Genomic DNA, 56134 nt, shown 5'->3' on the forward strand with positions numbered 1-56134 from the left:
GAAGTGGCCGTGCGCGTCGGCCTCGGTCTGCAGCCGGGCCAGGAACTGGTGATGACCGCGTCGCTCGACGCCTTGCCGCTGGTGCGGCGGATCACCGAGCACGCCTACAAGGCCGGCGCCTCGCTGGTGACGACGCTGTTCTCGGACGAGGAGGCGACGCTGATGCGCTATCGCCACGCGCCGGACGGCAGTTTCGACGTCGCCTCGGGCTGGCTCTTCGACGGCATGGCGTCCGCCTTCCGCAACGGCGCGGCGCGGCTCGCCATCGCCGGCGAGAACCCGTCGCTGCTCGCCGGCCAGGATCCCGACAAGGTGTCGCGCGCCAACCGCGCCCGCTCCAAGGCCTACATGCCGGCGCTGGAACTGATCGCCGGCTTCGACATCAACTGGACGATTGCCTCCTTCGCGTCGCCTGCATGGGCACGCGCCGTCTTCCCGAACGAGACCGAAGAAGTCGCGGTGGCGAAACTCTGGGATGCGATCTTCGCCGCCTCGCGCGTCGACCTCGTCGATCCGATCGCCGCCTGGGGCGAGCACAACAAGGCGCTGCATGCCCGCACCAAGCTCCTGAACGATAAGCGCTATTCGGCGCTGCGCTTCGTCGGTCCTGGCACCGACCTGACCGTCGGCCTCGCCGACGACCATGAGTGGGAAGGCGGCGCCTCGACGGCCAAGAACGGCATCGTCTGCAATCCGAACATCCCGTCGGAAGAGGTGTTCACCACGCCGCACAAGAACCGCGTCTCCGGCCATGTCACCAGCACCAAGCCGCTCTCCTACCAGGGCACGCTGATCGAGGACATTTCGGTGCGTTTCGAGGAGGGCCGTATCGTCGACGCGACCGCCCGCAAGGGCAGCGACGTGCTGTCGAAGGTGCTGGACACGGACGAGGGCGCGCGCCGTCTCGGCGAGGTGGCGCTGGTGCCGGATTCCTCGCCGATCTCGGCCAGCGGGCTGCTGTTCTACAACACGCTGTTCGACGAGAACGCCGCCTGCCACATCGCGCTCGGCCAGGCCTATGCCAAGTGCATTCGCGGCGGCGACACGATGAGCCCGGAAGACCTGGCGGCGCGCGGCGCCAACAAGAGCCTGATCCATATCGACTGGATGATCGGCTCGCGCCACATCGACATCGACGGCATCGGCGCCAATGGCAGCGTCGAGCCGATCATGCGTCAGGGCGAGTGGGCCTGACGCCCGAGGTTCTGCGCGTTCCGATCGAGGAGCCGGGCGATGCGCATCGCCCGGCTCTTTTCTTGTCAGGCCGTGGCGGCGGCCAGTCTGCCCATGTGGCGAACGAGGTCGGTGGCGGGCCCCGCCGCATTGATCGTGTCGAAGTAAGCGTGCCAACCGGAAGCCGCGATGCCGTCGAGCAGCGCATCCAGCGCCGCTTCGTCTGCAAGGCGCCAGATGGCGAAGAACGACTGCGACGCCGGGCGGAGCTTGGTCGCGTCGGTTTCGCCAAAAGCGAGGGCCTCGATGCCCAATTCCGACAGGGCGGCCATGCCGGCGCCGATCGCCTCGAAGAACTGCTGCTTGTCCGCCGGATCGAGTGCGATCCAGGCTGGCTTGGGCGAATAGAGCTCGGCCAGATAATGCGTCATTTGTTGGTTCCTTGGGTAGGTCGTCTCATGGCCCCCGTCGTGACGAAAGGGGCCTGCTGCGATTGGGCGGGTCAGGCAGTGCGATCGCCGGATCCGCTATCCGTCGCCAGCCAGACGCGCCGCAGCAGACCGCTGAGGACGCGCTGTTCGTCGTCGCTGAGATCCGCCAGCAGCGTGTCGATCCAGCGGGTGTGCTCCTGAAACAGCGTCGCCGCCATTTCCTCTCCCTTGCCGGTCAGCCGAACAGCGACCCGCCGGCGGTCCTCGGCCATGGCGTGGCGGGCGAGGAAGCCATCGCGCTCGAGGCCATCCAGCAGCCCCGTGATGGTCGCCCGCGTCACGCCGGCGCGTTCCGCCAGTTCATGCGGCGACAATCCGTCCGGGCGATCCCGAAGCAGGAAGAGCAGCACGAACTTTCCCTCGGAAAGCTGATGCGGCGCCAGCCGCGCGGCGCAATCGCGATCGATTGCGGCCGCGAGGGTCAGCAATTCGAAGCACAGGCGCAGGTTGCCGATGTCGGTCTGGCCGCGCTGCCGGGCTTCATCGAGAAGTGCGAGGTGTTTCTGTTCGAGCGTAATCATATGGCGCCTTCTAATATGGCGCCTAATCACATGTCAATATTTTGTGCGGGTGGGCCGGAAGTCCGCATCGGCCTCAATGCAGCCAGAATTGAAGCTCTTCAAGCTTGCTGTAGGATGCAAGGAGAAGGCAGCGCTGCGGCGGTATGGACGTATGGGTCCGAACCCGGCCGGAGTTGCGAAGTCCACGATGACCCAAAGCGCCATGATGTCCGTTCCGAACGCCGAAAGCCCTCCGGAAGCGAAGAGCCGTCCGGCAAGCCGGAACTCTTCCGGGTCGAGGCGGGAAGCCATGCCCGACGATGTCGAGGCCTTCAACGTCCCGAATGAGGCGGACGAGGTCGAGCCTTCCCACTATGAGCGCTGGAAGGCCGTTCTGACGCCCTGGCGGCCGGCCATCACCGCGCTCGCCGGTATCGTCGTCGTCGTCCTCGTCTGGCTCGCCATCTCGAAGCTGATCGCCGAGGTCGACTACAATGACGTGCTCGACACGCTGCATGCGACGCCCGTCTGGGCGATCGCCGCCGCGCTCGGCTTCACGGCGCTGAGCTTCCTCGCGCTCAGCATCTACGACCTCTCGGCGCTCCGCTATCTCGGCCGCGCGATCCCGTATCCGATCGTCGCGCTGACGGCGTTCTGCGCCTATGCGGTGGGCAATACCGCCGGCTTCGGCCCGCTGACCGGCGGCGCCATCCGCTTCCGCTTCTACGCCCGGCTCGGCTTCGAGCCCGCCGACGTCGCCAAGGTGGTCGCCTATGTCACCGTCGCCTTCGGCATCGGCCTCGCGGGCGTCACCGGGCTCGGCCTCACCTTCGCCGCCCATGATCTCGCCGATCCGCTGTCGCTGCCGCCGACCCTGCTCAGGGTGTTGGGCGGGCTCATCCTGGTGCTGATGGCCGGCCTGTTCGCCTATTCCGCCTTCGGCAATGGCCGCATCGGCTGGCGCGGCCTGTCCGTGCCGCTGCCGCGCCCCGGCCTCATGCTGGCGCAGTTCGCCGCCACCCTCGTCGATGTCTCGGCCGCCGCCGCGGTGCTCTGGGTCCTGCTGCCGCAGACCGATGTCGGCCTGCCGGCCTTCGTCGCCGTCTATGCGGTAGCGATCGGCCTCGGCGTCGCCAGTCATGTGCCGGCCGGCCTCGGCGTGTTCGAGGCGGTGATCATCGCCGTCGTCGGCAGGACCGCCTCGGTCGATCAGGTGCTGTCGGCGCTGATCCTCTACCGCGTGATCTATTACGGCGTGCCGCTCCTCGTCTCCTCCGGCCTCGTCACCGGCATGGAGGTGCGCCGCGCCGCGTCCGGGGCGCAGGCCTCGCGCGTTCTTAGGGCCGGCGCGCAGCTTTCGCCGCGCGTGCTGGCGACGCTCACCTTCGCCCTCGGCGCCGTGCTCGTGCTTTCCGGCGTCACGCCTGCCGCCGACCAGCGGCTCGACCTGCTCTCCGACCTGCTGCCGCTGCCGATCCTCGAAGGCGCGCACTTCCTCGAAAGCGTGCTCGGCCTCGGCCTGATCGTGATCGCGCGCGGCCTGGCGCACCGGCTCGACGGCGCCTGGTGGGCCGCGGTGGTGGCCGTCGGTGCGGCGGTCATGCTGTCGCTCTTGAAGGCGCTCGCGATCAGCGAGTCGATCGCGCTGGCGCTGCTGTTCATCGCGCTGCTGGCGGCGCGGCGCGAGTTCAATCGGCCGGCCTCGCTGCTGCACCAGCGGCTGACGCCCGGCTGGCTGCTGGCGATCACCACCGTGATCGTGACGGCGGCGGCCGTGATGTTCTTCGTCTACAGCGACGTCGAATATTCGAACCAGCTCTGGTGGCAGTTCGAGTTCTCGGAAGAGGCGCCGCGCAGCCTGCGCGCGCTGCTCGGCGTCGTCATCGCCGCCGGCTCCTTCGCCGCGTGGTCGCTGCTGCGCGCCTCCAAGGGCAAGACCGGCCAGCCCGAGCCGGAAGAGATTGCCGAAGCCGTGCGGATCCTGGCGGCGCAGCCGCATCCCGACGCCAACCTCGTTCGCATGGGCGACAAGACGCTTCTGTTCTCGGATGATCGTCGCGCCTTCATCATGTTCGGCCGCCAGGCCCATTCCTGGGTGGCGCTGTTCGATCCGATCGGGCCGCGCTCGTCCTGGCCGGGCCTGATCTGGCAGTTCGTCGAGATGGCGAGGGCGGCCGGCGGGCGCGCCATGTTCTACCAGGTGATGCCGGAAAACCTCGCGCTCTATGCCGATGCCGGCATGCGCGCCTACAAGCTCGGCGAGGCGGCACAGGTCGATTTGCAGAACTTCGACCTGAAGGGCGCCAAGCGCGCCAGCCTGCGCCATGCCTTCAACCGCAGCCAGCGCGAGGGCCTGAGCTTCGAGCTGCTCGAGCCGGACCAGGTCGAGCAGTCGATCGACGACCTGCAGCGGATCTCCAATCTGTGGCTCGCCGAGCACCGCGCCCGCGAGAAGCGCTTCTCGCTCGGCGCCTTCGACCGCGCCTATGTGATGGCGCAGCCGGCCGCCATCGTGCGGCGCGACGGGCGCATCGTCGCCTTCGCCACCGTGATGATGACGGGGATGAAGCAGGAGGCGACCATCGACCTGATGCGGTTCGAGCCGGAGGTGCCTGCCGGCACGATGGAATTCCTGTTCATCAGCCTCATGCTGCATCTGAAGGAACAGGGCTATCACCGCTTCGATCTCGGCATGGCGCCGCTTTCCGGCCTTTCCGAGAGCCCTGCGGCGCCGTTCTGGCACCGGATGGGCCGGGCCGTGTTCGAGCATGGCGAACGCTTCTACAATTTTCATGGGCTGCGGGCCTTCAAGGCCAAGTTCCAGCCCCAATGGCAGCCCCGGTACATCGCCGTATCCGGGGGCATGTCGCCGGCGCTCGCGCTGGCCGACGTGACAGTGCTGATCAGTGGCGGGCTCAAGGGAGTGGTTGGTAAATGATCCGGAATTGGCTCTTCGCGACGGTGCTTGCCTGCGCTCCGCTGCCGGCGCTGGCGCAGGACGCGCCCGCCGCCGACGCGGCGCCGAAGGCGGACGGCTTCACGACCGGCCTGCTCGGCAAGCCGGAGATCCTGCTGCCGACCGAGACCGTCACCGGCGCCGTCTTCCTGTTCTCCGACAAGACGGGCTGGACGCCCGAGGACGAGACCACGGCCAAGAGCCTGCGGGATGCGGGCGCCATCGTCGTCGGCATCGACACGCCGAAGTTCCTGGCGGGTCTCGAGGCCGACAAGGGCGAGGACTGCGTCTACGTCGTCGGCGACATCGAGGATCTGAGCCATCAGATCCAGCGCCAGCTCGGCACCAACATCTATCATTCGCCCGTCATCGCCGGCATCGGCACCGCCGGCGCGCTGGCGCTCGACCTCGCGGCGCAGACGCCGGACGCCACCGTCGGCCGCACCGTCGCCGTCGATCCGGCGCTCGCGCTGCCGCTGGTCAAGGCGCTGTGCACCGACGCACCGCGCACCGAAGTCGCCGGCGGCGTCACCTATGGCCTGGAACAGGGCGATCCCGCCAATCCGGTCGACGTGATCTACACCGCCGCCGCACCCGCCGACGGCAAGGCGCATGTCGCCGATCTGCAGAAGCAGGGCTTCAAGCTCAAGGACAAGACGGTCCAGGGTGATGCGCGCGCCGCGCTGCTCGACCGCCTGCAGCACCTCCTGGTGCCGAAATCGACCGATTCCGACCCGCTCGCCGACCTGCAACTCATCGAGCTGCCGGCGACTGCGAAGCTCGACACGCTGGCGATCGTCTATTCGGGCGATGGCGGCTGGCGCGACATCGACAAGTCTGTCGCCGAGACGCTTCAGAAGGAAGGCGTCCCGACCGTCGGCGTCGACTCGCTGCGCTATTTCTGGTCGAAGAAGACCCCGGAGCAGACCTCGGCAGACCTCGCCCGCATCATCGAGGCCTATACCGAGCGGTGGGGCGTCGATCATGTCATCCTGATCGGCTATTCCTTCGGCGCCGACGTGCTGCCAGCCGCCTATAACCGCCTGCCGCCCGACGCCAAGGACATGGTCTCGCAGCTGTCGCTGCTCGGCCTGTCGGAGGCGGTCGACTACGAGGTTTCGGTCGGCGAGTTCCTCGGCACCAGTTCCAGCGAGGGCCAGACCCTGCCGGACCTGAAGCTGATCAAACCGGCGCTGGTGCAGTGCGTCTATGGCGAGGAAGAGGACGATTCCGCCTGTCCGAAGCTCGAAGGCAGCGGCGTCGAGTTGATCAAGACGACCGGCGGCCACCACTTCGACGGCGACTACGAGGCGCTGGCGGCCAAGATCCTCGACGGCTTCAAGCACCGCGTCGCCACCGGCAGCCATCCGCAGGCGAAGAAATAGGCTGCGGTGGAACGTCAGCTTCCCAAGCTGGCGTTCCAGCCCCCTCACCATCGACATGCTGAGGAGGCCCGAAGGGCCGCCTCGAAGCACTCGCTCAGGGAGAGGTGAGGGACGTTCTTGCCCTCCCGAGCGGGGACAGCCGCAGCGCCAGCTTTTCGCCGGGGCCGTGCACGGCGGCGAAGAGCAGGCCGGCGATGAAGGTGAAGTGGTCGACGAAGAAGCCGAAGTCGACCTGGTTGCCGCTCCAGTGCGACGGGCCATGAAAGGCGAGCGCCAGGAAGAGGATGTACGCCGCCGCCAGCAGGGCCGCCTCCGAGAAGAACGCCCCGGTCAGCAGGGCCAGGGCCAGCACCGTCTCGAAGATCGCGGCGACCCAGGCGAGGAACAGCGGGAACGGGAAGCCCGCCGAGGCGATGTAGCCGGCGGTCGCATTGATGTCGACGAACTTGAACGTGGCGGCCATCACGAAGACGCCGCCGAAGATCAGCCGGGCGATGAGGATGGCTGTGGTTCTGAGTGCCGGTGTGTCCATGGTTCGGTCCCTCCCGAAACGATGCGCTATGCAAGAGCGACGAACGGGCGATACCGCTTTCGACAGGGGGCGTCGATTTCTCTCCGAACCGGTTCCTTTACCAGCCGGAACCGCCGCCTCCGCCGCCGCCGCCGCCCGATGAACCGCCGCCACTGCTGCCGCTGAAGCCGCCGGAGCCCGAGCTTGAGCCCGGGGCGGTCGAGGCGGAGGCGACCGTCTGCGACAGGCCGGAGCCAAGGCGGTCGACAAGGTCGGTGGCGCTGCGGTTGTTGCTGGCGAGATACCAGCTTGAAACCGCGGCCGTGGCGCCGGCGGCCGCCAGCACGCCGGCGAATTTCTTCGCCCAGGCATTCTCGACGTCGAGCGCCACCGCATAGGGCAGATAGCGCTCGAACAGCTCCGGCGTCTTCTCCGGCGGATGCAGCATCTCCAGCCGATGTTCCTCGGCGATGCCGAGATACTGACGGAAGCCGGCGATGGCGTCTCGCAGCTTCTGGCCCTCCGGCGTCGGCGAACGCATCCACGAGAAGGCGGAGGCCAGCATCGGCAGCAGCGCGAAGGGCAGCACCAGCACGGCGAGGTCGAGCGGGCCGCGCACGGCGCTCAGGAAGACGCCGAGCCCGGCGCCGCCGAAGGCGAGCGCGAAGATGCCGGTGAAGAGCAGGGCGAAGATCCGCTTGTACCAGGGGCTGCCGCGCAGCGAGCGCAGCGTCAGGCCGACGACGATCGAGGGGACCGACAGGAACACCAGGCTAAAGGCGGCGACCATGCCGTTCTCGCCCATGGCGATGACCAGGCCGATCGCGGCCAGGACATAAGCGGCCAGCGCGATCAGCACGCCGCCCGTCAGCCAGCCGCTGTTCATGTTGAACACGGTGCCGGAATAGGCCTTGGCGAGGCCCTTCGCCAGCGTCGCCTTGGCGTTCGAAAGCGTCGCGTGGTTCGATTGCACCAGCGAGATCTCGCCGCGGCTGCGGAAGAGCGCCTGCGCCGCCGCCGTCTCCGGCGCCGCGATCGGCTTGCCGCCCGGCGTGCGGCTCACCACCAGGGTCTTGCCGCTGTCGGCGATCTTCAATTGGCCCTTGACGCCGAGATCGAGGATCGCCGCCGTGAAGGCGCGGTCGTCGAAGCCCATTTCGGAGACATAGCGCGTCGCGGCGGCCGAAAGGCCCTCCGGCGGCGTGAACAGCGGAATGACGGGGCCGGGCTTCGGGTCGCGGCCGGCCTTGCGCCAGGCCTGGAACAGATAGAGCAGCCCGCCGACGGCGCCGAGCAGGGCGAAGATGGCGCCGATATTGTCGTGAAGCCACCAGACCGTGCGCTGGCCCTGGCTCGGCGCGTCGACGACGCCCTTTTGCCAGGCGGCGGCGACGGTCAGGCCGTTGTGGGCGGGGAGAGGCGCGGTGGTGCGGAAGACGATCCGTCCCGGCTCCTTCGAGACGACCTCGGCGTCCTGGCCGCGCTCGCCCTGCTGGCCGGTATAGATCGCCGTGTTGCCGAAGGGGACCGCCTCCGGCAGCGTGATCCGCGCCTCGGCGACGTCGATCGGGAAGGTCCAGCCGGTGCCGGTGGCGTTCCAGTAGAGCTCGTCGAAACCGTCGAAGAAGCCGATCTGGCGCGTGGTGCGGTAGCGGATGACATAATCGTGCGGGCCGGGCGAAAGCAGCGTGTCGGCCGAGCCGATGCGGATGCGCTTGCCGTTCGAAAGCTGCTCGATCGCGAAAGGTTCGTTCCGGCCGTCGCGGGTGACGGATTCGACGTCGAAGCCGACGACGACCGAACCGCCCTTGTCGTCGCGGTAGGTGGTCGGGAAATCGCGCAGGATGCCGCGGCGGATCTCGTTGCCTTCCGCCTGCACGCGGATGGTCTCGGTCACGTCGAGATCGCCGTTCTTCTGCACGTTCACGTCGGAGACAAAGCGCAGGATGCGCTCCTCGGCGCCGGCCGAAGCCAGCGGCGAAAGCGCGAGCAGCAGACCGACGACGAGACCGGCTATGCGTCGCATGGCGCGCGCCTCAGAACGAGACCTTGGGCGGTATCTGCGCGGCGGCGCGGTCCTCGATTTCGTAGAACGCCTCGGGACCGAAGCCGAACATGTTGGCGACCAGCACGCTCGGGAAGGTCTGGATCGCGGTGTTCAGGTCGCGCACCGTGCCGTTGTAGTAGCGGCGCGCCATCTGCATCTCGTCCTCGATGTTGGCGAGTTGCGCCTGCAACTCGCGGAAATTGGCGTCGGCCTTCAGGTCCGGATAGGCCTCGGAAATGGCGATCAGCCGGCCGAGCGCGCCGGAAAGCGCCTGGTCGGCCGCCGCCTGGCTCTTGACGTCGCCGGCGTTCATGCTCGCGGCGCGCTTGGCGGCGACATCCTCGAAGATGCCCTTTTCGTGCGCGGCATAGCCCTTCACCGTCTCGACCAGGTTGGGGATCAGGTCGGCGCGGCGCTTCAGCTGCACGTCGATGCCGCTCCAGCCCTCATGGGCGAGGTTCCGCTTGGCGACGAGGTTGTTGTAGAGGCTGACGGCATAGAAGGCGGCCGCCACGATCACGGCCAGGACGATCCATGTGGTCAAGGTCTTCTCCCTCGGCTTGGCCGCGTGACCGCTCTGTGGCCGCGCTGCGATTTTCGAATCCCGCCCGCGTCAAACTGGCGTCGATCGTTGATAGCGCTTCAGGGTGGCGATTGCGAAGGGCCTGTCCGAGGCGCAGCTGCCCGCATTCCTATCGAGGGGAGACGACGTGGACTATGACGCCCCTCACAAGGTGGCCGCCGCCGCGGGCGTCAGTTCCGCGCCTGCGGGCCGATCGCGTCGAAGATCCGCGAGCGTTGGCGGGCCTCGCGCGCGACCTTCTGGATGTTGGGGTTGCGCTGCACGGCCTCGCGCCCGGCGGCGATCACGAGCTCCACCTGCGCCTTGTCGAGGCGCAGCCGGGTCGGAATGTCGTTCAGTCGCCGGTAGAGCGACGGGTCGGCGTCGCGGAAAGTCAGATGCTCGGTGGTGACGACGACATCGCGGCAGTTCCAGCCGACGAGCGTGCCTCGATAGCGCAGGACCTGTGCCGTGGAGAGGCCGCAGCGATAGCGGATCAACTGCTGTTGCCATTCGTTCAGCGTCAGGTCGACGGCATCGAAGCCGTGTCCGGTCGAGGCGGCGATCGTCGTATCGGCGACCGAGCGCAGGATCTTGCCGAGATGCGGGTTCTTCGGCGAGGCGCCCCAGTCATATTGCCCGTCGACGCCGGCGTCGGTGACGATGAACAGGAAGTTGTGCAGGCGGACGGCCTGATGCGCCGAGAGCGGCGCATAGGGCGTGGCGGCGGCGGCCCGCTCCAGCGACAGGCCGCTGACGCCGAGATTGTCCGTCAGCCCGCCATCCAGCAGGCGGACATATTTGAGCTCGTCCTTTGACTGGTAGGAATCGAGCGCCCGCGCATAGGCCTGCAGGCGGATCGAGGGATTGTCGGATTCGAGCGCCTTCTGCAGCCAGGCCGGCCTCCGGTAGTTGCATTCCCCCTTGGTCGGCGTGTTGAGCACGACGGGCGCGAAGACGACCGGCACGGCGGCCGAGGCCGCGACGGCATCGGCGATCTTGATCTGGTCGAGGTCGCTGCAGAGGGCCGAGAATGTGTCCTGGGTAAAGAGGAAGGGCGTCTTGTTGTAGATGTCCGACGCCGTGATCCAGACGATCGGCCGGTCCGGCTTCTCGAAGGCGGCATAGGTCTTGCCGTCGAACAGCCTTTCGTCGAGCCAGCGGCCGAAGCTGCTACGGTCGTTGGCGCCGCCCTGCATGGCGGCGGTCATGAGATTGGCGGGGTTGGGCGACGTCCGCATATAGGCCTCGGCGTTCTGCTCGAGGAAGCGTTCGCGGAAATCGACGAACTCGTCCTTGCCCTTGTAGCCGAGATAGGCCGCCATGACGGCGCCGCCCGAAGTGCCGGCGACGGAGCGCACGTCGTCGACCAGGCTGCGCTCGCGCGGGTGGTCGTCGATGATCAGCGTGTCGAGTTCGAGAAGCGCGCCATAGGCGAAGGCGGCCGCGCGCGTGCCGCCGCCTGAAAAGGCGAGCGCGACGATTGTGCTGCCGTCATCGGTCGGGTCGGGCATGGCATCCGGCGACGGCTTGCCGGCAACTGGGCTGGTCTGGTTGATCGGCGTGCTGTCGATTGCCGAACAGCCCGACACCGCGATGGCCGCCGCCAGCCCGACGAGCCGAAGCGCTGCTCCTAGCCTGCTTTGCAACGATCCATTCCCCACGCCCGCTCTTTCCCGGCAGTCTAGGGAGGGAGGGATTAAGCCTCCTTGAACGGGCGCTCAGGCCTTGCCGGCCCAGGGCACCAGGCGGCGCTCGATCCAGCGCAGCGTCGCCTCCAGCGCGAAGGCGACGGCGGCGATGACGAGGATGCCCATCAGGACCACGTCCGTGACCAGGAACTGCGCCGCGGACTGGATCATGAAGCCGAGGCCGCGCGAGGCGGCGACCAGTTCGGCCGCAACCAGCGTCGACCAACCCGCGCCGAGCGCGATGCGGATGCCGGTCAGGATCGAGGGCAGGGCGCTCGGCAGCACGACATGGCGGAGCAACTGGCCGCGTGTCGCGCCGAGCGAGCGGGCGGCGTTCAGCCGGTCGGGATCGACGCCCTTCACGCCCGCCGCCGTCGAGATGACGATCGGTGCCAGCATGGCGACGCCGATGATCAGGATCTTCGACGGCTCGCCGATGCCGAACCAGATGATGACCAGCGGCAGGTAGGCGAGCGGCGGGATCGGGCGCAGGAATTCGATGATCGGATCGAAGATGCCGCGGCCGATGCGGCTCGCGCCGATGGCGAAGCCGATCGGCACGGCGATCGCCGTCGCGCCGACGAGGGCCGCGAAGACGCGGGCGAGGCTGGCGGAAAGGTGCTGCCAGAGTGTCGCGTCGACGAAGCCGTCGCGTGCGACGGTCAGGAACGCCTTGCCGACCGCGAGCGGCGACGGCAGGAACAGCGCCGAGACCAGCTGGAAATGGGCGGCGACCGTCCAGGCCAGCAGCAGCGTGACCAGCGTCGCGGCCGCCGTGAGGGCGACGACCGGGCGTTTTCGCGGCGCCGGCGGCCGGGAGGCTTCGGACTCGGCGCTTCGCGCCGGCGCGAGGACCGTTTCGGCGAGTTCGAGGCTCATGCCGCTTCCCTCTCAAAGATGCTGTCGAGCAGGTCCTCGCGCGCCGCGACGAAGGCGGGACTCGCCTTGATCGAGCGGGCGCTTTCGCCGGCAAGACGACGGCGGCCGAAATCGACGTCGAGGCGGCGGATGATGCGGCCGGGGCCGGGCGCCATGACGATGATGCGGGTCGCGAGGTAGAGCGCTTCCTCGACGCCATGGGTGATCAGCAGCGTGCCGGCGCCGCTCGCGTCCCAGGCGGAGAGCAGCAAGTCCTGCATGCCTTCGCGGGTCATGGCGTCGAGCGCGCCGAGCGGCTCGTCCATCAGCAGGAAGGCGGGGTCGGCCGCGAGCGCCCGAGCGAGGCCGACGCGCTGGCGCTGGCCGCCGGAAAGCTGCCAGATCGGCCGGTCGCCGAGACCGGCGAGGCCGACGACGTCCAGCAGCCGGTCGGCCTGCTGCCGCCGTTCGGCCGGGCCGATGCCGGCGAGCCTGGCGGCGAAGGCGACGTTTTCCGCCGTCGTGAGCCACGGGAACAGCGCGTCGTTCTGGAAGACGACGGCGCGCTCGGCGCCAGGGCCGGCGACCTCCCGGCCATCGACCAGCACGCGGCCGGCATCGGGCGTCAGGAACCCGGCCGCCAGGTTGAGCAGCGAGGTCTTGCCGCAGCCCGAGCGCCCGACGATGACGACGAACTCTCCGGACGCAATGTCGAGCGAGACGTTCGAAAGCACGGGCGCGCCGCCGTCATAGCGAAGCGAGACGTTTTCCAGCGCGAGATGGGGCATGGGCGAATTCCTTCCGTGCCGCTCTTGGCGATCGTTCGATGGTCTGGCAACGCCGTCATCCCCGAAGCCCGGGATGACGGCGAACTCGTGGGTCGGCCTCGTGCATGCTGAGAGGACGGCAGAAGGGACGTCCCCCCGAAAACGGTTTGGCCCGTTCCGCGACAGAGGGGCGCGGAACGGGCCGGGTGTAGTCGCGGCATGGGCCGGCCGCCGACGGCCGCCGCGACGACCTCAGTTGGAAGCTTGCGCCTCGGTCACGAACTTGGTGGTGACGTAGCCGCTATAGTCCGGGAGCACGGCCGGGATCTTGCCCTGCTCCTTGAGGAAGGCCGAGGCGTCGGCGATCGCCTTCACCGTGCCGCCGCCGAGCAGCGCGTTGGAGGCCTGCTCTTCCAGAAGCGGGAAGTGGTAGCCCTTCAGCAGGGCCGGGACTTCCTCGACCTTGGCGCCGGTCAGACGGGCGATCTTGGCGGCCTGTTCGGACTTGGCGTCCCAGGCTTCCGGCTTGGCGCGGAAGTCGGCATAGGCCTGGCCCGTCGTCTTGACGAAGGCCTTGACCGCTTCCGGATGGGCGTCGGCGAATTTCTTACGGACGATCCAGGCATCGAAGGTCGGCGCGCCGAAGGTCGCGACCTGGGCCGAGTCGGTCAGGACCTTGCCGTTTTCCTTGATCTTGCCGAGCGCCGGATCCCAGACATAGGCCGCGTCGATGTCGCCGCGCTCCCAGGCGGCGGCGATCTCCGGCGGCCGCAGGTTCAGGATCTCGACCGACTTCGGATCGATGTTCCAGTGCTTCAGCGCGGCGAGCAGGCTGTAATGGGTCGTCGAGACGAAGGGCACGGCGATCTTCTTGCCGACGAGGTCCTTCGGTTCGCTGATCTTGGCGCCGTCGCGCACGACCAGCGCCTCGGATTCGCCGATCAGGCCGACGACGAAGATCGTCTCGATCGGCAGTTCGCGGCTGGCGGCGGCGGCGAGCGGGCTGGAGCCGACATAGCCGATGTCGACGGCGCCGGAAGCGATGGCGGCGATCACGTCGGCTCCGGAATCGAACTTCTTCCAGTCGATTTTGGCGTTGGCGGCCTTTTCATACAGGCCGTCGGCCTGCGGGACCTTGGAGGGCTCGACGACGGTCTGGTAGCCGATGGTGAGCTTGGTCTCGTCGGCGCGGGCGGTGGCGCCGGCGGCGAAGGTCAGGCCGATCGCGGCGGCGGTGGCGACGAAGGTGCGGCGGGTGATGCGTGACATGGTTCTGTCCTGAAATGATCGCGCAGACAGCCGTTCGCGGAACGGGAGCGCGGGAGAAGCTGGAATGCTGCAATGATGCCGCGGCGGGCGCGGCGTCGCCCTCAGGCGACCTCGACCGTGGGGTCGGTCAACAGGGCCGGGTTGTCATGACGCGTCTCCCTTGGGGCTTAGCCGTTGTTGGCGCGGGGCAAGCCGATCCTGAAATCGCCGCGGCGGTCGATCATCCGACCTTGCCTTCAGACTAGGCAATGACGGCTTAGGCGATAAAGGAAGTCGTTTTTAATTTTGAACTAGGTCGTGGTCGTTCGTTGCGCGTTTTCCGTGTCGCGCGGTCATGGGCTCACCCAGCGGAAAGCCGGCGGCACGCGGGCAAAGAAAAAGGGAGGCCGCTGGTGCGGCCTCCCTCGGGTCTGGTTCGCCTCTTGTGGCGGCTCAATTCGCCTTCGGCAGGGCGTAGGCGACGATGTAGTCGCCGCGATCCGGCGACTGGCGGGCGCCGCCGGCCGAGATGACGACGAACTGGCGGCCGCTCTCGGGCGACACATAGGTCATCGGCGTCGCCTGGGCTCCGACCGGCAGGCGGGCCTTCCAGAGCTCCTGGCCGGTCTTGCTGTCGAGCGCGCGCAGGTAATAGTCCTGCGTGCCGGCGTAGAAGACGAGGCCGCCGGCCGTCGTCGTCGGGCCGCCGAGCGAGGGCATGCCGATCGGGATCGGCAGGCGGGTCTTCATGCCGAGCGGGCCGGTATCCTCCAGCGTGCCGGCCGGGACCTGCCAGGCGACCTGGCGGGTGTTCAAGTCGATGCCGGTGATCGTGCCATAGGGCGGCTGGTGGCAGGGAACGCCGAGGGGCGACATGAAGCCGTTCTTCAGCGCGCCATAGGGCGTGCCCTTCTGCGTGCCGAGGCCGTCATGCGCCGCCGACGGACCGTAATTGTCGGCGACCTCGCGCTGCAGCAGCTCGACGAACTGCGGCATGCGGATGTCGTTGACGACGAGCAGGCCGTTCGCCTCGTCGATCGAGGCGCTGCCCCAGTTCATGCCGCCATAGTAGCCCGGGAAGATCAGCGAGCGGGTGGTGCCGGGCGGGGTGAACTCGCCCTCGTAGCGCATCTTCTTGAAGGCGATGCGGCAGAAGAGCTGGTCGAGCGGCGTCGCGCCCCACATCCGCGCCTCGGTGAAGGGCTCGGTGCCGATCGAGGGCATGCCGACCGAATAGGGCTGGGTCGGGGAGAGGAAGTCCTCCTTTACGCCGCCGGTCTGCGGCACCGGCTTCTCCTGCACCTCGGCGATCGGCTTGCCGTCGCGCCGGTCGAGCAGGAAGATCTGGCCGCGCTTGGTGACCTGGACCAGCGCCGGGGTGGTGCCGCCCTTGCCGTCCGGCAGGTCGTAGAGCGCCGGCTGCGAGGGAACGTCATAGTCCCAGAGGTCGTGGTGCACGGTCTGGAACTTCCAGCGCTCGCGGCCGGTCGCCATGTCGAGGGCGACGACCGAGGCCGTGTATTCCTCCGCCGCCTTGGAGCGGTGCGCGCCGAAGAAGTCGGGCGTGGCGTTGCCGGTCGGCAGGTAGACCAGGCCGAGCGCCTCGTCATAGCTCGGCGTCGACCAGACGTTCGGCGTGCCGCGCGTATAGCTCTCGCCGGCCGGCGGGGCGCCGGTGATCGACGGGTTGCCCAGATCCCAGGCCCAGGCGAGTTCGCCGGTGCGGGCGTTGAAGGCGCGCACGGCGCCCGAGGGCTCGCCGGTCTCGACATTGTCCCAGACCCAGCCGCCGACCAGGATCAGGTCGCGCATGACGGTCGGGGCCGAGGTCTGGAAGTAGAAGCCGGCCTTGACGTCGCCCATGCCGTTCTTGAGGTCGACGGTGCCGTTGTTGCCGAAGCTGGCGCAGGGCTCGCCGGTCTTGGCGTCGAGCTGGATCAGGCGGGCGTCGATCGTCGTCATGACGATGCGGGCGCCGCAATTGTCGGCGACGGGGGCAGGCGCCGGCGCGGTGGGCGCTTCGGCTGCGGGAGCTGCCGCTGTCTCGGTGCCGTCCGCCGGCGCCGGGGTGGCTTCGGTCGCGGCCGGGGCGGGGGCCGGAGCCTCTACTGCGGCGACGGCCGTCGGCTCATAATAGCTGACGCCGCGGCAACGCTGCCAGACCGGCGACTTCGCCTGCGGGTCGAATTTCCAGCGCACTTCACCGGTCTCGGCGTTCAGCGCGTGGACGATGTTGTGTGGCGAGCAGGTGTAGAGCGTGTCGCCGATCTGCAGCGGCGTGTTCTGGTCTTCCGAGCCCGAGACGGCCGGATCGCCGGTCTGGAAGGTCCAGGCGACCTTCAGATCCCTGACGTTGTCGCGGTTGATCTGGTCGATCGGTGCATAGCGCGTGCCGTGCGGCGTGCGGCCATAGTGGCGCCATTCTGTGGCGCTCATCGCCGCCGGCGGAACCGCCGGCGTCGAGGTGGCCGAGGTGACGTCGTTGCGGACGACGCCATGCGGCAGGAAGGCGTAGAAGGTGGTCGCGCCGAGCGCGACGATCAGCGCCAGCGCGCCGAGCAGCGCCGGGGCCGAGCTGCTCTTGCGGGCCGGGAAGGCCGGCACCAGCAAAAGTGCGATCACGGCGAGCACGGCCGGGGCGACCAGGCGCGGAACCAGTGGCCAGAAATCGAGTCCGACCTCCCAGAGCGCCCAGGCCAGCGTGGCGAGCAGGATGACGATGTAGAGCCACGCCGCGACGGGGCGGCGCAGGACATAGAGAATGCCGACGATGAAGAGGCCGATGCCGGCCAGCGCGTAGTACCAGGAGCCGCCGAGCAGGATCAGCTGCACGCCGGGAACGGCGAGCCCGAGTCCGATGAGCGCGACGATGATTCCAAAGAGGACGAGCAACCAACCGCCTATGCCTAGCGGAGCTCTCGAGCTGGCCATTTTTCACCTCGGTATGGGGCGTCGCGGCCCGGGGGGAAGGCGGCGCCGAGTTTGCGATTGAGCCAAGAAGGCCGACCACGCCAATGCGCGCCTGGCGGCGCGCGGGCTCAACGGGAGCCCGAAATTAGTATAAGTGCCTATCCATTATGACGCAACGCGCCGGCCTTGACCGCCATCGAACGGCTGCAATCGCGGCCGGCGCGATAGGATTCGCGCGCCGGCCGCGACGTCATTTTGATATCCGGCGCTTCGCGAAACCGGGCAGGATGACCGGATCGGCCGCGCGAGCGGGCGCGCAGGCAGCCGAATCAGCTCGGCTCTCTGCGGTCGGGTAATGGCGTTGCGGAAATCAGGCGGCGGCGCGGATCGGCTGGCGGCCCAGCTGCGAGGCGAGCCGGAACCCCGCCGGCCAATGGCCGTGCCCGCTCTCCGGGTTGACGTGGCCGGCATGGCCGAGATCGACCAGCTCGGAGCCCCAGCGCGCCGCGAACAGCCGGCCGCGTTCGACCGAGATGTACGGGTCGTTGCGGCTCAGCGCCAGGATCGAAGGGAATGGCAGGCGCGACAGCGGCACGTCGCCGAAATCGGCCAGCGGATGGTCGGGGGCGAGACTGTCGACGTCGGCCGGCGCCACCAGCAGCGCGCCGGCGATGTTGTTGCGCGGATAGCGCTTGGCATAGGCCGCGACGAGCACGGCGCCGAGGCTGTGGGCCACCAGGATCGGCTGCCGGGTCCGGCGGATGGCGGCGTCGAGGCGGGAAAGCCAGGCCTCCAGCTTCGGGGAATGCCAGTCGTCCTGCTCGACGATGCGCGCATCGGCGTCGACATCCAGCCAGCGGCGCTGCCAGTGGCCGGCACCGGATCCCTGCCAGCCGGGAATGATCAGACGGGACATGACGGCTCTCTGTCAGTTCAGGATGCGGTCAGGATAGGGGAAGGGGCGGATCGATCGAAGGAATGAGGGTCCAAGCTTGCGGGCGATGCCGGATTATCTTCCCTCGGATCGCGCAATGCTTGGAAGTGCAACCGCCGGGCGGTCTGGAAGCCTCGCCGGCGGAAAGCATCGACGAATCCGATGCTTGCGGCCATCGGCCTCGGGAGGCGGCCGGGCGTCGCCGCCCGGCCGATCGTTGTCAGGTGCCGGCGCGCAGGCGCTGCAGCAGCGCGGCGTCGGGATAGGAATCGGCCGGCATGCCGAGGTCGATCTGCATCGCCTTGACTGCCGCGCGGGTGCCGGCGCCGATCATGCCGTCGACCTTGCCGACGTCATGGCCGCGCTTGGCGAGCAGCCGCTGCAGCTCGATGACTTCCTTGTAGGGGAGCTGCTTGGCATCGGTGCCGCGGCCGACCTGCGGCGCGCCGGCGAGCCTCGTCGCGAAGTAGGCGGCCGTCGTCGCATAGATGAACGACTGGTTCCATTCGAGATAGACCCGGTAGTTCTGGTAGGCGAGGAAAGCCGGACCGTTGCGGCCCATCGGCAGCAGCAGCGAAGCCTTGTAGTCGGTGTCCGGAAGCTTCGAGCCCGGCGCGACGGTGACGCCCATCTTCTTCCAGGTCGAGACCGGATGCTGGATCTGCAGGTCGGCCTGCGACCAGTCGAGGTTCTCCGGCAGCCGCACCTCGGTCAGCCAGGGCTGGTCGCGCTGCCAGCCCTCGTGCACGAGCAGGTTGGCGGCGGAGGCGAGGACGTCGGGCACGCTCTTGATCAGGTCGCGGCGGCCGTCGCCGTCATAGTCGACGGCGAAATCGCGGTAATGCGTCGCCAGGAACTGCACCTGGCCGAGTTCGCCGGCCCAAGGGCCCTTCATCTCGGCCGCCGTCAGGTCGCCGCGGTCGATCACCGTCAGCGCCGCCATCAGCTGGTCGTGGAAGAGCTGCGGACGGCGGCAGTCATAGGCCAGCGTCGCCAGCGAGCGCAGCGTCGGCATGTTGCCGAGATTGGCGCCGAAATCGGTCTCGAGGCCCCAGAAGCCGACGAGGACCGCGGCCGGCACGCCGTAGTCCTTCTCGATCCGGTCGAACAGCTTGGCGTTCTGCTTGATCAGCTGCGCGCCCTTCTGCAGCCGGTACTTGGCGACCATGCGGTCGGAGAATTCGAGGAAGCTCTGCGAGAAGACGTTCTGCGCGCGATCCTTGGCGATGACGTCGGGCGCGTAGGCCAGTCCGTCGAGCGCGCCGATCGCCTTAGCCGAAATGCCGTTCTGGGCGGCTTCCTTGCGGAAACCGTCGAGCCAGGCGGGGAAGCCGGATGCGTCGTTGCAGGAAGCGGCGAGGGCGGGGGCGGCCGAAAGGGCCAAAGCGAGGAATGTCGCGAGCTGCAGGCCAGCTTTTCGCATGGGTACCTCCGAGGGGGGAGTGGCCGGGGGCCGTGAATGTCGGGACCGCGATTGCGCGGCCCGGAATCGATCGAACGGATGTTGACCACCGCAATCCGCCGATTCCATGACGAATTGCAATGTCGAAATGCAATCCCCGATTGCCGGCGTGCTATCCGTCGGCGTTGAAGGCCTGGACCAGCCGTTTCGGCGCGGTCTGGCGCCAGGATTTCTCGACCAGCGGTGAAAGCCGCTCGGCGTCGATCGCCGGCAGGCGCACCAGCACATAGGCATAGCCGCTGAAATGATCGTTGGTGAAGAAGATCTCCGGCTCCATCGCGATCAGCATGTCGCGATCGTCGAAGTCCATCTTCAGCGCGAAGGTGGTTCCATCCTCCTGCATCCGGCCGAAGAAGGTCTTGCCGAGATAGAAGGAAAGCGTGCCGTGGGTAATACCCTCGCGCACCTCGGGCAGCGCCAGGAAGATCTGCTTCAGCTTCGCCGTGTCGACCGCCATGGCCGTCCTCCCGCGCGTTCGATTTCGCGGGAGACAGATTGCGCCGGATCGCGTCATGCGGCCAGCCCAGCGCCATCGGGCGATTCAGGGCTGGCGGTCGCGAGCCCGGCTCAGGCGGCCTTTTCGCGCTGGTAGTCCTTGATCTCGCTGGCGACGATCGCCGGCGAGCGGTCGAGATCGTAGCGCAGCTCGAAGGCCGAGGGCGCCATGAAGACGGGGGCGCCGTCGAGATCGGAGGCCATGGACGAGCGGTAGCGGTCGACGAAGGTTTCGAGCGCGACCTTGTCGGTCGAGGTCACCCAGCGGCAGACAGAGAAGCGCGAATGCTCGAAGTCGATCGGCAGGCCGTATTCGACCTGCATGCGCTCCTTCAGCACGTCGAGCTGCAGGGCGCCGACGACGCCGATGATCGCGGGCGATCCGTCATGCGGGATGAACACCTGCACGACGCCTTCCTCGGCCATCTGCTGCAGGGCTTCCTTCAGCTTCTTCGCCTTCATCGGATCCTGCAGGCGGATGCGCCGCATGATCTCCGGGGCGAAGCTCGGCACGCCGCGGAAGACGAGGTTCTCGCCTTCGGTCAGCGTGTCGCCGATGCGGAGCGTGCCGTGGTTCGGGATGCCGACGACATCGCCGGCGAAAGCTTCGTCGGCGAGCAGGCGGTCCTGCGCGAAGAAGAACTGCGGGCTCGACAGCGGGATCGGCTTGCCGGTGCGCACCAGCTTGGCCTTCATGCCGCGCTGCAGCTTGCCGGAGCAGACGCGCAGGAAGGCGATGCGGTCGCGATGGTTCGGATCCATGTTCGCCTGGATCTTGAACACGAAGCCCGACATCTTCGGCTCGGTCGGTTCGACGGTGCGGCCCTCGGCCTGCTGCGGGCGGGGCGAGGGCGCGAAGGCGGCCATGGCGTCGATCAGGTCGTGCACGCCGAAATTTCGTAGAGCGGAGCCGAAATAGACCGGCGTCAGATGGCCCTGGCGGAAGCTGTCCATGTCGAAGCCGTTGCCGGCACCCTCGATCAGTTCCATCTCCTCGCGGAAGAGAGCGACGGCTTCCGGCGTCGTCAGGCCGTCGATCTGCGGATCGTTCGGGCCCGAGACCGGGATCACGGCATTGTCGGTGTCGATGCGGCGGACCGTGCGGGCGACGATGTCGTAGGTGCCGGCGAATTCGCGGCCGCGGCCGATCGGCCAGGTCATCGGCACGGTGTCGAGCGCCAGCACCTTCTCGATCTCGTCGAGCAGGTCGAACGGGTCGCGGGTCTCGCGGTCGAGCTTGTTGATGAAGGTGACGATCGGGATGTCGCGCAGGCGGCAGACCTCGAACAGCTTGCGCGTGCGGTCTTCGATGCCCTTGGCGGCGTCGATCACCATGACGGCGGAATCGACGGCGGTCAGCGTGCGGTAGGTGTCTTCCGAGAAATCTTCATGGCCCGGCGTGTCGAGCAGGTTGAAGATCCTGTCGCCATATTCGAACGTCATCACCGAGGTGACGACCGAGATGCCGCGCTCGCGCTCGATGCCCATCCAGTCCGAGCGGGTCTGGCGGCGGTCGCGCTTGCCCTTGACCTCGCCGGCGAGCTGGATCGCGCCGCCCATCAAGAGCAGCTTTTCGGTCAGCGTCGTCTTGCCCGCGTCGGGGTGCGAGATGATGGCGAAGGTCCGGCGGCGATCGACGAGTCCGGTAAGGGCGTCCATGAATAGGTCTTCTAACGGTTTTTGAGGTGGCGCATCGATAGACGAGACGGGCCGGAAAGGCCAGCCCGAAGCGTCTAACGCTTGCGCGACAACAGCGCCGCCACGGCGATTCCGAGCCAGCCGAACATCATCGTGGTGCCGCCGATCGGCGCCAGGAAGGAAAGCGCCGCGCTGCCGGAGAGGGTGTGGAAGGCAAGGGCGCCGGAGAAGCCGATGAGCCCGATCGCGATGGCCCAGGCGGAGATCGACATCAGGAGCGCCGTCGCCGGCACGAAGAAGCCGAGCGCCAGCAGGGCCGGCGCCTGTGCCATGGCCATGTTGCCGGCCGTGCCGAGGCGTTCGCCGCCCGGCACATGCGCCCCGGCGGCGGCCATCGCCACGCCGAGCATGCCGGCAAGTCCCGCCACCACCAGAAGCGCGCGTTGACCGTTCATCGTTTCTCTCCTGTGAGCGGCCCTTCGGCCGGCGCGTAGATCCGTGGTGATGCCGCTTCATGACGCGTGCGGGGCGGAGAATCCACCCGCGGGGCGCGACCGGCCGGAACTGGATAGACTGCTTTTGCCCACGCCGGCTTCGTGGCAAATGCGCCCATCCGGCAATCCGGCCTCGTCTCGCCGACCCGGGCTGGGTGCCGTCAAGCCATTGCCATGTCACCGCCGGCTGTTATGCTAGCGCTGTCATTGCGGCTCGGCCGCCATCGATCTCGGGCCTGCTGGCGAACGCCCTGCCGGCCTTTCAACGACATTGTGGGAGGGAAGCATGATCATCGTCACGGGTGGAAGCGGGCTCGCGGGCCGCGCGGTGGTGAAGGATCTGGTCGAGCATGGCTACGAGGTCGCCTCGGTCGACATGGCGCTGCCGCCGCCGGGCCAGGGCGTGCCGTTCAGCAAGGTGGACCTGACCGACTACGGCCAGGCGCTGGCGGCCTTTTCGGGCGTCGACGACCGTTTCAGGAAGGCGACCGGCATCATCCATCTGGCCGCCATTCCGGCGCCGGGACTGGCGCCGAACCACGTCATCTTCGAGACCAACATGATCTCGACCTACAACGTGTTCGAGGCGGCGCGCGTGCTCGGTATCAAGAACGTCGTCTGGGCGTCGAGCGAGACGGTGCTCGGCCTGCCGTTCGAGACGCCGCCGCCCTACGTGCCAGTCGACGAGGACTATCGCGGACGGCCGGAGACGGCCTATTCGCTGTCGAAGTTCCTCGGCGAGGAGATGGCGAAGGAGTTCTGCCGCTGGGATCCGGAGCAGAAGATTTTTGGCCTCCGCTTCTCCAATGTCATTGCGCCCGAGCGCTATGGCGAGTTCCCGGCCTTCGACAACGACATCAACGCGCGCAAGTGGAACCTCTGGGCCTATATCGACGTGCGCGACGCGGCGCAGTCGTGCCGGCTGGCGCTCGAATCGCCATTGAAGGGCGCCGACGTCTTCGTCATCGCCAACGAGGACGGCGTCATGAGCCGGTCGAATGATTCCCTGCTCGACGAGGCGTTTCCCGGCATCGCCCGCAAGCGCCCGATCGGCCCGAACGAGACGCTGCTCTCGATCGACCGGGCGAAGAAGGTGCTCGGCTACAAGCCGCAATTCGGCTGGCGCTAGCGGGCGAGGACGGGGTTCGCGCCCCGCAGTCTTTACCCCAACCCTCTCCCGCAAGCGGGAGAGGTGGATCGCCGGCGCCGGCTGCGCTGATGACGGGCACAGGCCAAAAAGCCCTCGCCCGCTTGCGGGAGAGGGTGGGGTGAGGGTCTTGCCTTGCTCTTACTCGAGCCCACCGGCGAACAGCGGCAGTTCGTTCAGCTTGGCGCGGCTTTCGATCGCGAGGACGCGGCGCTTTGTGGCGATGCCGCCCGTGCCGGAGAAGCCGCCCATTTTGCCGTCGGCGGCGAGCACGCGGTGGCAGGGAATGATGATCGGATAGGGATTGTCGCCCAGCGCCCGCCCGACGGCGCGCGCCGCGCCCGGCTCCCCGATCGCCGCCGCCACCTCGCCATAGGTCAGCGTCTGGCCGGGCGGGATGGCGCGCGTCACGTCATAGACGCGCTGGTTGAAGGGCGAAATGTGGTCGGGATCGAGCGGGATGCTGGTCAGGTCGTCGTCTGCGCCCTCGAGCAGCGCGACGATCGCCGCGATCGCCTCGGTCACGAAGGCCGGCGTCTCGGCCGAGCCGGCCTCCGGAAAGCGGCGCTGCAGATCGGCCCGCGTCGCCTCGGCGCTGTCGCCGGGAAACTGCAGGCCGGTGATGCCGCGCGCGCTCCAGCTGATGCCGCAGGGGCCGATCGGCGTTTCGAACAGGACGAGGCCTTCCGTGCGCATGGGCATTCTCTAGCACAAAACGGGAACATCGCCAATCGGAAGCGCGTCACTCGCCGTCGTCGGGAATGGCCAGGATCTCGCCGCAGGCCTTGCAGTGGACCGCGTCCGGATCGTGCATCTGCAGGGCGCAGCGTGGGCAGGGGAAGAACACCTTGTAGGGCCGGACGATCGCCTGCGCGAGCCGCACGAACAGCGAGATGCCGCAGATCATCGTGACGATCGCGGTCAGCTTGCCCCAGGGGCCGGGAAGCGTGATGTCGCCGAAGCCGGTGGTGGTGACGGTCGCCACGGTGAAATAGAGCGCGTCGACATACCCCGTGAAGCCCGGGCTGGCGCGGAAGAAGAAGGTGTAGATGAAGCCGCTGGCGACGAACAGGAACGTTACCAGGTTGAGCACCGCCTCCAGCGGCTGCCGCCAGCGGGCCACCTGCTGCTTGGTCAGCGGCCGCCAGAGAAAGCCGCTGCGCGACAGCGACCAGAGCCGCAGGATGCGCAGGAAGCCGAGATTGGCGAGATAGGCGGGGAAGAGAAGCGTGACCAGGATGAAGATGTCGACGATCACCGTCGGCCGCCGCAGCCATGGCAGGATCCTGGTTTCGGCGAGCCCGCGGCAGATCAGGTCGAGCGCCAGCACCACCGCGATCGCGTAGTCGTACCAGAGGAACGCGGAGGCATCGCGGATCATCGGCGTCGCGATGAAGAAGGCGATGATCAGGAGATCGATGGTGATGACGCAGGCCTGGAACAGGCGGGCCTGCCTGGCTCGGCCGTGGTAGAGGAAATGGAGATGCCGCCTTAGCCGGGCGAAGCTGGCATCCGTCGCGCTCTTGGGATCCGGGTTCATGAATGGCTCGTGCAGCCGACAGGAACTGCCGCCATACCATGCCAGCGCCCGGCTCGACAGCGCGACCTGACCATGAACCTCCTGAGCCCCTTGTATCCTCCGGCGGGCAGCTAGTGGTCGGCGAGCGACGGGTCCGACTGCTTCAGGGTCTGGATGCCGTCGGAATAGATGTCGCGGACGCGGGTGATGTGCGCGTGGATCGTGCGGCTCGCGCTGGCGAGGTCGTTGTCGGCGATCGCCTGCACGATCGCCGCATGTTCGTCGCGCGAGACGGCGAAGAGCTGCTCGTTGGGCGAGGAGAAGTTGGCGCGCAGGGCCTGGATGCGCGGGTCGAGCGAACCATAGATGTCGCCGAGCAGCGTGTTGCCGCAGGCGGCGAAGAAGGCCTTGTGAAAGTCCTGGTCGAGCTTGTGATAGGTCTCGTAGCGATAGTCGTCGCGCATTTCCTCCATCTGCGCGAAGGTCTTCGAGATCGACTTCAGCAACCGTTTCTGGTTGCGCTCCATCGACAGCCGCAGCGCGTAGCATTCGAGCTCGATGCGCAGTTCGCAGAGCTCGCGCACCTTGTCGACGGTCGGGTAGGGGACGTAGCAGCCCTTCTGCGGCTGGATCTCGACGAGGCCGAGCGACTGCAGCTGGAAGAAGGCCTCGCGGATCGGCGTCTTGGAGGTGCCGAAGGTCTCGGCGACGGCCTTCTCGCTCAGCATGGTGCCATAGGCGATCTCGCCCTGGGTGATGCTTTCGAGCAGGCGGTCGAATGCCATCGCGGTCAGGGATTTGGGCCGGTCGAGAGGGCTGGCGGTCATTGGGCGGCGGCTCCCCTTCATGGCGACGCGGGACCACGCCTCAGACGAATGGACCCGCATGGCACGCTATTTCGACACCTGAATAATTGCATGGCACAAGCGCGCTTCCGTCGGAAGCCCGGCCGTCGCAAACGCCGCGCCTCATCCTGTTTATCCTCAACCCCGGCGTTGGTGCAGTCAGCCAAATTGACAAGCCCGCCTTGCGCCGCGGGCATCGGGGTGGGAAGGGCTCCCCGTCCGGTATTTTTCCGTTGTCGCGACCGCCCGAGCATCGCCAGAGATTGCCAGCTCGTCAATTTTAAAATATCTCAGATACTAATTAATACGTTCGGCGTCGTCCCCATCGGCGCCGCCCCTGGAAGGAACGCCAAAGATGGGCAAGGCCGAGGCCGTGCTGGACGAGACGATGCTGATCCGCGACGTCGATCGCGGATCCCACTACATCCGCGACTGGACCGGCGAGGCCGATGGCGATCCGTCCTTCGTGGCGCGGCCGCGCAATGTAGACGAGGTCGTCGAGCTGGTGCGCTACTGCGCCGACAACGGCCTCGCCGTCGTGCCGCAGGGCGGCCATACCGGCCTGGTCGAGGGGGCCTCGGCCCGGATCGAGGGCGGCCATGTCCTCGTCAGCCTGGAGCGCATGAACCGGATCCGGGCGATCGACCCGCTCAATTTCAGCGTCGAGGTCGAGGCCGGCTGCGTGCTGGAGGTGCTGCACCAGGCGGTCGAGGCGGAGGATCTGATGTTCCCGCTGTCGCTTGGCGCCAAGGGCAGCTGCCAGATCGGCGGCAATGTCGCCACCAATGCCGGCGGCATCAACGTCCTGCGCTACGGCATGATGCGCGACCTGGTTCTGGGCCTCGAGGTGGTGCTGCCGGACGGGCGCGTCTGGAACGGGCTGAAGACGCTGCGCAAGGACAATACCGGCTACGACCTGAAGCAGCTCTTCCTCGGCTCGGAGGGTACGCTCGGCATCGTCACGGCTGCGACGCTCAAGCTTTTCCCGCGCCCGAGCCATGTCGAGACGATGTTCCTGGCGGTCGAGACGGCAGCAGAGGCGATCCGCCTGTTCGCGGCGGCGCGCCGCCATCTCGCTGACCTGCTCTCGGCCTTCGAGCTGATCTCGGACCGCAGCGTCGAGCTGGCGCTCACCATGCCCGATCTCGTCAATCCGCTGGAGACGGCGGCGCCCTATTACGTGCTGCTGGAAGCCTCCTCGAGCGGGCCGCTCGATCTCGAGGCCCTGGTCGGCGGCTTCCTGGAGTTTGCGCTGGAGGAGGGGATGATCCTCGACGGCGTGCGCGCGTCCAGCGTCGCGCAGGCGCAGAAGATCTGGGCGATCCGCGAAGGCGTCGTCGAGGCGCAGGTGAAGCACGGCACCTATCTTCGCACCGACGTTTCCGTGCCGATCTCCGAGGTCGCAGTCTGCATCGACGAGGTCGAGGTGGCGCTGGCCGGGGCGGTGGCAGACGGCGTCGTGCTCACTTACGGCCATATCGGCGACGGCAACATGCATTTCGTCGTCATGCCGCCCCGCGCGATGGCGGAGGGGCCGGAGCGGCACGCCTGGATCAAGGCGAGCGAGGCGGTGATCTTCGAGATTGTCGATCGTCGCGGCGGCTCGATCAGCGCCGAGCACGGCATCGGCCGCGTCAAGCGCAGCGCCTTCGAGAAGCGCGCCTCGGCGACGCAGATGGAACTTCTGCGGGCGATCCGGTCGGCGATCGATCCCGACAACCGGATGAACCCCGGCGCGATCTTCGAATAGGCGGAAAAGGGAGGGGAAGCGATGCGACGTGTCGGGTTCAAGATGCGGATGAGGCCCGGTTGCGGGGCGGAATACAAGAAGCGCCACGACGAGATCTGGCCGGAGCTGCGCGAGCTGCTCGCGCAGCATGGCGCCCGCGACTACACGATCTTCCTCGACGAGGAGACGAACATCCTGTTCGCGATCAACCACATCGCCGAGGGCGCCCGCGCCGACGAGCTGAACGCCCAGCCGCTGATGCAGAAGTGGTTCGCGCATATGGGCGACATCATGGACACCAATCCGGACGGCACGCCTGTGATGATCCCGCTGCCGGAAGTCTTCCACATGGACTGATCCGTCCGGGATCGGGCATTGGGGTCCGGTGGCGTGTGGGAGGTTGGAGCTGGCCTGCCGCGCCGAGACTTCGATCGTGACCGGGCTTCGGCCCGGTCACGTGCTTTCGCGCTGGACCACCCGGAACGGCATCTCGTGCCTCTCCGGCGGAAGGATCTGGCCCACGCGCCGCGCCTCGATGGCGCGCAGCAGCAGGCTGCCGGCCGCGCGGCCGATCTCGACCGCATCAACGGAAACCGTCGTCAGGCGCGGATGGCTGCAGCGCGACACCTCGAAATCGCCGAAGCCGGCGATCGCGATCCGCCCCGGCACCGAAATGCCGCGCCGGTGGCATTCCATCAACGCCCCGAAGGCGGAGAGATCGGAAACGCAGATCGCCGCGTCGACCTCGGGCCACTGGTCGAGCAACTGCGCGATCGCCTCGCCGCCCTGTTCCATCGAGATCGGCGGGCTGCCGAACGAGATGATGCGGGCCTGCCCGAGGCCCAGCTCGGCGATCGCCTGGCTGTAGCCGAGGCGACGGTCGGCGCCGCGCGTGTCGCGATTGGTGGTGCCGCCGATGAAGCCGATGTTGCGGTAGCCGCGCGCGTGGAGGTCGTGCGTCAGGGCGCGGATCGCCGCCGCATTGGAGAAGCCGATGACATGCTCGATCGGCTCCAGCGGCAGGTCCCAGGTCTCGACGACCGGGATGCCGACCGTCTCGAGCAGGCGGCGTGAGCGCGGGGTGTGCGAGCCGCCGGTCAGGATGATGCCCTCCGGCCGGCGCGTCAGCATGGATTCGAGCAGGGTTTCCTCGTTCTCGACGAGATAGTCGGTGCGGCCGAGCAGGAGTTGCAGGCCGCTGCCCTCGATCGCCTCGCCGATGCCCCGCACCGTGTCGGAGAAGTTGGAATTGTTGATCGAAGGGATCAGCGTCGCGACGAAGCCGGAGCGCTTCGACGACAGCGTGCCGGCCGTCTGGTCGAGGACGTAGCCGAGCTCGTCGATCGCCGCCATGATCCGGCGCCGCGTCTCGTCCGAGATCGGGCCGCCCTTCCTCAGGGCGCGCGATACGGTCATGGTCGAGACGCCGGCGCGCTCGGCGACGTCGGCCATAGTGGGCTGGCTCTTTGGCGTTCTTCCGGGGGGATCGGTCGCCATCGTCCTTGTCCAGGTCGGGCGCGGCAGGGGCCGCGCCGTGTGAGATGCTGTCATGGCCGGGTCCGGCGATGCCGGATCGGCGAAGCGCCGTCGTTAGCCCACGCCTCGGCCGGGCGCCAGCGCCACGGGCCGGTTCGCCGGAGGCCGCGACAAGGTGCCATGGGCGCGCGCTTGCTTGCGGCGGGACAGGCGCCCTGGCGGGCGCATTTCCGTCGTTCGATGCGGCCGGCTGTTTCAAGCAATCCGGCGGCCGCGCGAGGCGGCCGCCGGCAGCGCTCCGGGCTTAGTTGACGCCCCAGATCTTCTTGTATTCGGCGCGATAGCCGTTGTCGGGATCGAAGACGTTCTTCGGGCCGCCGTCGAAGGCGATGTTATCAGGGGTGACCAGATGGACGCCCGGGACGTAGCCCGACCACTTCTCGCCGGCGAAGGCGCGGTTCAGCTCGTCGATCAGCTGCCAGCCCTGCATGGTGAGGGGCTCCGGCACGGTCGCGGCCTGATGGTCGCCGGCGCGGATGCGCTGGAAGGCCGATTCCGAGCCGTCGCCGGCCGAGATGTTCTGCGGATCGCCGTTGCCGGCGATGCCGGCCGCCTGCAGCGCCGGCGGCATGAAGTCGTAATAGAGGTCGTTGATCGCCAGCGAATGGGTCCACTTGGCGCCGTTCTGCTGCAGGAGCGTCGTCGTCAGCTGCGGAATGCGGGTCGAGACGTCGGCGAGCGGCGTATCCTGGAAGGAGACGACCGTGCAGCCGGCGCACTTCTTGATCCACTCTTCCATCGCGCGGCCCTTGGCGATGGCGATCGCGTAGGTCGAGTCGGCGAAGACGACGACGCCGGCCTTGCCGTCGGAATCGGCGACCGCCTTCATCGCCGCGACCTTGGCGACTTCCATCGCGTCGGTGGTGACGTTGGCGAAGATCGGCGTGCCTTCGAGCGGGCCGGCGACCGGGCCGGAATGCCAGCCCACCATCAGGATGCCTTCCTTGGCGGCGCCCTCGAGGGCGGCCTTCTGCTCGACCGCGTCGCTGCCGCCGACGATGATGGCGTCCGGCTTCAGCGCGATCGCCTGCGAGAGCGCCGTGGCCTGGCCGGAAACCGTGCCCTGGCCGTCGATCTCGCGATAGTCCCAGCCGATGGCGGCGGCCGCTTCCTTGGCGCCCTGCGAGACGCCGAGGATGCCGCCATTGCGCATGTCGCCGGCGACATAGACGATGGTCTTCTTGCCGGCGGCCTTCGGGCCGCTGGTGGGGCCGTCCCACTTGTCGGCGCGGCCGGAGGCCTTGGCGACGATGGCCTTGGCTTCGTCGACGAAGGCGTCGGCATGGGCGACGATCGGGATCGCCATCATCGCGACGGCGCTGGCGGCCGCAAGCAGCAGGTTACGTGACTTCATGAACTTCCCTCCGGGTTGCGACGGGGTTCTTAAGCGCCCGTCTTTTTGAATGGCTTATTGTTGGTGCCGCGGCGGCGCTGGGCATAGCCGGCGATGCCGATGGCGATCAGCAGGGTGACGCCGTTGAACATCGGTTCGACCCAGAACGAGCCGCCGAACTGCTGGATGCCGGCGATGCCGACGGCGAGGATCGCGACGCCGGCGAGCGTGCCCCAGACATTGACGCGGCCGGGCTTGATCGTCGTCGAGCCCAGGAAGGCGCCGACCAGCGCCGGCAGCAGGTATTCGAGGCCGACGCTGGCCTGGCCGATGCGGAGCTTCGAGGCGAGCAGCACGCCCGCGACGGCGGTGAGCGCGCCCGACGCGATGAAGGCGCCCATGGTGTAGCGCTGGACCGGAATGCCGTTCAGCGCCGCCGCCTTCGGGTTGGCGCCGATCGCGTAGAGATAGCGGCCGACCGGCAGGTGCTCGAGGATCAGCCACATGACGATGGCGAGCGCGATCACGTAGTAGCCGGTGATCGGCAGGCCGAAGACCATGGTGCCGTTCAAAGCCAGGAAGCCTTGCGGCAGTTGCGCCACCACCTGGCGGCCGCCCGTGTGCCAGAGCGCGAGGGCGTAGAGCACGGTGCCGGTGCCGAGCGTGGCGATGAAGCTATCGATGCGGGCGACCTCGACCAGCAGGCCGTTCAGGAAGCCGACGCAGGCGCCGAGAATAATCACGATCAGCACGGCGAAGGGCCAGGGAATGCCGGCCATGGTCTGCAGGCTGATCGCCAGGATGTGCCAGAGCACGATGCCGTAGCCGACGGTCAGGTCGATCTTGCCGGCCGCCATCGGGATCATCGCGGCGAGCGAGAGCAGCGCGATGATCGCCTTGTCGGAGATGATCGATCGCACGTTGAGCATGGTCGGGAAGGTTTGCGGCAGGATCAGCGAGAACAGGATGATCAGCGCGACCAGCAGGATCGGCAGGCCGTAGACCGGGATGCGCCGGCGCAGCCGCTCGCCGAACGAGGCGTTCTTCAGTTCGCTGCGGGTCGGTTCCAGCGCGTCGGAGCGGACGGAGTTCATGGACATGGGCGCGGTTTCCTGGGGCGTTTTCGAGCGAAGCGGGTCCCGGTTCGCGGGAAGAAAACGCGACTAAACAGAGGGTTCTAGGCTGCTTCCGACGCGGAGGCCGCTGTGATCACGGATTCGGTGGTGAGGGCAGGGCCGGTCAGTTCGGCGATGATCTTGCCCCGGTTGAAGACGAGCGCCCGGTGGCAGATATGGGCGATTTCCTCGAAGTCGGTCGAGACGACGACGACGGCGAGGCCCTTCTCCAGCGCCTGCGCGATCAGCCGGTAGATCTCGGCCTTGGCGCCGACATCGACGCCGGCGGTCGGGTCCTCGGCGATCAGCAGCCGGCGGTTGGTGGCGAGCCAGCGGCCGACGACGACCTTCTGCTGGTTGCCGCCGGAAAGGCCTTCGATCGGCAGGTCGGGATCGTTGGGGCGCAGGCCGACCGAGGCGCCGAGCTCGACGGCCTGGCGCGCTTCGGCGCGCGGCGACAGGTAGGAGAGCAGGCCGCGGCCGATGGCGGCCGGGTTGAGGAAGGCGTTTTCGCGGACGGAGAGCGAGAAGGCGACGGATTCTTCCGTGCGGTCGCGCGCCACCAGCCCGATGCCGGATCTGAGCGCGGCGCGCGGTGAGGCGAGGTCCGGCGCTTCGCCGTCGATGAGGATCGAGCCGCGATGCTGGGCGGCGCCGAACAGGGCGCGGCCGATCTCCTCCTGGCCGGCGCCGCGCAGGCCGACGAGGCCAAGCAGCTCGCCCTGGCGGATATCGAAGCTGACGGGGCCGGCGGAGGGCGTCTCCAGATCGCGGACGGCGACGCGCACTGCGCCCGAGCCGAGCTCGCCCTTCTTGAACAGCTCCAGCGTCGTCGAGCCGACGATCAGGCTGATGAGTTCGTCCGGCGTCGTCTCGGAAACCGGCTTCTCGCCGACCTTGAGGCCGTCGCGCATGACGACGACGCGGTCGGCGATGCGGAAGATCTCATCGAGCCGATGGGAGACGTAGATCATGCCGACGCCGCGCGCCCGCAGGCGGCGGACGGCCTCGAACAGGCGCTCGACTTCGTCGGCGGGAAGGCTGGCGGTCGGCTCGTCGAGGACGAGGAAGTCGCAGTCGACAACGAGCGCGCGGGCGATCGCGACGAGCGATTTCTCCGTGCGGCTCAGCGCATGGACGCGGGTGGTCGGATCGATATCGCAGCCGACCAGTTCCAGCGCCGTCGCGGCGCGCTGCTCTGTCGCCTTCCAGTCGATCAGGCGGCTGCCGGAAAAGCCCTGCGCGAGCCCCATGTTCTCGGCCACCGTCATCCATTCGACGAGGCCGAGATCCTGATGGATGAAGGCGACCTTCTGGCGCTCGCCGCGCGCATGGGCGCGATGGCGATAGGGCTCGCCGCCAATGGTGACATGGCCGCTGTCGGCGCGGAAAATGCCGCCCAGGATCTTGATCAGCGTCGATTTGCCGGCGCCGTTTTCGCCGAGCAGCGCCACGACCTCGCCGCGCGCCACCTCGAAGCTCACGCCCTTCAGCGCCCGCGTGCCGCCAAATGCCTTGGCGACATCGTCGAAGCGGAGGACCCCTCCGTCTGCCATGTTCATCCTCCCGGATGCGGACGGCACCGCGTTTCGTTCCCGATCCGGCTCTTTGTCCGGTTGCTATTGTTATCGATAACAGAATGGAAGGTGTCAAGGCTGTCTCCCGCAGCGGCATTGCACGGGAGGCGTGCATTGAAAGGAGCGCGGGCGTCGAAACGACCGCGCTGCTTCGTTTCAAGCGCGAGGTGGGCGGCGTTCGCGGCCTGGCCTAGAGGCTGGCGGTGATGCCGCCATCGACATAGAGGATGTGGCCGTTGACGAAGCTCGACGCGTCGGAAGCGAGGAAGATCGCCGCGCCCGCCAGTTCCTTGACGTCGCCCCAGCGTCCGGCCGGCGTACGGTTGGCGAGCCAGGCCGAGAAGGTCTCGTCGGCGACCAGCGCGGCGTTCAGCTCTGTCTTGAAATAGCCGGGGCCGATGCCGTTGACCTGGATGCCGTAGCGGGCCCAGTCGGTCGCCATGCCCTTGGTCAGCATCTTCACCGCCCCCTTGGTGGCCGTGTAGGGCGCAATTCCCGGCCGCGCCAGTTCGCTCTGCACCGAGCCGATATTGATGATCTTGCCGCGGCCGCGCGGGATCATGCGGCGGCCGACCGCCTGGCCGACGAGATAGACGCTGTCGATGTTGGTCGCGGTGATCTTGCGCCAGGCCTCGAGCGGGAAGTCCTGCAAGGGCGTGCGGTGCTGCATGCCGGCATTGTTGACGAGGATGTCGATCGGGCCGATGTCGGTCTCGATCGCCTCGATGCCGGCGGTCACCGCGTCGGGGTCGGTGACGTCGAAGGCGGCGGCGTGGACCTCGTAGCCCTTCGCGGCGAGGGTGGCGCGCGCCTGCTCCAGCCGGGCCTCGTCGCGGGCATTGAGGACGATGCGCGCGCCGGCGGAGGCGAGCGCCTCGGCGACGGCGAAACCGATGCCCTTGCTGGCGCCGGTGACGAGGGCCAGTCGGCCCGAAAGGTCAAACAGGTTCACGCTTTCACTCCCCGTGGCGGATTTTTTGCTGCGGCGAGTGGGATCGATAACAGCGTTGCTGTCAAGACGCCGGCCAACTGGCCGGGCGCCGCCCGGCTTGCGCTTGGCGGCGTTCCTGATATCGATAACAAAAAATTCGACAGGGAGAGAAGCCGATGCGCGCCGTCGTCATTCACGCCGCCCGCGATCTTAGGGTCGAGGAGCGGGAAACCGGGGCGATGGGGCCGGGCGAAGTCACCGTCCGCATCGAGGCCGGCGGCATCTGCGGATCGGACCTGCACTATTACCAGCATGGCGGTTTCGGCACGGTGAAGCTGCGCGAGCCGATGATCCTCGGCCACGAGGTCGCCGGCACGGTCGCCGCCGTCGCGCCCGACGTCACCCGCGTCAAACCGGGCGACCGCGTCGCCGTCAATCCCTCCCGTCCCTGCCGCGCCTGCCGCTATTGCTACCAGGGCCTGCCGAACCAGTGCCTGAACATGCGTTTCTATGGCAGCGCCATGCCGATGCCGCACATCCAGGGCGCGTTCCGGCAGGAGCTCGTCTGCATGGCCTCGCAGTGCGAGAAGGGCGACAAGGCTTCGGTCGCTGAGCTGGCGATGGCCGAGCCCTTCGCCGTTACGCTGCATGCTCTGTCGCGGGCGCCCTCGCTGCTCGGCCAGCGCGTGCTGGTCACCGGCTCCGGTCCGATCGGCGCGCTGGTGGTGGCGGCGGCCCGCTTCCACGGCGCGGCCGAGATCATCGTCACCGACGTCGTCGACGAGCCGCTCGCCTTTGCCCGCGAATTGGGTGCCGACCGCACCATCAACACGGCGCGCGAGCCTGAGGCGCTGGCGGCGCTTGCCGTCGACAAGGGGAGCGTTGGCGTGATGTTCGAATGCTCCGGCAACCAGCAGGCGCTGCGCTCCGGCCTCGACGTCGTCCAGCCGCGCGGCACCATCGTCCAGGTCGGGCTCGGCGGCGAGCTGTCGCTGCCGCAGAATGTCGTGGTCGCGAAGGAGGTCGTGCTGACCGGCTCCTTCCGCTTCCACGACGAATTCGCGCTCGCGGTCCGCCTGATCGACGAGCGCAAGGTCGATCTCCGGCCGCTGCTCACCGGCAGCTTCGGCATCGAGGAGGCGCGGGAGGCGTTCGAGACCGCCGGCGACGGGCGCCGGTCGATGAAGGTCCAGCTCGCCTTCTGAGCGTTTTCGAGCGAAGCGGATACCGGTTCGCGTGAAGAAGGCGCGACCAAACAGCTTTAGCTAACCGTGGCACGCGACTTGCTTTGATAGCTTGCCCGGATCGTGCGTCCGGGTCTTCGGTCGAGTGACGGGCTTCCGCGCTCCCGAGGGGTAGGTGAGGCGTTTCCGGTGGCAGGTGTCGGGGGGCATGTGCCGGCGGAGACGCCCGCCTGTCTCGCCAGGCCGGGCCCTAGCGGCGCGGCCGGCGCGGGGCTTCCGGCCTGTGCCGTTCCTCGTGCCAGTCGTCGTCTTCGTCCTCGTCGTCGAATTCCGGATCGTGCTCGGGGTCCCAGTCGGGATCCTCCGGATGCTCGTCGTCCTCTTCGTCGGCGTCGTGGTCTTCCTCGTCCTCGTCATCCGGCTCGACCCGGCGGGGCCGCCGCGACAGGTAGCGCAGGATGCCGCCATTGATCGCCAGCGCCAGGGCGAGCAGCAGGAAGTTGAGGATCGGGCTGGAGCTGTCGATCCACCAGGTCAGCAGGACGCTCCAAGGCAGGCCCAACACCAGGCCGAGCACGGCGGCAAGCGGGTTTTCGGCGACGATGCCGAACGAGCTCAGCGGCACGAGCAGCAAGGCGAAGATGGCCCAAGCCACATAAATCAGGAAGAGAATGCGGATCAGGCGCCAGCGCATGGTCGTTTCGGTGAATGGATCGGGATCTCGCCCTCGGGCGCGGCCGGACGGAAAGATGCCGCCGCCTGAGGCAATTTTAGGCGGTTCTGCTTTCCAGAATCTTTCGGGCATCTGAACCGGCTAAACCCGCTGTGGCCCGGCGCGGTGATCATCGGCTGCGATGGGCGCTTTTCGCGTTTCGGTGCTTTTCTAGATCGTGGTTGCTCGTTTTTGCGCCGCGGCTCGCGTAAAAGGGCGAGCCCTTTTCGCTGGGCGTCCGCTTTCTCCTGTTTCCGGCAGCGCCATGCCCCGTCGTCTCCATCATTTCGTCCATCGCCATGAAGCGCGCGTCGGCAACACGCTGACGCATCTGAAATCGGGCCTGGGCGGCGCCATCGGCATCGGTGCGGTCGGCGCGGCGGCGACGCTAACGCATGAGCCGTTCCTGATCGCGCCGTTCGGCGCATCGGCGGTGCTGCTGTTCGGCCAGCCGCACAGCCCGCTGGCCCAGCCGGCGAACGTGATCGGCGGCTATCTCGTCGCCACGCTGGTGACGCTGCTGGCGCTGACGGTCTTTCCGGGCGCCTGGGTCGCGGCGGCCGCCGGTGTCGGCATCGCCATCGCGCTGATGTCGATGCTGCGCATCACCCATCCGCCGGCCGGCGCCATTCCCATCCTCGCCGCCACCTCCACCATCCAGGGAGGCACGCTGCTCGGCGTCGTGCTCGGCGGCAGCATCGGCCTCGTCGGCGTCGCCTCGCTGCATCACTGGCTGCCGCCCCGGCACGAATATCCGAAGCGCCGCCCGGCCAAGGATGTCGCCGCTCCCTGAGATTTGGGTGCGATGTTGCATAATTCCCGCCGAAAAGCCGTCCGCCTCGGCTATCATCGGCGTCATGCAGAACATTATTTCCGTAGCGAATCTCTCGAAGGTCTACGCGTCAGGCTTCGAGGCGCTGAAGGACGTGACGCTCGAAATCCGCCGTGGCGAGATCTTCGCGCTGCTCGGGCCGAACGGCGCCGGCAAGACGACGCTGATCAGCATCATCTGCGGCCTCGTCAATCCGTCGACGGGCACCGTGCTCGCCGACGGCCATAACGTCGTCACCGAATATCGCGCCGCCCGTTCGCGCATCGGCCTGGTGCCGCAGGAACTGACGACCGACGCGTTCGAGACCGTCTGGGCGACCGTCAGTTTCAGCCGCGGCCTGTTCGGCAAGCCGCCGAACCCGGCGCTGGTCGAAAAGATCCTGCGCGAGCTGTCGCTCTGGGACAAGAAGGACTCGCGCCTGCGCACGCTCTCCGGCGGCATGAAGCGCCGCGTGATGATCGCCAAGGCGCTGTCGCACGAGCCCGAGATCCTGTTCCTCGACGAGCCGACCGCCGGCGTCGATGTCGAGCTTCGGCGCGACATGTGGGAGGTGGTGCGGCAGCTGCGCGAAAGCGGCGTCACCATCATCCTGACCACCCATTACATCGAGGAAGCCGAGGAGATGGCCGACCGCATCGGCGTCATCCATCGCGGCCAGATCATCCTGGTCGAGGAAAAGGCCGAATTGATGCGCAAGCTCGGCAAGAAGCAGCTGACGCTGCAATTGCAGGAGCCGCTCGCCAACGTCCCGGGCGGCCTCGACGCTTATGGCCTGGCGCTCGCCGATGGCGGCAACGAGCTGGTCTACAGCTACGACGCCGACGCCGAGCAGAAGGGCATCGCCGACGTGCTCGGCGCGCTCGGCAGGGCCGGCATCCATTTCAAGGATCTGCAGACGAGCCAGCGCTCGCTGGAAGAGATCTTCGTCAGCCTGGTGAGTGAGCGGTCATGAACGTCTATGCGATGCGCGCGATCTATCTGTTCGAGATGGCGCGCGCCGGCCGCACCGTGCTGCAGAGCATCGTCGCGCCGGTCCTTTCCACCTCGCTCTACTTCATCGTTTTCGGCGCGGCGATCGGCTCGCGCATGCAGGAGATCGACGGCGTCGGCTTCGGCTCGTTCATCGTGCCGGGGCTGATCATGCTGTCGCTGCTGACGCAGAGCATCTCCAACGCCTCGTTCGGAATCTATTTCCCCAAGTTCACCGGCACCGTCTACGAGGTGCTGTCGGCGCCCGTCGCGCCGTTCGAGATCGTCGTCGGCTATGTCGGCGCGGCGGCGACCAAGTCGATCATCCTGGCGCTGATCATCCTGGCGACAGCCGGGCTGTTCGTGCCGATCGAGATCCAGCATCCGTTCTGGATGTTCGCCTTCCTGGTGCTGACGGCGGTGACCTTCAGCCTGTTCGGCTTCATCATCGGCATCTGGGCCGACGGCTTCGAGAAGCTGCAGCTGGTGCCGCTCCTGATCGTGACGCCGCTGACCTTCCTGGGCGGCAGCTTCTATTCGATCTCGATGCTGCCGCCGGCCTGGCAGACGGTCGCCCTGTTCAATCCCGTCGTCTACCTGGTCAGCGGCTTCCGCTGGAGCTTCTTCGGCACCGCCGACGTCAATATCGGCATCAGCCTCGGCATGACGCTGGTTTTTCTCGTCGTCTGCCTGGGGATCATCACCTGGATCTTCCGGACCGGCTACCGACTGAAGAACTGAACGCGGAGCGCCGCGCGGATCAGCGCGCGGCGTCGCGACCGGCGGCGATCGCCGCCTCGATGCCGGGCGCGGCGTCGTCGCGATACCAGTCGATCATCCGGCGAATGTCGGCCTCGGCCGGCCGGGCCTCCGCGCCGCCGATCAACTCGGCCCCGGCCTCGGCCATGGCGACAAGGATGCGCGCCGCCTCCGGCACATAGGGCCGGTCCGCGCCGGCGTCGTGCCGGTCGCGGATGATCTGGTAGCGGATGGTCTCCGGCAGCGTCCAGGCGCTGACGAGGAAGTCGTGCACGCTGACCTCCTGGCCGCGGATGTCGAGGGTGGCTTCGCGGTCGGACGGCGCAAAGCCGGTTGCCTCGATCCGCTCGCAGGTGTCGATCGCCGCGTTCAGCATGGCGCGGACGAGATTCCAGTCGGTGGTCATCTTGGCGGTCCTGTTGGGCGGATGCGTCTCAGACGGTCTCGGTCGCTTCCGGCAGCGTGCCCGGCAGGAACAGCGAGATCGGGCGCAGTTCGTAGGCGCCGCCGGGATTGGCGCGGGTGAGGTCGCGCGCCACGTCGAGCGCCGCCTCGCGGTCGGCGACATCGATGATGTAGAAGCCGAGCAGTTGTTCCTTGGTCTCGGCATAGGGGCCGTCTATGACCCGTCCCGAGTTCTTCAGCAGCGTCGTCGCCGCCTCGGTCGGCCTGAGCCGCGCCGTCGGGCCGAGCTGTCCGTTGCGGGCGAGCTTCTCGTGCACGCCGTGCAGACGGGCCATGACGGCGTCGTCCTCCTCCTTGGTCCAGCCGGTGACGATTTCCTCGGAGTGGTAGCAAAGGATGGCGTAGAGCATCGGACGGTTCCTCCTGCCGCGAAAGCGGCTCACTATGCCTGAAGCGCGTCGCCGGTTCGAATTGTTCTGCACGCTTGGCCGATCCGGCGCGGATGGTCGCGAAAAAGTCGAACTGCCGCTGTCCTTAGGCGTCGGACCGCGCGTCGCGCGCACGCTACCGTTCTACCGAAATCCAGGACCTGCGGGCCAGTGGACACTATCACGATCGTTCTCGTGCTCCTGCTTGCCGTGGTGGTCAGCGAGTTCCTGTCGCGCATGCTGCGATTGCCGATCCCGCGTCCGCTGCTGCAGATCGCGCTTGGCGGCGCCATCGGCCTGGTCGCCGATTTCCGCGTCACGCTCAATCCGGATATCTTCTTTCTGCTGTTCCTGCCGCCGCTGCTGTTCCTCGATGGCTGGCGCATCCCGAAGGAGGAACTGGTACGCGACGCCAGGCCGATCCTGGCTTTGGCGCTCGGCCTCGTCGTCTTCACCGTGCTCGGTGTCGGCTTGCTGATCAACTACATGGTTCCGGCCATGCCGCTCGCCGTCGCCTTCGCGCTGGCCGCCGTGATCTCGCCGACCGACCCGATCGCCGTCTCGGCCATTGCGTCGCGCGTGCCGATCCCGAAGCGGATGATGCACATCCTCGAAGGGGAATCGCTGCTGAATGACGCGTCTGGCCTGGTCTGCCTGCGCTTCGCCATCGCCGCCGCGCTGACCGGCACCTTCTCGATCTATGACGCGACGCTGAACTTCATCTGGCTGGCGGTCGGCGGCCTCGGCGTCGGCTTCGTCGTGACCTGGGTCATCAACGCCGCCAAGAACTGGGTCGCGCGCCATTATGGCGAGGACGCGGGATCGCAGATCCTGGTCAGCCTGCTGATCCCGTTCGCCGCCTATCTCCTGGCCGAGCGCCTCGAATGTTCGGGCATCCTCGCGGCGGTTTCCGCCGGCCTCACCATGGGCCTCAGCGAAACCTCCGGCCAGGCGATGGCGACGACGCGGGTTCGCCGCAGCACCGTCTGGGACATGATCCAGTTCGCCGCCAACGGCATCATCTTCGTGCTGCTCGGCGAGCAATTGCCGGCGATCCTCCACAGCGCCGCCGAGACGGTCCGGCTCACCGGCCATCACGAGCCGGGCTGGCTGCTGATCTATGTGCTGGCGATCAACCTGGCGCTGGCGGTGCTCCGCTTCGTCTGGGCCTGGGTGTCGCTCAGCCTTGCTCTACTGCGGGCGCGCCGGCGCGGCGTCGTCATCCAGCGGCCGAGCTGGCGCTTCGTGGCGGCGATGTCGCTCGCCGGCGTGCGCGGCGCCATCACGCTCGCCGGCGTGCTGACACTGCCGCTGTTCCTCTATGACGGATCGCCGTTTCCCGCCCGCGACCTCGCCATCTTCCTGGCGATGGGCGTGATCATCCTGTCGCTCGTCGCTGCCAGCATCGGCCTGCCGCTGCTGCTGCACGGCCTGCAGCTGGAGACCAACACCACCCAGCGCGCCGAGGAGGACCGGGCGCGGACGGCCGCCGCCGAAGCCGCCATCGCCGAGGTCGAGCGGGTCCAGCATGAGCTCGGCGAGGGCAAGCCGGATGCGGACATCTATGTCGCCGCCGCGGCACGGATCATGGATCTCTACCGCGCCCGCATCGAGGCGCAGTCGCGCGTCGGTGACGACCCGGCCCTGGCGCGCCAGATCGAGGCGATCGAGGCGCGCCTGCGTATCGCGGCGCTCAAGGCCGAGCGGATGACGATCTACCGCCTGCTGCGCACCCGCAAGATCGGCAGCGAGACGGCCCGCAAGCTGGTGCGCGAGCTCGACCTGATGGAATCGCGCTACGAGGGGTGAGGGAGTTTTACCTCTCCCATGGGGAGAGGTCGACGGCCGCAAGCCGGCGGGTGAGGGGATGCGTCCTCACCGGATGGGCTCCAACCCCTCACCCGGCTCTTCGAGCCGACCTCTCTCATGGGAGAGGCGAAGGGCGGGGCGTGTTCGGAAGCAGACCCTCACCCCAACCCTCTCCCGCTCGCGGGAGAGGGAGTCCGTCGGTGCGTGCGGCCTTGGGCTCCCCGTCGATGAAGGCTACCGGCCAGACCCTCTCCCGCTCGCGGGAGAGGTAGGGTGAGGGCCTTGCATGTTCCTCGAGGCTAGCCGTCGTTCTAGACCACCGCCGTCACGCCGCCGTCGACATAGAGGATGTGGCCGTTGACGTAGCTTGACGCGTCGGAGGCGAGGAAGACGGCGGCCCCGGCGAGCTCCGGCGTGTCGCCCCATCGCCCCATCGGCGCGCGCTGCGCCAGCCAGGCGTTGAAGCTCTCGCTTTCGACCAGCGCCCGGTTCAGCTCGGTCTTGAACCAGCCCGGACCGATGCCGTTGACGTTGATGCCGTGCTTGGCCCATTCCGCACACATGCTCTTGGTCATCATCTTGATGGCGCCCTTCGAGGTCGAATAGGGCGTGATGGTCGCGCGGCCGAGTTCGCTCGTCACCGAACAGATGTTGATGATCTTGCCGCGCCGGCGCGGGATCATCTTGCGCGCCACCGCCTGGCCAACGAGGAAGGCGGCATCGACGTTGGTCGCCAGCACCTCGCGCCACTGCTCCAGCGTGAAATCCTCCAGCGGCAGCCGCTTCTGCATGCCGGCATTGTTGACGAGGATGTCGATCGGGCCGACGTCGCGCTCGATGGCCTCCACGGCGTTCGCGACGGCGCCGGGATCGCAGACGTCGAAGACCGCGGTCGAGGCGTTGAGGCCGGCGGCGCGCAGTTCGGCCGCTGCCGGTTCGAGCGTGGCGGCGTCGCGGCCGTTGAGCACGACGGTGGCGCCGGCCTCTGCCAGCCCGCGCGCGATGGCGAAGCCGATGCCACGGCTGGAGCCGGTGACGAGCGCGACACGGCCCGTCAGGTCAAAGAGTTTCGTCGACATGCAGTCCTCCCGATCGGCGGTTTCTTCCGCCCGTTCTCTCCCGTCTGCGTTGATCGCATCCCCGGTCGCGCCGCGCAACGCGGCGTGGCGGGGGCGATGCGGCCGCGCCGGCTTCGTCCAATCCGGCGCCGGAAGCCACCGGCGTCGAGAATCCCGGGAGCGAATAGTTCGGACCCTGAGGGAAACGCGGCGCCATGCTTGACGTTGCGGATGGGAGACCCCAGAATTGTCACATCGTTTGACGATTTCGGTGCATGCGCGTTCGTTCCCGGCCCGGGTGCGCGGCGCTGCGCACCTTGAGGATTCACCATGGTCTATGAAGCTGCCGCCCATCGCTACGACGCGATGAAATACAATCGCGTCGGTCGTACCGGCCTGAAGCTGCCGGCGATCTCGCTCGGCCTCTGGCATAATTTCGGCTACGACGGCAAGGTCGAGACGATGCGGGCGATGTGCCATCGCGCCTTCGATCTCGGCATCACCCATTTCGATCTCGCCAACAATTACGGTCCGCCGCCGGGAGCGGCCGAAGCGTTCTTCGGCACGATGGTGACGGGCGATTTCAGGCCCTATCGCGACGAGATGATCATCTCGTCCAAGGCTGGTTATCTGATGTGGCCTGGCCCCTATGGCGAATGGGGCAGCCGCAAATACCTGATCGCCAGCCTGGAGCAGAGCCTGAAGCGGATGAAGCTCGATTATGTCGACATCTTCTATTCGCACCGCTTCGATCCCGAGACGCCGCTGGAGGAGACGATCGGCGCGCTCGATTCGATCGTGCGCCAGGGCAAGGCGCTCTATGTCGGCATTTCCAGCTATTCGTCGGCGCAGACGACCGAGGCCGCGGCGATCGCCCGCCGTCTCGGCACGCCGCTCGTCATCCACCAGCCGCGCTATTCCATGCTCGACCGCTGGACCGAGAAGGACCGGCTGCTCGACACGCTGGAGACCGAGGGCATGGGCTGCATCATGTTCTCGCCGCTCGAGCAGGGCGTGCTGTCGGACCGCTACCTGAACGGCATCCCGGCCGACAGCCGCGTCACCCATTCGCAGGCGTTGCGCCAGAGCGTGCTTTCCGCGGCGAATCTGGAGCGGGTGAAGGGGCTGAACGAGATCGCCAGGGCGCGCGGCCAGACGCTGGCGCAGATGGCGCTTTCCTGGGTGCTGCGCGACGGCCGCATGACCTCGGCGCTGATCGGCGCCAGCAAGGTCAAGCAGATCGAGGACGCGGTGGCGAGCCTCGCCAATCCGACCTTCACGGCGGAGGAACTCGCCGCGATCGACGCGCTCGCGATCGACGGCATGCTCAAGGGCTGACGCCCGTTCGGCCCGGCCATTCCGCCCTTCGCCGGCGGGATGGCCGGCATCGCGCACTGGCGCGGAGTGGTGACGTCTTGTATAATTAGGTTACAAGTCGATCACCGATCCCGACGAGCGTCGGTCAACCTGCGGCGAGCCTCGACGAGATGGAACTTCGTATAGAGCGCGGCCTGGTCGGCCTGCTGGCGGGCGATCGCATCGACGATGTTGCGGTGTTCCTCGACGATGGTGCGCCGCCGCTCCTCCGAGCCGAGGCGGGTCATGTTGAGGGCGCTGCGCATCCAGTCCTCGATGCGGCCTTTCAGGCTTTCGAGCACGGCCGGGAAGACTTCGTTGCCGGTGGCGTTGGCGATGGCGAGGTGGAAGGCGAAATCCTCCTCCAGTCCCGCCTCGCCGGAGAGAAGCGCCTGCTCGAAGGCGGCGAGCCGCGCCTCGATCTCGGCGAGTTCGCCGCTGGAGCGGCGCTCGGCCGCGAGGCGGGCGCATTCGGTCTCCAGCGCGATGCGAACCTCGGTGACGCGCAGCACGCTCGCGACCTGTTCCGGCGGGGTCGATGCCAGCAGCCCGCCCGGCGGCTTGTGCGAGACGAAGGTGCCGGCGCCCTGGCGGGCGATGACCAGGCCATCGGCCTGCAGCCGCTGCAGCGCCTCGCGCACGACCGGCCTCGACACCTCGAACGCCTTGCAGATATCATTTTCCGACGGCAGCCGGTCGCCGGCGGCGAAGGTGCCGGAGACGATCTGCTCCAGGATCTGGCCGTAGAGGATATCGGCGAGCTTTTCACGCCGCGCCGGCTTCAGTTGCAGATCGACCATCCGCCTCTCGCTTTCCTGTCGCCCCGACTCACGCCGCCAAAGGTTGCCGAGGGTAACCCCGGCGCGACATTTTTCCGAATAGCCGCCACCGACCGCCAAGGATCGCCCGCATGACCTCGCAGAAGCCGGAACCGAAAGCCAAGCGCCCGATCGAAAGTCTGCGCAGCCAGCGCTGGTTCGGCGCGGCCGACCTGCGCTCCTTCGGCCATCGCTCGCGCACGCTGCAGATGGGCTACGCCTATGAGGAGTTCATGGGCAAGCCGGTGGTCGGCATCATCAACACCTGGTCCGACATCAACCCCTGCCACGCGCATTTCCGCCACCGCGTCGAAGAGGTGAAGCGCGGCGTCTGGCAGGCGGGCGGTTTCCCGATCGAACTGCCGGCGATGTCGCTGGCCGAGAATTTCGTCAAGCCGACGACCATGCTCTATCGCAACTTCCTCGCCATGGAGGTCGAGGAGCTGCTGCGTTCGCATCCGGTCGACGGCGCGGTTCTGCTCGGCGGCTGCGACAAGACCACGCCGGCGACGATCATGGGCGCGATCTCGATGGACCTGCCGACCGTGTTCCTGCCGGCCGGCCCGATGCTGCGCGGCAACTATGCCGGCAAGGTGCTCGGCTCCGGTTCCGACGTCTGGAAATACTGGGCCGAGAAGCAGGCGGGCCGCATCGACGACACGGAGTGGCGCGCGATGGAATCCGGCATCGCCCGCTCGTTCGGCACCTGCATGACGATGGGCACCGCCTCGACCATGACGTCGCTGGCCGAGACGCTCGGCCTGTCCTTGCCCGGCTCGTCGTCGATCCCGGCGCCGGATTCCGCCCATTCGCGCATGGCGGCGGAGTGCGGCCGCCACATCGTCTCGATGATTTTCGATGACTGGAAGCCGAGCGATATTCTCACGGCGGCGTCATTCGAGAATGCGCTGGTGGTGCACATGGCGCTGGCGGGCTCGACCAACGCCATGGTGCACCTGATCGCCATGGCGGGCCGCGCCGGTATTCCGCTGACGCTCGAGGATTTCGACCGCGTCGCCCGCGACATCCCCGTGCTCGCCAATCTGCGCCCCTCCGGCGAATGGCTGATGGAGGACTTCTACTATGCCGGCGGCCTGCCGGCGCTATGGGCTGAACTGCGCGAGCATCTGGACCTTTCGGCGAAGACCGTCACCGGCACGCTCGCCGACGCCGTCGCGACGGCGCGAAACTACAATCCCGACGTCATCCGCCCGTTCGAAAACCCGATCTCCGACGAGGTCGGCACGGCGATCCTTTCCGGCAATCTGGCGCCGGACGGCTGCGTGATGAAGCCGTCGGCGGCCGAGCCGCGCCTCCTGAAGCATACCGGTCCGGCGCTGGTGTTCCGCGATTACAACGAGATGTCGGCGATGGTCGACCGCGACGATCTCGAAGTCACCGCCGACACCGTCCTCGTGCTGCAGAACGCCGGCCCGGTCGGCGGCCCCGGCATGCCGGAATGGGGCATGCTGCCGATCCCGAAGAAACTGCTGAAGCAGGGCGTGCGCGACATGCTGCGCATCTCCGACGCGCGGATGAGCGGCACCAGCTATGGCGCCTGCATCCTGCATGTGTCGCCGGAATCGCATATCGGCGGTCCGCTCGCCGCGGTGCGGACCGGCGATTTGATCTCGGTCGATGTCGAGGCGCGCTCGATCCACCTGCATGTCGACGATCTCGAGATCGCCCGCCGTCTCTCGACCTTCACCCCGCCGTCGCGCGACTATCCGCGCGGCTATAACAAGCTGTTCGCCGCCCATATCCAGCAGGCGCATCTCGGCTGCGATTTCGACTTCCTCGAAGGCACGGAAAAGCTGCCGGAGCCGGAAATTCACTGAAGCTGGCCGGCCGCAACGCGCCGCCCGGACGAAATCGCTAGCCTTTTCATCCCGTTGACGGTCTGATGGCCGCGTCGCAACGCGTGTCGAGGTTGGTGTGCGAGGCTGGATTCGAGGGCTTTCCGTCATGGCGATACTGGTCGCCGGTGTTCTTGGCTATCACAAGGGCATGGCGCGCATCGGGTCGGGCACGCCGCCGGTGATGGTCGCGGCCGAGCAGCAGGCGGATCGTATCGTTGTCGACAAGTCGGACCGGCGGCTCGAACTCAGGCGGGGTGAAACCGTGCTCGCCACCTACCGGATCTCGCTCGGCGGCGCGGGCGATGCAGGCCCCAAGCAGCGCGAAGGCGACCAGAAGACGCCGGAAGGGGTCTATGCCATCGACTGGCGCAACCCCAACTCGATGGCGCATATCAGCCTTCACATCTCCTATCCGAACGCTGCCGACCAGGCGGCGGCCGACGCGGCCGGGTATTCGCCGGGCGGCAACATCATGATCCACGGCCTGGCGAACGGATGGGGCTGGTTCGGGCCGCTGCACCATCTCTGGGACTGGACCGATGGCTGCATCGCCGTCACCAATTCCGAGATGCGGGAGATCTGGTCGAAGGTGCCGAATGGCACGCCGATCGAGATCCGGAGCTAGAGCGTCTGCGAGCGAAGTGATTGCCGGTTCGCACGAGCAAAACGCGATCGAGCACGAGCCGGCGGTCGTCTAGCTCATCCAGCGCCACCAGAATTCGCCGTAGAACAGTACCCAGAAGGTGGCGAGCAGCATCAGCCGGCGCCGGAGGTCGAGCCGGCGGCGGAGCAGGGCGCTGATCGCGGCGACGATGCTGGCCGCCAGGGCGAAGCGGGCGAGTCGCACGGGGATGGTGATGCCGAAGAAGAGAAGGGCGGTGAGGCCCTCCTTGCCGGCGGCGACGGCGTAGACCTTGTAGGGAATGCCGGTCACCGAGCCCTTCAGCATGGCGAGCGGCCAATCGGCCATGGCCATGCCGGCCATTCCGGTGGCGATCATCGCCGGCGAGACGAAGGGCACGGCGGCGAGCAGCCGGGTCGCGGCGGCGGGGTCGGAAACGCCGTAGCGCCACATCACCAGGCCGCCGCAGGCCGCGCCGATCGCCGCCGCCAGCGCGGCGCGAAGCGCGACGCGGAGGCCGAGCGCAACGGCGATGAAGGTAAGCAGCACGTCGGCGACGATGAAGAACAAGGTCGCCTCGGCGAAGCCCCAGGCGAAGGCGGCGGCGATGGCCGCCAGCGGCAGCGCGAAAGGACGGGCGCTCGGCGGCGCGGCGCTCAAAACACCCCGACGACGTCGGCGAAGTGGAACACTTCGAGGCCGCCGTCCCAGATCATCTTGAACGCGATGCCGGCGATGACGACGAGGCCGACATAGGCGATCCAGGGCATCCGCTTTAGCAACCTGGCGACGAAATTGGCGGCGACGCCCATCAGCGCGACCGAAAGCACGAGGCCGATGATCATCACCCAGGTGTGATGGCGGGCGATGCCGGCGACGGCCAGCACGTTGTCGAGCGACATCGAGACGTCGGCGACGACGATCTGGGTGATCGCCTGGCGGAAGGTCTTGCCGCCGGCTGCGCCCTCGGCGCTGGCCTCCGCCAGCTCGGCCTCGACGTCCACCTCGTGATTGCCGGAGCGGATCTCGCGCCAGAGCTTCCAGCACACCCAGAGCAGCAGGATGCCGCCAGCCAGCGTCAGGCCGATGATGGCGAGCAGCTTGGTGGCGAACACCGCGAAGATGATGCGCAGGACGGCCGCGGCGGCGATGCCGACAATGATCGCCTTGTTGCGGACTTCCTTCGGCAGCCCGGCGGCGGCCATGCCGACGACGATCGCATTGTCGCCTGCCAGCACCAGGTCGGAAAGGACGACCATCGCCAGCGCGACAAACTCGGCAGCAACGAAATCCATCGGGGATGAAGCCTCGGGCGGAGCAGAAGGAGATGAGGCACATCTGGGGTAGGGAAGCCCGAATGTCCAGCAAAAGCTTGGAATTCGGCCTATTTCGCCGCAGTCCCCGTGTGCCTTTTGCCGGCAGCGGGCCGGCGGTGGCGAGGCGTGTCACCGCCTCGCCGTAGGATCGACGCGGTCGTCTCAGGCGGGGACGGGCGACGCTTCGTCGATCAGGCGTTCGGTCTTCAGGTCGCTCCAGAGCGCAGCCGGGATCTCGGCTCGCCACCAGGCGAGGATCTGGGCCAGTTCGGCACGCGAGCGCGGGCCGGGGATGACGCTGGAGACGACCGCGCTGCCGAGAGGGAAGCGGAGCGCGGCCGCCGGCAGGGCGACGTTGTGGGCGTCGCAGACTCGGGCGATCGCCTGCACGCGGTCGAGCACGGCCTGCGGCGCGCGGGCGTAGTTCCAGGTGTCGCGGCCGACGAGGATGCCGGAATTGAACGGTCCACCGACGACGATGGTGGTGCCGGCCTTCTCGCAGAGCGGGAACAGGGTGTGGAGCGGTTCCTGCTCCAGCAGCGTGTAGCGGCCGGCGAGCAGGACATTGTCCCACTGGCCATGCTGCATGGCGGCGGCGACCACCTGCCATTCGTTGACGCCGAGGCCGATCGACTTGACCGCGCCCGAGGAGCGCAGCCGGTCGAGCGCCTTGTAGCCGCCTTCCATCGCGGTCTTGAACAGCTCCGCATGGGCCGCCTCGCCATGCGTGACGGCGCCAATGTCGTGCATGTAGAGCAGGTCGATATGGTCGAGGCCGAGGCGCTGCAGGCTGTCCTCGAAGGAGCGCATCACGCCGTCATAGGAATAGTCGTAGACCGGCTGGAACGGCAGCGGCTCGTACCAGCCGTCATTCGCATCCTTCGGCGTCGTGCGCGGCTTCAGCAGCCGGCCGACCTTGGTCGAGAGCGTCCAGCCGCTGCGGGCGCGCAGTGCGTCGCCGACGGCGCGCTCGGATTTGCCATAGCCGTAGAAGGGCGCCGTATCGACATAGGTTATGCCGGCGTCGAGCGCGTCGGCGATGATGCCCGACCCTTCCGCCGACGTGATCGGCGGCGAGAAGTTGCCGCCGAGCGTCCCCGCGCCGATTCCGAGCGTGGAAAGGCGGGCCGCGGTGCGGCCGGCGGGCCGGGTCTCGATGGACATGTTGATTCTCCTGGCAATGGGCGTGTCGCCGGGCATCCGGGTCGGCACAAGTCGGAAGGCGGGGGCTGTGTTGCGCGTTGCCGGAAGGCAATCAAGAGGTTCGCCGGTGAACGCAGTCCTCACCGGCGAATTTAGCGGCGCGGTGGCGGGGCCGCAAGCAACCTGCGGCCCGTGGGCCGCTTGCGCAGGCGATCCGTCACCGCCGGCTCAACGCTTTCCGGTTGCACAAAGCCGCCCCAGCGGCTTTGATCCGATGAAACGATCGGGGGAATGCGCATGCGCCTGTTGTCTCATCTTTTGAAGCGTTTCGTGCGCAATGGCCGCCTCACCGTGCTCGATCACGAGAACACGCGGCACGTCTTCGGCTCCGGCGAGAACGGACCAGACGTCACCATCCGCCTCACCGACAAGAAGGTCGAGCGCGAGATCTTCCTGAACCCCGAACTGAAGACGGCCGAGGCCTATATGGATGGCCGCATGACCGTCGAGAATGGCGGCACGGTGTTCGACTTGCTGTCGCTGTTCTCCGTCAACCGATCCGGCCTCGCGGCGCATCCGGTGCAGAAGGGGTTGCGCCGGGCGTGGCGCGCGTTGCGCCGCCAGCAGCAGCGCAACACGATTTCGCTCGCGGCCGAGAACATCAAGCATCACTATGACATCCCGCCGAAGTTCTACCGGCTGTGGCTGGATGACACGATGACCTATTCCTGCGCCTATTATTCCGATCCGGATATCGGCCTCTACCAGGCGCAGATCGACAAGCTTCGCCACATCGCCGCCAAGCTGAAGCTCGAGCCCGGCATGCATATCGCCGAGATCGGCTCGGGCTGGGGCGCGCTCGCGACCTTCCTGGCGCGCAACTACGACGTTCGCGTCACCTCGGTGACGCTGTCGCCCGAACAACTCGCCGTGGCGCGGGAGCGGGCGGCGGCCGAGGGCGTCGCCGACAAGGTGACCTTCCTCGAGAAGGATTATCGCCATCTCGAAGGCAGCTATGACCGTGTCGTGTCGATCGCCATGATGGAGGCGATCGGCGTCTCGAACTTCGACAATTATTTCGAATCGATCCAGCGGCTGACCAAGCCGGGCGGCTTCGCCCTCGTGCATTGCATCGGCCGCATGTCGCCGCCCGGCACCACGGCGCCGTTCATCCGCAAGTACATCTTCCCCGGTGGCTATGTGCCGGCGCTCTCGGAGGTATTCGCCTCGCTGGAGCGGACGGGCACCTGGTGCGCCGATCTGGAGAGCCTGCGGCTCCACTACTACTGGACGATCCGCGACTGGCGGCTTGCCTACGAGGCGAAGCGCGACGAGGCCGTCGCCATGATGGGCGATCGCTTCTGCCGGATGTGGGATTTTTATCTGGCCTCGGTCGAGCTCGGCTTCCTGCACGGCTCGAACTTCGTGTTCCAGATGCTGCTTTCCAAGAAGCGCGACGATGTGCCGGTGATCCGCGACTACATCGTCGACGAGGAACGCCGGCTCGCCGCGGTGAACGCGCAGTAGGCGCTTTCGCCGCTAGATGCGGCGCAGGTGGTTGTCGAACTGCTCGACGTGCCGCGCGACCGGGGCGAGGCCGCCGGCCTTCGCCTGCATGACGCGGCCGTCGCCGGCGGTGGCGAGGAAGGTGTCGCCCTCGGTCGCCGCCACGCCGCAGCCATCCGGCAAGGCGACGACGTCACGAAGATCGCCGCTCGTCGCGTCCCAGAAGAACACCTGGCCGCCGATCGGCGACGAGGTGGCGATGGTGCCGCCGTCGCGGCTCGCCACCACGGAGCCGATATAGTTGCGCGCCAGAGGCGCGACGCCGTCCGGAAACTCCATCAGCCTGGCCTTGCCGTCCTTGCCGATGCGGCCGACCAGCGGCGGCCGGACGCCGCGCTCGCCTTCCCACTGGCAGCCGAACCAGACCGAGCCGGCGCCGTCGAAGGTCATGTGCCGCATCGATAGCCGGTTCAGCGACGCGTCGAGCACGGTCTCCTCGAGGAGGTCGCCGGTCTCGCTGTCGATCCGCACGATCGAAGGGCGCATGTCGGCGAGGTTGAGCTTCTGCCGGCCATAATCCGGATGGGTCTCGATGCCGCCATTGGCGATCACCAGCGTGCGGCCGTCGGGCGCGAGCAGGATCTCGTGCGCGTCCATGCCGTGCGTCTCGAATTCGCCGATCCGCTCGTAGCCGCCGCTGGCGTCATAGACGCCGATCACGCCGCGCGAGCGCTCGCCGTTGAAGTGGTTCTCGGTGGCATAGAGCAGGCGGCCATCGGCGGAGAAGATGCCGTGGCCGAAGAAATGATGGCCTTCGGGCGGGGTGATCGTCGCGAGCGGCTCGCAGGAGGCGACGTCGACGATCACGGCGAAATAGCCGGGCCGCCGGGCGAAGACGGCCAGCCGTTCCCTGGCCGGGTCGATGGCAATGTCGTGGCCGCGGCCGGCGAGCTTCATGCGGCCGATGATGGCGCCGCGCTCGTCGAACAGCACCAGTTCGTGCTGGCGCGGGCCGACGCGGACGGAGGAGACGAAAACCTGCCGATCCGCGGCGCCGCCCGAATCCTCCCGAGCAAACGGAAGGATCGCGCGCAGCGCGCGACCCGCGAAGGCCCGGAAGCCGGCCGTCTCAGTCGCCATCGAGCGCATTGAACCCCGGCGAGATGCCCGCCGCCTCCGCGAACCGGAAATTGAAGATGTCCTCGATCGTCTTCAGGACATCGAAGGCGTGCTGCAGCCTGGCGTAGCTGGCCGGGTCGGCGAGCGCTTCCGCCCAGGGCTTGCCGACATCGATCGACTGGCGGAAGTCGGTCATCGCGGTTTCGGTCGCCGCGAGCAGCGTCGCCGCCTGGTCGGGCGTCAGGCTGAAGACGTCCGATTGCTCGACCAACTGGTCGAGCGCGTCGGCGGACGCGTTCAGATAGACGAAGCTCTCGCCAGATTTGACGAAGGCGCCGCGACCGGGCTTGGCGGCCTCGATCGATTTGCCGAGCGCCGGCAGCAGGCGCTGGTCGCGCATCTGCTGCAGGCCGGTGACGACGGCTTTGAGGATCTCGACCAGCGGCTCGGTTGCGTCGCGATAGACGATGTTGGCGCCGCCCGGGCTCAGCATTAGGTCGCGCCAGCCGCCCTCGCGGGTCCATTCCGTGACGGCCTCGCTGGCGATCAGATTGAGGTTTTCGGCAATGCGCAGCGCCAGTTCGCAACGATAGGCGGCGCTCTCCGCGTTGTCGGATGCGCCGAAGACCAGCGCCTCGAAAGCGGGCATGCCTTGCACGGCGGCGCTCTTACGGGCGATGGCGCCGGGTTCCAGCAGCGCCGGATCGGGCTTGGCCAGGATCTGGCGCAACTGGCGCGTACCGGTGCCGTGCGGATCCGGCAGGAAGGAGAAGCGCTCCAGCCGGGCCTTTTCCGCCATCGGGCCGAAGCGCAGGAAATCGACGCGCGCCCAGGCCTGCAGCACGGCGGTGAAGGCGGCGCGAACCTTGTCGTCGGGGGCGCTCGCCGGGTTCTTGCAGCTTTCCTGCATCGCCCCGACCAGCTTGCCGGTAGCCGCCTGCAGGTTCTCGTAGGCGGGGATGAAATAGCCGGAGATCGCCTTTTTCGCGACGGCCATCAGCGCCTCGGTGCTGGGGCCGGGCTTCGTCGCCGCGTCGGTCGATTGCGCGAGGGCGCGCCGGGCCGCGAGCAGCAGGGGCGACATCAGCAGCAGGCGTTTGGTGATCGCGATCATAGCGTTTCCAGATAGGCGACGAGCGCGGCCTGGTCGGCCGCCACTAGGGCTTCATAGCGTGTTTTCGCGGCCATGGCTTGGCCGCCATGCGCGCGGATCGCCTCATCCAGCGTCGCGGCACGGCCGTCATGCAGGAAGCGGCGGTCGGCATCGCGACGGAAGGCCAGCGAGATGAGCGGGGCTGTGCGCCATTCCGACGAGGTGACGCCCGGTTCGCCCACACCGTCATCGAGACCGGGACCCATGTCGTGCAGCAGGAGGTCGCTGTAGATCGAAACCGTGCCGCCGCCCCTGGCCGGCAGGCTCGGCACATGGCAGGCGGCGCAGCCGGCGGCCGCGAAAATGGCGGCGCCGGGCGGTGGCGGCTCGACCGGCTTCGGCGCAGCCAGGCTTTTCAGATAGGCGTTCAGCAGCCGCACCATCTCGGACGAGATTTCCTCATTGTCGAAGGTCGGGCTGCGGCCATCCGGGGCGGCGAGGCAATCCGGCTCCGCGCTGGTGCAGTCGCCATGCGGATAGGGCGCCCGCGGGCTCGACATGCCGATATCGAGCATGAAGGCGTCCGACGTCATCTGGCTCAGCGTCGGCGCCGAGGCCTTCCAGCCATAGCGACCGAGCACCGGCTTGCCGTCGACCGCGATGAAATGCGGCCGGCCACCAATGCCGTCCGGATGGGACTTGTTCTGCTCCGCGCGGGCGAGAACGGCGGCCTCGTCGACCTTTTCGATCAGGCCGATTCCCCGCAGCGACGGCGCCTGCCGGGGCCCCAGACGCGTCTCCGGCGCGAGGTCCCCCCGGCCGGGCGCGAAGATGACGGCGAGCGGGTGGCCGGTGACCTCCGGCAGGGCATAGGTGACCGCGCCCTCGCTGATCAGGCCGGAGACGGCGCGCGGCTGGATCTGTCGACCATAGACCGGGTCGGTCACGCCATGCGCGTCGCCGAGCCGGGTCGCGAGGCCACGCTGCGCCAGCGTGCCATCCTGGAGCGGCGTGATCTTGGCGGAAAGCGCCTTGCCGGAATGGCAACTGGCGCAGCTCTTCTCGTTGAAAAGCGGTCCGAGCCCGTCATTGGCAAGCGTCGAGGAGGGCGCCTGCACCCAGATCCGGTCGAACAGCGCCTTGCCGATCGCCGCGTCAAGGCGGTTGTCGGCGGCGATGGCGGGCAGCGCGGTGAAGAAGGCGAGCGCGAGCAGCGCGTGACGCGGGCGCATCGGCAAGACCTTCAGGCGACCTCGAACCACGCCATCATGCCCGTCTCCTGGTGCTCGATGATGTGGCAGTGGATCATCCACTTGCCGGGATTGTCGGCGACGAAGGCGATCTGCAGGCGTTCCTTCGGCTGTAGCAGCACCGTATCGGCGTGATGGGGCGGCAGGTCGCGCCGGTTCGACTTCAGCACAGAGAAGCTGTGGCCGTGCAGATGGATCGGGTGCATGTGCGGCGTGACGTTGCGCAGTTCGAAGAGATAGGTTTTGCCGCGTTCGAGCTGCGCCATCGGCGGCGGGATCTGGTGCATGTCGCTCGGCCAGGACGCCTTGTTGATCGCCCAGAGATTGCTCTGCGACAGGCAGAGAGGGCCGAGCGGCGCGCCGTCGCCGGCAAGTTCCGCGACGGCCGCGCCGGTGGCGGTGGCGGAGAAGGTGATCGGCATGGTGATGGCGGAAGCGAGATCGGGCGGCGCGATCCGGCCGGCGGCGAGCGGCGCCGGATCGAAGGGCCCCTGGCGCCGGTCGGGACCGCTCGCGACGAGGCGCGCCAGCGGCACCGGTTTGGCGGCGAAATAGTCGACCAGCGTCGCCGTGCCGCCATCGGGGGGCGTGCGGACGATCAGGTCGACCCGCATTGCCGGGCCCATGCGCCAGGAGCGCAGCGGGAAAGGCTGGCAGGCGATGCCGTCGATCGCCACAACGGCGGCCTCCGCGCCTTCGACGCCGATCTCGGTCAGCCGGGTCGGGTCGACATTGACGACGCGCAGCCGCACGTCGGCGGAGGCGGGCAGGTTGATGTCGGGCCGGATGGCGCCATTGACGCTGCGCACCGTGCCGAAGGTGCCGGCCTTGCCGGCGCCTTCATTGGTCAGGAAGGGCAGGAAGCCGGTGCCGGCCTCGTCGATGCGCCAGTCCTTCAGCACCACCAGCTCGTCGGCGTCATAGGGTTCCGGCGCATCGCCCTCGACGATCAGGATGCCGAACAGGCCACGGCCGAGCTGCTCGACCGAGTTGCAGTGCGTGTGGAAGAAGAAGGTGCCGGTATCCGGCGGAACGAAGGAATAGTCGTAGCTCTCGCCCGGCTCGACCGGCTTCTGCACCAGATAGGGAACGCCGTCCTGGTCGTTCGGCAGGCGGATGCCGTGCCAGTGGATCGAGACGTGCTCGCCGGGCCGGGTCAGGCCGTTGACGAGATGGGTGTTGAGGCGCTGACCGAGCCTGACCCGCGCGACGGGCGGTTCCGCCGCGTCGGTGAAGGTCCAGAGCGGCAGGCTCTTGCCGCTGAAGCAGGGCAGGGAAAGGCTGCGCTCGGCCGCCTTCAGGTCGAGCGAGACGATGCTCTCCTCGCCGACCGGCGCCGCCGGCGGCAGCGGCCGGGTGAAGGCGGGGGCGCGATCCGGGCGGCCGAAGAGGCCTGCGCCCGCCAGGACTGCGGAGCCGAGAAGAACGGAGCGGCGCGAGATCATGATCGAAGGCACTCTGGTGGCGCGGCCGCAGGAGGCGGCCGCGCCGGTGATGACGCCGCTCGACTAGCGGCAGATTGTGGCCTTACTCGGCGCCGACGGCGTCGGGATTGTCGAGGCTGTCGGAGCCTTCGACTTCGATCTTCAGGCCCAGGGCGGCGACGACGGCTTCGACCGCGCGGGTCTGGCCGATCAGGCCGTCAATGGCTTCCTGGACGATGGCGTTGCCCTTGGGATTGTCCGCGCCGATCATCTGGTCATAGGCCTCGCCCTTGTCGGACGTGTCCTTCAGGACCTGCATCTTGGCCGAGGTATTGGCCAGCGCCTCATCGACCCGCTTGGCGGCGTCGGCGTTCTTGGCCGCGGCCAGTTCGCGGATGCTCGGACCCTCGACGACGGAACCGTCGGTGCGGGTGTACTTGCCCTGCCAGGCCGAGACCATGCCGACCTGATCGTAATAGTGGCTGTTGGCGGTGTTGTCGGAGAAGCAGTCATGCTCCTCTTCCGGATCGTGCAGGATCAGGCCGAGCTTCATGCGCTCGCCGGCCAGTTCGCCATAGGAGAGCGAGCCGATGCCGGTCAGGATGGTGGCGAGGCCGC

At 67.7% G+C, this 56134-nt stretch carries 51 protein-coding genes (2 of these 51 running past the window's edge); 15 read left to right on the forward strand and 36 right to left on the reverse strand.

Annotated features, from left to right (window positions below):
- On the forward strand, positions 1–1194 hold the 3' portion of the coding sequence (locus WFK98_RS23070) for an aminopeptidase (RefSeq protein ID WP_336801935.1). 60 nt of this gene lie to the left of the window's left edge; 1194 of the gene's 1254 nt are visible here — the last part of the coding sequence; its start codon lies off the left edge, out of view; the stop codon is at positions 1192–1194.
- A 65-nt stretch (positions 1195–1259) separates the two neighbouring features.
- Here WFK98_RS23070 and WFK98_RS23075 read toward each other — a convergent pair whose 3' ends face one another.
- Positions 1260–1604 carry a DUF6616 family protein gene (locus tag WFK98_RS23075; protein WP_336801936.1) on the reverse strand — a complete coding sequence of 115 codons (345 nt, stop codon included), beginning with the start codon at positions 1602–1604 and terminating at the stop codon, positions 1260–1262.
- A gap of 71 nt (positions 1605–1675) precedes the next feature.
- Positions 1676–2185, reverse strand: a complete 510-nt coding sequence (locus tag WFK98_RS23080) for a MarR family winged helix-turn-helix transcriptional regulator (RefSeq protein ID WP_336801937.1) — start codon at positions 2183–2185, stop codon at positions 1676–1678.
- A gap of 289 nt (positions 2186–2474) precedes the next feature.
- Between WFK98_RS23080 and mprF the strand changes: the two genes are divergently transcribed.
- Positions 2475–5102: a bifunctional lysylphosphatidylglycerol flippase/synthetase MprF gene (mprF, locus tag WFK98_RS23085; protein WP_336801938.1), complete on the forward strand. Its 2628-nt coding sequence runs from the start codon at positions 2475–2477 to the stop codon at positions 5100–5102.
- Positions 5099–6505: a virulence factor family protein gene (locus WFK98_RS23090; RefSeq protein ID WP_336801939.1), complete on the forward strand. Its 1407-nt coding sequence runs from the start codon at positions 5099–5101 to the stop codon at positions 6503–6505. The genes mprF and WFK98_RS23090 overlap by 4 nt, the downstream gene beginning before the upstream one ends.
- A gap of 94 nt (positions 6506–6599) precedes the next feature.
- Here the strand turns inward: WFK98_RS23090 and WFK98_RS23095 are convergent, their stop codons facing one another.
- The 13 genes from WFK98_RS23095 to WFK98_RS23155 form a co-directional block, all read right to left on the reverse strand.
- Positions 6600–7037: a DoxX family protein gene (locus WFK98_RS23095; RefSeq protein WP_266341212.1), complete on the reverse strand. Its 438-nt coding sequence runs from the start codon at positions 7035–7037 to the stop codon at positions 6600–6602.
- 97 nt (positions 7038–7134) lie between these two features.
- Positions 7135–9042 (reverse strand): DUF2207 domain-containing protein, encoded by a 1908-nt coding sequence (locus WFK98_RS23100; protein WP_336801940.1) that lies wholly within the window; start codon positions 9040–9042, stop codon positions 7135–7137.
- A 10-nt stretch (positions 9043–9052) separates the two neighbouring features.
- Entirely contained in the window at positions 9053–9607 is a 555-nt protein-coding gene (locus WFK98_RS23105) for a LemA family protein (protein ID WP_336801941.1), read from the reverse strand.
- 209 nt (positions 9608–9816) lie between these two features.
- Entirely contained in the window at positions 9817–11274 is a 1458-nt protein-coding gene (locus WFK98_RS23110; protein ID WP_266341209.1) for a patatin-like phospholipase family protein, read from the reverse strand.
- Between the two features lie 72 nt (positions 11275–11346).
- Positions 11347–12195, reverse strand: a complete 849-nt coding sequence (locus WFK98_RS23115; protein ID WP_336801942.1) for an ABC transporter permease subunit — start codon at positions 12193–12195, stop codon at positions 11347–11349.
- Positions 12192–12962 carry a taurine ABC transporter ATP-binding protein gene (locus tag WFK98_RS23120; protein ID WP_266341207.1) on the reverse strand — a complete coding sequence of 257 codons (771 nt, stop codon included), beginning with the start codon at positions 12960–12962 and terminating at the stop codon, positions 12192–12194. Before WFK98_RS23120 ends, WFK98_RS23115 begins: the two co-directional genes overlap by 4 nt.
- A 231-nt stretch (positions 12963–13193) precedes the next feature.
- A complete protein-coding gene (gene tauA, locus WFK98_RS23125) occupies positions 13194–14210 on the reverse strand; it encodes a taurine ABC transporter substrate-binding protein (RefSeq protein ID WP_336801943.1) in 1017 nt (338 codons plus the stop codon).
- A gap of 432 nt (positions 14211–14642) precedes the next feature.
- Entirely contained in the window at positions 14643–17120 is a 2478-nt protein-coding gene (locus WFK98_RS23130) for a membrane-bound PQQ-dependent dehydrogenase, glucose/quinate/shikimate family (RefSeq protein ID WP_442907471.1), read from the reverse strand.
- A 349-nt stretch (positions 17121–17469) separates the two neighbouring features.
- The gene (locus WFK98_RS23135; RefSeq protein ID WP_266341204.1) at positions 17470–18015 is read right to left on the reverse strand and encodes an RBBP9/YdeN family alpha/beta hydrolase; all 546 of its coding nucleotides are present in this window, start codon (positions 18013–18015) and stop codon (positions 17470–17472) included.
- Between the two features lie 238 nt (positions 18016–18253).
- Positions 18254–19456, reverse strand: a complete 1203-nt coding sequence (locus WFK98_RS23140; RefSeq protein WP_336801945.1) for a lytic murein transglycosylase — start codon at positions 19454–19456, stop codon at positions 18254–18256.
- Between the two features lie 151 nt (positions 19457–19607).
- Positions 19608–19952: an MmcQ/YjbR family DNA-binding protein gene (locus WFK98_RS23145; protein ID WP_266341202.1), complete on the reverse strand. Its 345-nt coding sequence runs from the start codon at positions 19950–19952 to the stop codon at positions 19608–19610.
- Between the two features lie 110 nt (positions 19953–20062).
- Positions 20063–21649, reverse strand: coding sequence for a peptide chain release factor 3 (locus tag WFK98_RS23150; RefSeq protein WP_266341201.1), 1587 nt, complete (start codon positions 21647–21649; stop codon positions 20063–20065).
- Positions 21650–21723: 74 nt separating this feature from the next.
- Positions 21724–22083, reverse strand: coding sequence for a DUF423 domain-containing protein (locus WFK98_RS23155; RefSeq protein WP_266341200.1), 360 nt, complete (start codon positions 22081–22083; stop codon positions 21724–21726).
- Positions 22084–22408: 325 nt separating this feature from the next.
- Between WFK98_RS23155 and WFK98_RS23160 the strand changes: the two genes are divergently transcribed.
- Positions 22409–23251 (forward strand): NAD-dependent epimerase/dehydratase family protein, encoded by an 843-nt coding sequence (locus tag WFK98_RS23160; protein WP_336801946.1) that lies wholly within the window; start codon positions 22409–22411, stop codon positions 23249–23251.
- Between the two features lie 159 nt (positions 23252–23410).
- Here the strand turns inward: WFK98_RS23160 and WFK98_RS23165 are convergent, their stop codons facing one another.
- The 3 genes from WFK98_RS23165 to WFK98_RS23175 all read right to left on the reverse strand — a co-directional run bounded on the left by WFK98_RS23165 (position 23411) and on the right by WFK98_RS23175 (position 25615).
- Positions 23411–23965 carry a methylated-DNA--[protein]-cysteine S-methyltransferase gene (locus WFK98_RS23165; RefSeq protein WP_336801947.1) on the reverse strand — a complete coding sequence of 185 codons (555 nt, stop codon included), beginning with the start codon at positions 23963–23965 and terminating at the stop codon, positions 23411–23413.
- Between the two features lie 46 nt (positions 23966–24011).
- The gene (locus WFK98_RS23170) at positions 24012–24809 is read right to left on the reverse strand and encodes a potassium channel family protein (protein WP_266341197.1); all 798 of its coding nucleotides are present in this window, start codon (positions 24807–24809) and stop codon (positions 24012–24014) included.
- Positions 24810–24919: 110 nt separating this feature from the next.
- Positions 24920–25615 carry a GntR family transcriptional regulator gene (locus WFK98_RS23175; protein WP_266341196.1) on the reverse strand — a complete coding sequence of 232 codons (696 nt, stop codon included), beginning with the start codon at positions 25613–25615 and terminating at the stop codon, positions 24920–24922.
- A 373-nt stretch (positions 25616–25988) separates the two neighbouring features.
- Between WFK98_RS23175 and WFK98_RS23180 the strand changes: the two genes are divergently transcribed.
- Positions 25989–27383: an FAD-binding oxidoreductase gene (locus tag WFK98_RS23180; RefSeq protein WP_336801948.1), complete on the forward strand. Its 1395-nt coding sequence runs from the start codon at positions 25989–25991 to the stop codon at positions 27381–27383.
- A gap of 21 nt (positions 27384–27404) precedes the next feature.
- The gene (gene rhaM / locus WFK98_RS23185) at positions 27405–27719 is read left to right on the forward strand and encodes an L-rhamnose mutarotase (RefSeq protein ID WP_266341194.1); all 315 of its coding nucleotides are present in this window, start codon (positions 27405–27407) and stop codon (positions 27717–27719) included.
- A 96-nt stretch (positions 27720–27815) separates the two neighbouring features.
- Here rhaM and WFK98_RS23190 read toward each other — a convergent pair whose 3' ends face one another.
- The 5 genes from WFK98_RS23190 to WFK98_RS23210 form a co-directional block, all read right to left on the reverse strand.
- Positions 27816–28814, reverse strand: a complete 999-nt coding sequence (locus WFK98_RS23190; protein ID WP_336801949.1) for a LacI family DNA-binding transcriptional regulator — start codon at positions 28812–28814, stop codon at positions 27816–27818.
- 328 nt (positions 28815–29142) lie between these two features.
- Positions 29143–30252 (reverse strand): substrate-binding domain-containing protein, encoded by a 1110-nt coding sequence (locus tag WFK98_RS23195; protein WP_266341192.1) that lies wholly within the window; start codon positions 30250–30252, stop codon positions 29143–29145.
- Positions 30253–30281: 29 nt separating this feature from the next.
- On the reverse strand, positions 30282–31325 hold the full coding sequence (locus WFK98_RS23200) for an ABC transporter permease (protein WP_266341218.1): 1044 nt from the start codon (positions 31323–31325) through the stop codon (positions 30282–30284).
- A gap of 83 nt (positions 31326–31408) precedes the next feature.
- Positions 31409–32902 (reverse strand): sugar ABC transporter ATP-binding protein, encoded by a 1494-nt coding sequence (locus WFK98_RS23205; protein WP_336801950.1) that lies wholly within the window; start codon positions 32900–32902, stop codon positions 31409–31411.
- 211 nt (positions 32903–33113) lie between these two features.
- The gene (locus tag WFK98_RS23210; RefSeq protein ID WP_266341190.1) at positions 33114–33875 is read right to left on the reverse strand and encodes an SDR family oxidoreductase; all 762 of its coding nucleotides are present in this window, start codon (positions 33873–33875) and stop codon (positions 33114–33116) included.
- Between the two features lie 155 nt (positions 33876–34030).
- Between WFK98_RS23210 and WFK98_RS23215 the strand changes: the two genes are divergently transcribed.
- Positions 34031–35059 carry an L-idonate 5-dehydrogenase gene (locus tag WFK98_RS23215; RefSeq protein ID WP_336801951.1) on the forward strand — a complete coding sequence of 343 codons (1029 nt, stop codon included), beginning with the start codon at positions 34031–34033 and terminating at the stop codon, positions 35057–35059.
- A 229-nt stretch (positions 35060–35288) separates the two neighbouring features.
- On the opposite strand, the gene WFK98_RS23220 is transcribed toward WFK98_RS23215, so the two are convergent.
- Positions 35289–35732, reverse strand: coding sequence for a hypothetical protein (locus WFK98_RS23220; protein WP_336801952.1), 444 nt, complete (start codon positions 35730–35732; stop codon positions 35289–35291).
- Between the two features lie 283 nt (positions 35733–36015).
- Here WFK98_RS23220 and WFK98_RS23225 point away from each other — a divergent pair, with 283 nt between their 5' ends.
- The 3 genes from WFK98_RS23225 (at position 36016) to WFK98_RS23235 (ending at position 38292) form a co-directional block, all read left to right on the forward strand.
- The gene (locus WFK98_RS23225) at positions 36016–36543 is read left to right on the forward strand and encodes an HPP family protein (protein WP_266341187.1); all 528 of its coding nucleotides are present in this window, start codon (positions 36016–36018) and stop codon (positions 36541–36543) included.
- 64 nt (positions 36544–36607) lie between these two features.
- Entirely contained in the window at positions 36608–37534 is a 927-nt protein-coding gene (locus tag WFK98_RS23230; protein ID WP_266341186.1) for an ABC transporter ATP-binding protein, read from the forward strand.
- Entirely contained in the window at positions 37531–38292 is a 762-nt protein-coding gene (locus tag WFK98_RS23235; RefSeq protein WP_266341185.1) for an ABC transporter permease, read from the forward strand. Before WFK98_RS23230 ends, WFK98_RS23235 begins: the two co-directional genes overlap by 4 nt.
- A 19-nt stretch (positions 38293–38311) precedes the next feature.
- On the opposite strand, the gene WFK98_RS23240 is transcribed toward WFK98_RS23235, so the two are convergent.
- Together WFK98_RS23240 and WFK98_RS23245 are read right to left on the reverse strand one after the other, a co-directional pair.
- Positions 38312–38716, reverse strand: coding sequence for a hypothetical protein (locus WFK98_RS23240; protein ID WP_336801953.1), 405 nt, complete (start codon positions 38714–38716; stop codon positions 38312–38314).
- Between the two features lie 28 nt (positions 38717–38744).
- Positions 38745–39125, reverse strand: a complete 381-nt coding sequence (locus WFK98_RS23245) for a YciI family protein (protein ID WP_336801954.1) — start codon at positions 39123–39125, stop codon at positions 38745–38747.
- A 189-nt stretch (positions 39126–39314) separates the two neighbouring features.
- On the opposite strand from WFK98_RS23245, the gene WFK98_RS23250 reads away from it, so the two are divergent.
- Entirely contained in the window at positions 39315–40952 is a 1638-nt protein-coding gene (locus WFK98_RS23250) for a Na+/H+ antiporter (protein ID WP_336801955.1), read from the forward strand.
- 311 nt (positions 40953–41263) lie between these two features.
- Here WFK98_RS23250 and WFK98_RS23255 read toward each other — a convergent pair whose 3' ends face one another.
- Positions 41264–42031 (reverse strand): glucose 1-dehydrogenase, encoded by a 768-nt coding sequence (locus WFK98_RS23255; protein ID WP_266341181.1) that lies wholly within the window; start codon positions 42029–42031, stop codon positions 41264–41266.
- Positions 42032–42340: 309 nt separating this feature from the next.
- Here WFK98_RS23255 and mgrA point away from each other — a divergent pair, with 309 nt between their 5' ends.
- A complete protein-coding gene (gene mgrA / locus WFK98_RS23260) occupies positions 42341–43348 on the forward strand; it encodes an L-glyceraldehyde 3-phosphate reductase (RefSeq protein ID WP_266341180.1) in 1008 nt (335 codons plus the stop codon).
- Between the two features lie 101 nt (positions 43349–43449).
- Here mgrA and WFK98_RS23265 read toward each other — a convergent pair whose 3' ends face one another.
- Complete coding sequence (locus tag WFK98_RS23265; protein WP_266341179.1) at positions 43450–44166, reverse strand: FadR/GntR family transcriptional regulator; 717 nt, start codon at positions 44164–44166, stop codon at positions 43450–43452.
- Between the two features lie 110 nt (positions 44167–44276).
- Here WFK98_RS23265 and araD point away from each other — a divergent pair, with 110 nt between their 5' ends.
- Positions 44277–46022, forward strand: coding sequence for an L-arabinonate dehydratase (gene araD, locus WFK98_RS23270; protein WP_336801956.1), 1746 nt, complete (start codon positions 44277–44279; stop codon positions 46020–46022).
- A gap of 127 nt (positions 46023–46149) precedes the next feature.
- Entirely contained in the window at positions 46150–46668 is a 519-nt protein-coding gene (locus WFK98_RS23275) for a L,D-transpeptidase family protein (RefSeq protein WP_336801957.1), read from the forward strand.
- A 69-nt stretch (positions 46669–46737) separates the two neighbouring features.
- Here the strand turns inward: WFK98_RS23275 and WFK98_RS23280 are convergent, their stop codons facing one another.
- The 3 genes from WFK98_RS23280 to WFK98_RS23290 all read right to left on the reverse strand — a co-directional run bounded on the left by WFK98_RS23280 (position 46738) and on the right by WFK98_RS23290 (position 49145).
- Entirely contained in the window at positions 46738–47325 is a 588-nt protein-coding gene (locus WFK98_RS23280) for a hypothetical protein (RefSeq protein ID WP_336801958.1), read from the reverse strand.
- A complete protein-coding gene (locus WFK98_RS23285; protein ID WP_266341175.1) occupies positions 47322–47960 on the reverse strand; it encodes a YjbE family putative metal transport protein in 639 nt (212 codons plus the stop codon). Before WFK98_RS23285 ends, WFK98_RS23280 begins: the two co-directional genes overlap by 4 nt.
- Before the next feature lie 183 nt (positions 47961–48143).
- A complete protein-coding gene (locus WFK98_RS23290; RefSeq protein ID WP_336801959.1) occupies positions 48144–49145 on the reverse strand; it encodes an aldo/keto reductase in 1002 nt (333 codons plus the stop codon).
- 276 nt (positions 49146–49421) lie between these two features.
- Here WFK98_RS23290 and WFK98_RS23295 point away from each other — a divergent pair, with 276 nt between their 5' ends.
- Positions 49422–50651, forward strand: a complete 1230-nt coding sequence (locus tag WFK98_RS23295) for a cyclopropane-fatty-acyl-phospholipid synthase family protein (RefSeq protein ID WP_336801960.1) — start codon at positions 49422–49424, stop codon at positions 50649–50651.
- A 12-nt stretch (positions 50652–50663) separates the two neighbouring features.
- Here the strand turns inward: WFK98_RS23295 and WFK98_RS23300 are convergent, their stop codons facing one another.
- The 5 genes from WFK98_RS23300 to WFK98_RS23320 form a co-directional block, all read right to left on the reverse strand.
- Positions 50664–51770, reverse strand: coding sequence for a DUF1513 domain-containing protein (locus tag WFK98_RS23300; RefSeq protein ID WP_336801961.1), 1107 nt, complete (start codon positions 51768–51770; stop codon positions 50664–50666).
- Entirely contained in the window at positions 51760–52863 is a 1104-nt protein-coding gene (locus tag WFK98_RS23305) for an imelysin family protein (protein WP_336801962.1), read from the reverse strand. The genes WFK98_RS23300 and WFK98_RS23305 overlap by 11 nt, the downstream gene beginning before the upstream one ends.
- Positions 52860–54074 (reverse strand): di-heme oxidoredictase family protein, encoded by a 1215-nt coding sequence (locus WFK98_RS23310; protein WP_336801963.1) that lies wholly within the window; start codon positions 54072–54074, stop codon positions 52860–52862. The genes WFK98_RS23305 and WFK98_RS23310 overlap by 4 nt, the downstream gene beginning before the upstream one ends.
- A gap of 11 nt (positions 54075–54085) precedes the next feature.
- Positions 54086–55537, reverse strand: coding sequence for a multicopper oxidase family protein (locus tag WFK98_RS23315; protein WP_336801964.1), 1452 nt, complete (start codon positions 55535–55537; stop codon positions 54086–54088).
- An 82-nt stretch (positions 55538–55619) separates the two neighbouring features.
- On the reverse strand, positions 55620–56134 hold the 3' end of the coding sequence (locus WFK98_RS23320) for an imelysin family protein (RefSeq protein WP_336801978.1). 751 nt of this gene lie beyond the right edge of the window; only the last 515 of its 1266 coding nucleotides appear in the window; the start codon falls outside the window, past its right edge — the gene reads right to left on this strand; its stop codon occupies positions 55620–55622.

Origin of the sequence: Kaistia sp. MMO-174, assembly GCF_037147815.1 — a bacterium.
Taxonomy (GTDB): domain Bacteria; phylum Pseudomonadota; class Alphaproteobacteria; order Rhizobiales; family Kaistiaceae; genus Kaistia; species Kaistia nematophila.

Bases quoted from the DNA above. Each gene is read 5' to 3' on its own strand.
- WFK98_RS23285 (WP_266341175.1), bottom strand. From the start codon at position 47,960: ATGGATTTCGTTGCTGCCGAGTTTGTCGCGCTGGCGATGGTCGTCCTT.
- WFK98_RS23295 (WP_336801960.1), top strand. From the start codon at position 49,422: ATGCGCCTGTTGTCTCATCTTTTGAAGCGTTTCGTGCGCAATGGCCGC.
- WFK98_RS23150 (WP_266341201.1), bottom strand. From the start codon at position 21,649: ATGGACGCCCTTACCGGACTCGTCGATCGCCGCCGGACCTTCGCCATC.
- araD (WP_336801956.1), top strand. From the start codon at position 44,277: ATGACCTCGCAGAAGCCGGAACCGAAAGCCAAGCGCCCGATCGAAAGT.
- WFK98_RS23225 (WP_266341187.1), top strand. From the start codon at position 36,016: ATGCCCCGTCGTCTCCATCATTTCGTCCATCGCCATGAAGCGCGCGTC.
- WFK98_RS23195 (WP_266341192.1), bottom strand. From the start codon at position 30,252: ATGAAGTCACGTAACCTGCTGCTTGCGGCCGCCAGCGCCGTCGCGATG.
- WFK98_RS23315 (WP_336801964.1), bottom strand. From the start codon at position 55,537: ATGATCTCGCGCCGCTCCGTTCTTCTCGGCTCCGCAGTCCTGGCGGGC.
- WFK98_RS23165 (WP_336801947.1), bottom strand. From the start codon at position 23,965: ATGCGCACGGAAGGCCTCGTCCTGTTCGAAACGCCGATCGGCCCCTGC.
- WFK98_RS23135 (WP_266341204.1), bottom strand. From the start codon at position 18,015: ATGTCCCGTCTGATCATTCCCGGCTGGCAGGGATCCGGTGCCGGCCAC.
- WFK98_RS23115 (WP_336801942.1), bottom strand. From the start codon at position 12,195: ATGAGCCTCGAACTCGCCGAAACGGTCCTCGCGCCGGCGCGAAGCGCC.
- WFK98_RS23235 (WP_266341185.1), top strand. From the start codon at position 37,531: ATGAACGTCTATGCGATGCGCGCGATCTATCTGTTCGAGATGGCGCGC.
- WFK98_RS23220 (WP_336801952.1), bottom strand. From the start codon at position 35,732: ATGCGCTGGCGCCTGATCCGCATTCTCTTCCTGATTTATGTGGCTTGG.
- WFK98_RS23090 (WP_336801939.1), top strand. From the start codon at position 5,099: ATGATCCGGAATTGGCTCTTCGCGACGGTGCTTGCCTGCGCTCCGCTG.
- WFK98_RS23255 (WP_266341181.1), bottom strand. From the start codon at position 42,031: ATGTCGACGAAACTCTTTGACCTGACGGGCCGTGTCGCGCTCGTCACC.
- WFK98_RS23095 (WP_266341212.1), bottom strand. From the start codon at position 7,037: ATGGACACACCGGCACTCAGAACCACAGCCATCCTCATCGCCCGGCTG.
- WFK98_RS23175 (WP_266341196.1), bottom strand. From the start codon at position 25,615: ATGACCGCCAGCCCTCTCGACCGGCCCAAATCCCTGACCGCGATGGCA.
- mprF (WP_336801938.1), top strand. From the start codon at position 2,475: ATGCCCGACGATGTCGAGGCCTTCAACGTCCCGAATGAGGCGGACGAG.
- WFK98_RS23305 (WP_336801962.1), bottom strand. From the start codon at position 52,863: ATGATCGCGATCACCAAACGCCTGCTGCTGATGTCGCCCCTGCTGCTC.
- WFK98_RS23290 (WP_336801959.1), bottom strand. From the start codon at position 49,145: ATGTCCATCGAGACCCGGCCCGCCGGCCGCACCGCGGCCCGCCTTTCC.
- WFK98_RS23130 (WP_442907471.1), bottom strand. From the start codon at position 17,120: ATGGCCAGCTCGAGAGCTCCGCTAGGCATAGGCGGTTGGTTGCTCGTC.
- WFK98_RS23120 (WP_266341207.1), bottom strand. From the start codon at position 12,962: ATGCCCCATCTCGCGCTGGAAAACGTCTCGCTTCGCTATGACGGCGGC.
- WFK98_RS23215 (WP_336801951.1), top strand. From the start codon at position 34,031: ATGCGCGCCGTCGTCATTCACGCCGCCCGCGATCTTAGGGTCGAGGAG.
- WFK98_RS23205 (WP_336801950.1), bottom strand. From the start codon at position 32,902: ATGGCAGACGGAGGGGTCCTCCGCTTCGACGATGTCGCCAAGGCATTT.
- tauA (WP_336801943.1), bottom strand. From the start codon at position 14,210: ATGTCACGCATCACCCGCCGCACCTTCGTCGCCACCGCCGCCGCGATC.
- WFK98_RS23140 (WP_336801945.1), bottom strand. From the start codon at position 19,456: ATGCGAAAAGCTGGCCTGCAGCTCGCGACATTCCTCGCTTTGGCCCTT.
- WFK98_RS23190 (WP_336801949.1), bottom strand. From the start codon at position 28,814: ATGGCCGACGTCGCCGAGCGCGCCGGCGTCTCGACCATGACCGTATCG.
- WFK98_RS23310 (WP_336801963.1), bottom strand. From the start codon at position 54,074: ATGCGCCCGCGTCACGCGCTGCTCGCGCTCGCCTTCTTCACCGCGCTG.
- WFK98_RS23180 (WP_336801948.1), top strand. From the start codon at position 25,989: ATGGGCAAGGCCGAGGCCGTGCTGGACGAGACGATGCTGATCCGCGAC.
- WFK98_RS23075 (WP_336801936.1), bottom strand. From the start codon at position 1,604: ATGACGCATTATCTGGCCGAGCTCTATTCGCCCAAGCCAGCCTGGATC.
- rhaM (WP_266341194.1), top strand. From the start codon at position 27,405: ATGCGACGTGTCGGGTTCAAGATGCGGATGAGGCCCGGTTGCGGGGCG.
- WFK98_RS23230 (WP_266341186.1), top strand. From the start codon at position 36,608: ATGCAGAACATTATTTCCGTAGCGAATCTCTCGAAGGTCTACGCGTCA.
- WFK98_RS23160 (WP_336801946.1), top strand. From the start codon at position 22,409: ATGATCATCGTCACGGGTGGAAGCGGGCTCGCGGGCCGCGCGGTGGTG.
- WFK98_RS23265 (WP_266341179.1), bottom strand. From the start codon at position 44,166: ATGGTCGATCTGCAACTGAAGCCGGCGCGGCGTGAAAAGCTCGCCGAT.
- WFK98_RS23170 (WP_266341197.1), bottom strand. From the start codon at position 24,809: ATGAACCCGGATCCCAAGAGCGCGACGGATGCCAGCTTCGCCCGGCTA.
- WFK98_RS23155 (WP_266341200.1), bottom strand. From the start codon at position 22,083: ATGAACGGTCAACGCGCGCTTCTGGTGGTGGCGGGACTTGCCGGCATG.
- mgrA (WP_266341180.1), top strand. From the start codon at position 42,341: ATGGTCTATGAAGCTGCCGCCCATCGCTACGACGCGATGAAATACAAT.
- WFK98_RS23245 (WP_336801954.1), bottom strand. From the start codon at position 39,125: ATGCTCTACGCCATCCTTTGCTACCACTCCGAGGAAATCGTCACCGGC.
- WFK98_RS23200 (WP_266341218.1), bottom strand. From the start codon at position 31,325: ATGAACTCCGTCCGCTCCGACGCGCTGGAACCGACCCGCAGCGAACTG.
- WFK98_RS23100 (WP_336801940.1), bottom strand. From the start codon at position 9,042: ATGCGACGCATAGCCGGTCTCGTCGTCGGTCTGCTGCTCGCGCTTTCG.
- WFK98_RS23275 (WP_336801957.1), top strand. From the start codon at position 46,150: ATGGCGATACTGGTCGCCGGTGTTCTTGGCTATCACAAGGGCATGGCG.
- WFK98_RS23080 (WP_336801937.1), bottom strand. From the start codon at position 2,185: ATGATTACGCTCGAACAGAAACACCTCGCACTTCTCGATGAAGCCCGG.
- WFK98_RS23300 (WP_336801961.1), bottom strand. From the start codon at position 51,770: ATGGCGACTGAGACGGCCGGCTTCCGGGCCTTCGCGGGTCGCGCGCTG.
- WFK98_RS23240 (WP_336801953.1), bottom strand. From the start codon at position 38,716: ATGACCACCGACTGGAATCTCGTCCGCGCCATGCTGAACGCGGCGATC.
- WFK98_RS23145 (WP_266341202.1), bottom strand. From the start codon at position 19,952: ATGGCGGTCGACACGGCGAAGCTGAAGCAGATCTTCCTGGCGCTGCCC.